Genomic DNA, 57,671 nt, shown 5'->3' with positions numbered 1-57,671 from the left:
TGTTGAGTAAGGGTTATGCTGTTACCAAACTGCTGGGTTTTAATATTACCTTGGCTGTCGTAGCTTAATGTTACAAGCGGCTTTGCAAGCTCAACCTCATTGCTATTGGTTTGCAGTAAGTTAATACTGCTTAGCTGGCCAAACTGGTTGTAGCTGTATTTCAGCGTGGTTGAATCTGGCAGCGTAAGCGTTTGCCTTCTGCCGTACTCGTCGTAACTGTATTTTAAGGTATGCGCTTGTTGCTGGTTATTAACTTGCTCGGCGCACAGTAGCCTGCCGCCTTTATCAAAGTGTTGTTTAAGTGTTGATTGCGCGTTATGCGCACGCGTAATTTTACCTTGCAGGTTATAGCTGTAGTAATTGGCGTTATTAACGATATGTGAGTCGCTTGCAAGGCTTGCATGCTGCGCAGTTACGCGGCCAAGGCTGTCGCGCTCTATTTTTACATGGCGTTTATTACTTTGCGTTACTGAGGCTAAGCGATTACAGGCATCATATTTATACTGCTGTAGCGTGCCATCAAACCCGGTTATTTGTGTTGGGTTTTCGTTCGCGTCGTAACTTATGCGGTATACGTGACCGTCGCTTCGCTCGATGGCTGTTAAGTTTCGCTCTTTGTCGTACGTTAAATGCAGTGCGCTGCCATCGGGCTGAATAACACAATGCGGTTGGCTTAGCCCTTCAAAGTGTTGCTCTGTGGTGTCGCCTTTGCTGTTTTGCGAGCTAATTAACCGCCCTGCTTCGTCGTAGCTAAAGTATTGATGCTGTTTATTTTCAGGCTCGTTTTCATCAAAGGCAATTGTTTGTGTAAGCTGGCCGTGCTCATTGTATTTATATTGGGTGAGTAAGCCTGCGTTATTCAGTGTGGCATTTACGCGGCCTAGGCTGTCGTAGCTGTAACGTATTAACTCATCGTTAAGATGCTTTGCTAAAAGCTCGCCTTGCTCGTTCCAAATAAACTTGGTGATTTGACCATTTTTATTAATATGCTGGGTTAACTGGCCGAGCTTATCGTAGCTGTATAACGTGGTGCGGCCATCACCAAAGGTTTCGCTTTGTAATAAGCCAGCCACACTGTATTTACGCGTAATGGTTTGGCCATCAGGTAAGGTAGTTAATACACGTTGCCCAAGTTGGTTGTAAGCAAAATGGGTTTGGCTACCATCTGGCTGCGTTATTGTTTCTAATTGGCCGAAAGGTGTGTAGCTATAGCGCGTTGTACTGCTATCTGGCTTTATTTCACTGAGTTTTTGACCTTGCGCATTGTATGTATATTGCCAAACATTGCCATTAGGGTCGGTATGTTTTACCAACTTACCTTGTGCGTTATGTACAAAGTGCTCTTTATGACCGCGTGAGTCTATACAGGTTGTTTCACCGCGCTCAAGGTTGTATTCAAACTGGTAAGTATAGGTATTGTTATCGCCCCATTGTTTTATACATTTTGCGCTAGGTGAGTAGCTATCCCACTCAAAATGATGGCTAAAGCCACTGGCTCGGGTACGCTTTGTTAATAAATTAGCGGCGTTGTAGGCGTAGCGCTCAGTTTCGTTTTGCTGATTAGTAGACTGAACAAGGTTTTTGTTTTCGTCGTACTCATAGCTTGCAAGCAATGGCGATAGCAATTGCTGTTTGTTGTTCTTATCGGTGCAGTACGCTGCTATTTTGCTTAATAAACCTTGCGCGTTGTAGCTAATAACACAGCCACGTACTTTGTTTACTTCTATACGGTGTAGGCGCTCTTTCGCATCGTAATAAAACGCGATGCTTTGGCCTTTTTCGTTAATTATTTTTTCAAGCAACCACGCGCTTTCGCCTGGTTTAAAGGTAAGGTGTTGGTCATCTGGCGTTACAAGTACTTGCTTACCATTTGTTTGGTAATGTAGCGCAAGGTTACTACTTAATTGATAGCTCGATTGGCCAGGTTTTACCTTTTCAAATTTATGTTTAGCGCCATGCTCGTCTTGGTACTCTAACCAGTAGGTGCCTTTTTGCTTAGGGCCCACTTTTGGCGGCGGCAAGTAATGCTCTGTAAGGCTTGCCATAAAGTCGTGGCGCCAACCATTACCCATTGTTGTACACACATCAGCATGAGATGAGCGATACAAACGTCGCCACACTAATTGGCGACTGCCCGCCAATGTAAAGTCGATAAGCGGGAGAATTTCTTCGCCCGACAGCATTGATACCGGATCTGAACGGCACTCTTGGTTTATAATTGGCTCTTCGCTTGCGGTGTTATTAATCGCACCACCAGTGTTTTTTACAGGTGCTTGTGATGCACTTTTCCCCGATGCGGTTGTCTTAGTTTTTTTGTTAGAGTTTTCATCCTCCGAGCTACTATTAGTATTATCACTAACTTGAATAGAATACTTAACTTTTTCACGAAAACACTTAATAGTCCCTGCAGCAATTGCTTTAATAAGCGAGTTAGCAGTTTTACGTTGGTCGTCTGCTTTAGATGCTTCAATACCTATACTTATAAGTAGATTAATAGTGTCAATCCGTTTAGAAGGATCACTTGTGAGCGTTTCACTAACTTGATCAACTAATCGATTCGCACTTTCATTGGTATTTGTTACAACAGCTTCGTAACCTGCAGGTGCTTTTGCAGTACCAGCAACGAGGCAAATGGGGTAACTTGTTCCTTGTAAAACAACTGTATTACTTTGCATTAGTTGTGTGCTTCCTCACTTATCCATAAGTATGATGCTGCGGCCTGGTATTTTGATTGTTCTTGAGAAATCACTAACGCATGTTTAAAGTGATTTACAATAGCCGGGCTTGAGGTCAATTGATATAAATTGACGAGTCCTTCAAGCGCACCAATTTTACCTAATTTGTAATTAGGTAATTCATAATGTGTATGCTCATTAATTAAATTACTGAGCAATTGTAAATTAGTCAGCCAAACATCACTTTGCTGATGTATGCCGTTGCCAGGTGCAAATATAAGATCTATATGGTCTTTATTATCCTGTGCAATTTTTGAAAATATACCGCCTAGTTGGTCGTGCTTTATAAAATCTATTGAAGGAGCAAATTCATGACTAGTTTGCATCCAGCCAATTTGAGCCGTTTCAATAGTCGCAAGTGCACCACCTACTCCTAAGTATACCCACTCATTGTTTTTATTGGCTTTATAGGTAGCATCAATGGCAATCACGTTTGCCTTATGCCATTTTTTTTGCACCGCCAACTGCACTAACGTATTAGCACCAACAGCGCCATAAAATAATAAGTGCTCTACATGCTCAGGGAACAACTGTTTAAAACTTTTTGCTAAAAGCTGCTTTAGCTCATCTTGGTACGCAAGTGCTGGCAATAACCATACAAGTGGCAAGTTTGAGTCTTCTACTTTTGCAAAAAGTTCTTTCGCTTTTACTATGCAATCATAAATACAGGCATTCCATGATTGCCAAGTAATACCGTTAGGTGGAGTTGGGGTATCTGCATATAGCAGTGTATCTATGTCTTGCGACAAAGGCGTAGAAAAACAGCTTACGTTTACATTAAACGCCTTCATGCTTGCGCCTCTGCTTTTACATTTTTAGCCATCGATTTGTAGTAGGTATACAAATTAAATATTGCTTGGCTATAACAGTCCATTGCCGACATTTCTATTGCGTTTAACCTTTTATTCAGAGGTTTTCCAGCTACAAACCTTTGTAAGCAAAGCTCCTCCTCGTATTTAGGCCAGTTTTGCTGTAACTGCTGTTTAAAAGCCACTAGTGCTTGTTGTTCAGCATTAAATGCACTTACTTGAATGTCATAGCTTACGAGTAAATCGAGCTTATCACCGAGCATTCGCCTTATTAAGGCAATAATAGCTGTTGGGTTTTCTACTTGGTTTAACGACATACACGCTAAGGGCACTAGCTTTACATAGCCACTTTGTAATAGCACATGTAACGTGTCATCTACTGTTAAAACATTGCTTGCGTAATTACTTAATGCGTTTACTTGTTCCCAACTTAGTGATAATAAAAAAAGCGACATTAACGGTGAATTAACAAGCTTACTTTTACATAGCTCATCAAACACATGTTTTAGCACTTGTATGTTTGCATTAGGGTTGAATGCGCTGATAAGCGCCACTGTTTCGGCTGATGTTGCCTCTTGTTCGGTGCTATTAGCCAATGCAAAATAAATAGTGTTTAAGTCAATTAATGCAATTAAATTAAAGCTGTGTTGCTGTAATAAAACTTTATAAATAACAGCCTTTGCTACGCCATGCAGGGATGGGCTGTTGAGCAACGAGTTTATAAAAGCCAGGTTAATTGTTTGCGGTAAATTAGCCATAACCTCTATACATGCCTGCGCAGTCACATCAAGGCTTTGCTCACTCGTTACTAACGTATTAATTAAAGTTAAATCAGGTTGTGTAAAGTGTTGAGGAGTATTATTTTTTTTAGCGGTTAGCCACATTGTTTCTAACAGCTTTTTTTTAAGTGTTTTCACATAACCTACAGAAGTAAACGGGCAGCACTGCGCCTTACTAATACAGAGCAATTGTGCTTGATGATTACTTATGTAAGTAGACAGCAAGGTTAGCCACCTATTAATACAGTAGGGTTACCAACAACAATTTTTCCGCCGTGGGAGCTATCATCACCCATTCGAGCTGCGGGTTTACCGTTAATTTTTACGCTACCAGAGCCTGACTTTATGCTGTCGGGTGGCCCAACACACACTAACATATCGCCTTTACGTGCTGCGGGCATGCTACCTATTAATACATTAGTTGAGCCTACCACAACAGGGCCGCCAACATGCGGGACTGTACCTGTGGTTTTAGGGCATACATGCATATGACCAATTGTAGCTGCGGGCTTACCCATAAAGACTCCTTGTCTTATTTACTTTTTGACAATAAAACTAATCAAATAAAGGAATAATTAATAATTTACTTTGAGAAACTAAACCCGATAAGGTATCAACTAATTCTGCCTTACTATAATCCGAAATTGATACCGGGCTTTGTAATGCGTACTGATATAAAGCAGCTATGGTATCTTCACTATTTAAAGCATTATGTAAATTACTTAAAAACTGATTAGCATAATAACCATCCATAGCTTTCAAATGCGTTAATGCAGGATTTAGCAATGGATCATCTGGCCTATTTATTGGCAAACAAATTAAATACGGCAAACCGTAACGGCAATATACAACGTAACCATTATTATTAATGCCATTTCTATGCCCTGTATAAAAGCTATTTATTATTTCCATAACTGCACTAATTTAATTTAATCATGCCGGCAGATAAAGTAATGGCGCTACCATCAACTTTAACGTTACTGCCTTTAATGTCTATATTAGTGCCTTCTATAGTTATATTACCGCTGCTGCTCATTTTAATTTGTGCAGAGCCTGTTTTAATTACTATTTCATCACCAGCTTCAATATTAAGTGTTTTACCCACTTTTAACGTGTCGTTTTCACCTATATCGTCACTGCGATTTTTAGCCACTTTTAGTGTTTCATTATTGCCAATATCAACTTTTCGATCATTGCCAATTTCAATATTGTGGTCGTGATCTGTTTTGTCGTTTTGGTCATTTTTTACGTAAAGCTGCTTATCTTTTTCTGCTTGAATATAAACCAGCTCGCTGCCTTTTTTATCCTCAAACCTTAGCTCATTAAAGTTATCGGCTCCGCCTTCTTTGGTAGAGCGTGTTTTAATACCACTTTGTGTTTTTTCACCAGGCAGTGCATACGGAGGCATTAAATCTGCGTTGTACACTGCTCCGCTAATAATTGGTTGGTCTGGGTCGCCATTTATAAAGTCTACAAGTACTTCTTGGCCTACCCGAGGGAAGAAAAACGCTCCCCACTTTTTACCTGCCCAGTTTTGCGCAACACGGATCCAACATGAACTTTTTGAATCTTTTTTACCTTCTCGGTCCCAGTCAAATTGCACTTTTACGCGACCATATTGGTCAATCATTATTTCATCGGCGCTATCGCCAGTTACGATTGCCGTTTGCACACCGTTTATAACTGGTTTTTTCTTATTTATTTGCGCTCTGTAGGGTATATCTTTGGGTACGCATTCAAAATGGTTCGAGTACACTTCTTCTACTGACGACTGCTGAGAGCCAGACTGATTAGGCACCGTTATTGACGTCATCATAGAGGTAATAACAAATGTTTTACCTTCAAGACGTGGGTCTTCATGCTTTTTAAAGCTAAAAAGTTTACCCACTGTAAATGAACGGCAATCACTGCGACCACTAGAAAGCTTCATGTCTCGCTGTAATGACTCAAGCTGAACAGATGCTAAATTAGCTGCGCGCGGATGGCATTCTTGCTCGCCCGTGTATTCAAAAATTTCTGATACTGATTGAGTCGGTAACTCTGGATTAGCTTGCTCACCATCTGGGTAGCGTGATGGCTGTTTAAAATCGTAACCAACGCGTTTAAAGCTGCCTGGCGCAATACTTAAACCGCCCTGCCAACGTGATACATGAGATTCGCTTAAATGGCCAGTTGAGTAAACTACCTTTGCTTCGTCGCACACTTCATAAGCGGTAATATCATCAGCTAATACCAAGGTATGGTTGCTGTTGGTATGCTCAAAAAAGTAAAAAATACCTTCTTGTTGAAGCAATCGTTGAATAAAGTCAAAGTCTGACTCTTGGTACTGAACACAGTACTCGTATTTAGGGTATGTTTTGCTGGTTTTATCGCTAAAGGCAACATTGTGTTGGCCAAATAGGTCAGCAAATATTTCTTTAATTGTTTTCTTTTGGAATATTCGGCTGTTTTTTCGGTTGCGCATAGATGCTGCAAACGGGACGATAGTTGCTTGGTAATCTATATAGTTTTTTTGTTCTTCTACATCAGCTGTACGGCTGCCGTTTGAAACCAAATGGCTTACTATTCCATGATAGTAACGCTCACCGCCGCCTTGTGCATTTTTTACCTTAATAGATACTGGCTTTCCAACCAAATCTTCATGTGCTATTTGCTTGCCAATTGTGTACATATTGGCAGACATAACAAATAAGTCTGACATTGCCTCTTGGGCAACAAAACGAGTTAAATAGAGGGCATCTTTACCAGCAGGGGTGCTAATCTGAATTACGTTGTTATTTTGTGTTGCTGTTTGCATTCCTTGCCTTTCCCATCCTAAAGATCAAAAAAAGCTCTGAGCAAAAGCCCAGAGCCATTATAAGATAACAAATATTACATTTGTTGACCTTTAACACCGCTGTAACCGTATACAAGTGGAGCAGTAATGTTATTTTTGTCGTCTGTTGGAGTAACAGTCATCATCATTTCTGTGTAGCTGATAGTGATTGTTTCAATAGGACGATCGTTTTGTACTGACACTGAATAGCTAGAAATCATCGCATCTGTAAGTTCGATTTTCATGATTTCTTCAACTTTATCACCTTGTTTAGTGATATGGAAAATAGCTGGTAAGCCTTTACCAATTGTCGCTTCTTTGAAAAGATCCGGAGATGCTTTATCTTGAAGTTTAGTGATAGTAACGTCGCCAAGACGAGTAGAGCTAGACTCACGGTCCATTGCTGTACCAGTTGCTGCGCTAATTTCACGGCTTACGTTCCAATCTAAAGATAATACTGTGATTAAATCTTTGAAAGATTCAGCTGTAGTTTCGCCTTTGATTGAACCGTATTTTAAATATGTATTTGCTTGCATTTGATAATGCTCCTTTTAATTAAACAATGTTATCCATTTAGACTGGATTATTTACTTTGGTTTCCCAAAAATTCCTTTGAAATCATTATCTTTAATACAGCAATGAAAAGGCCTTCAGATTCCTTTCCTTAGATGAAGACAATGTCTCAAAATTCCATGTAGTGATTTAAGGCACCAAAATTATAATACCCTAAAAATAAAGAAACAACCTTAATACTAAGTTAAATTAAATAAACTTTAATTTAACTCAATATTAAATTCATTATCTTTAACTGATAGCGATATACTATTTATTTTTTTGTCATCAATCATGCTAGAAAGTAAAACTTCCGACAACAAAGGCAATAATTTATTTTGCAAAATGGTATGAATGTTCCTAGCACCGGACCCTGCATTTTGACAATTATCAATAATATATTCTATTACGTCATTTTCATATTTAAGCTCAGCATCGTAATGCTTATTAACGCGTTTAATTATTTTATCAATTTGTAGTGATGCAATTTCTGTAAGAATATCGTCACTTAGTGGAATGTAAGGTATTACATTAATACGCCCTAAAAAAGCAGGTTTAAATGATGCGAGTAAATCATCTTGTAATGCTTTTAATAAACCTTTGATACTAGGTTTACTTTCTTCGTCTTCAAATAAACTCATGGTGGTATCAGTACCCACATTTGAGGTCATAATAATGATTGTATTTTTGAAGTCGATATCACGGCCTTCACCGTCTTTAATTGTACCTTTATCAAATACTTGATAGAAAATATCTTGTACACCAGGGTGAGCTTTTTCCATTTCATCGAGCAATACTACGCTGTACGGTTTTCTTCTTACGGCTTCGGTTAATATGCCACCTTCGCCATAACCTACGTACCCAGGAGGTGAACCAAGCAGTAGTGATACTTTGTGCTCTTCTTTGAACTCAGACATATTAATAATGGTGACATTTTCTTCACTGCCATACACTTCTTGTGCAAGCGAAAGTGCAGTCTCGGTTTTACCTACACCACTTGGACCTGCCAACATAAAAATGCCGTTAGGTCGGCTTTCATCAGCTAGTTGGGCGCGAGATGTTTGCACTACCTTAGCGATTAAATCTAACCCATGGTCTTGCCCTACAACACGTTTTTTCATTTGCTGTGCAAGGTTTAAAATGCCATGTATTTCATCTTCGTGCATTTTACCTACAGGTATGCCAGTCCAATCTGATATAACCTGTGCAATAAGCTCTTCATCCACTTGCCAATGAACCATATTATGTTCAAAAGCAGTTAACTTTTCTTTACTCTGCTTAAGATTGGCTAAAATTACACCTGATGAATTTTCTTGTTCTGAGTTAATAGACTCGAGTGCCTGATTAAGCTCAGCTACAATTTCTTTTTCTACTTTAAACTGCTCAGTTAACGGCGCTAACTGCTCTTCAATAGTTACAAGTTCAGTTTTAAGTGTATCTAGTTGCACTGAATGATCTAAACCTGTTTTTTGTTCACGGTGTAGCATCTGCACTTGTGTTTCTATTTCGCTTAATCGATTTACAAGTTGCTCTATAGTGTTTGGTGTAGATGCTTGGCTCATTGCCACCCGCGCGCAGGCTGTATCTAATAATGCCACCGCTTTATCGGGTAGTTGCCTTGCCGTAATATAGCGATGCGATAAGTGCACTGCACTTTCGAGTGCTTGTTCAGAAATAAATACTTTGTGGTGTTTTTCCATTACGGGCACTAAACCACGTAACATAGCCACTGCTTTTTCTGGCGTTGGCTCTTCTACTTTTACCACTTGGAAGCGGCGTGTTAAAGCAGCATCTTTTTCAAAAAACTTTTTATATTCAGCCCACGTTGTAGCAGCAATGGTTCTAAGTTCGCCACGAGCAAGTGCTGGTTTTAATAAGTTAGCAGCATCGTTTTGGCCTGCGGCTCCACCGCTACCAATCATTGTATGAGCTTCATCAATAAATAAAATAACCGGGTTAACTGAATTTTTTACTTCGTTAATTAATGATTTAAGACGATTTTCAAACTCGCCTTTCATACCTGCGCCAGCTTGTAATAGTGCTAAATCTAAGCTGTGAATTTTCACATTTTGCAGCACGGCCGGTACATCTTTTTGTGCAATTCTTAAAGCTAAGCCTTCAACTACGGCTGTTTTACCTACACCCGCTTCACCGGTTAAAATAGGGTTGTTTTGACGGCGTCTGGTCAAAATATCAACCATCTGGCGAATTTCGAAGTCGCGTCCTAAAATGGGATCTATTTTTCCGGCTTTTGCTTGAGCAGTTAAATCAACAGTAAATTGGTCAAGGCTCGGGGTTTTAGAGTTTGTAGCCGATTGGCTAGCCGTGTTTTGTACTGAGTGATTACGCTCTTGCGATTGAGCAACTATTTCTGGCCACGCATGAAGTAACTGCCCTGGCTCTATTTTATTAAATAACTTACTGCAACGGGTTACTAAGCTCGATAAGGTATCGTCTTTTACAAGCGTATAAATAACGTAGGCACTGCGAATTTGATTATCTGTAAACTCAATACTGGTACTTAACCAAGATTGCTTTAATAAGCTAGTAACATGTACAGATAAACTAGGTGATGACTCACTACCGGTTTTAAACGCTTCTAAAGATTGATTTAAGTCTTGTTTTACTTTTTCAATATCAATGTCAAAAGAGCCAAAAATAAGTCTAACATCATCTAGTTGTTGCTCAATCATGGCAAGTAACCAGTGTTCAAGCTCCACTGTAAAGTGGCTTCTGCTATTACAAATTGCAACCGCCGCCTCTAGGCTTTTTCTGCAATCAGGGCTTAGTTTTTCAACTAATTTATTGAGTGTCATCGAAGACATACAGTGTTCCTTTTAATTTTAATTATCCCTTAAACGATAACTTAGTAGGGTTAGATTTTGATTTGTTATTTTGTACCGCTAAAAAAGAATTTGCGCCTAATTGGCAGTCATTCTTAGCCAGCTGAGCGGCGCCTAAATGCTGAAAGTCAGTTTCAATAACTAAGCGGAACTGAATTGAGTTTCCAACGTAGTCTTTAGTAATTTTGTTTGCGAGTTCAAACAAAGCCCCTTTGGGTAAAAGAAGTTTTGCTTTTTTTGGATCGTTTGATTGTATATGCACTTCAATATTAGAAGAGACATCCCAAACCTTTTTACCTAGCATGGTATCTACACCTAGCTGCGCATGCTGACCTTCAAATAATACTTGGCTTGCAAGGCGTGTTTGCTCTTGTTGGTGAAGTTCATGCCATTGACCAACCATTTGTTTTACTTTTACTTCGCAACCTAGGTATGAGCTAAGCACACTTTGTAAATCAAATGCGTTACGAATTTTTCGACTGTACAAACCCGAAAAATGCAACTGATGCTCATTATAGCCACCACTTAATAGCCCCAATATTTTGGTATATGGGTCTTTATTTTTGTCATTGTTTACATGGTTTAATGAAGGCTTATATTTTTTCCAAGCTCGGTAATACAAAGAGATCAGACGATGATTAAACATGTCGTAAAAATCGCGCATGGTCGTGTCTTTATAGCGCAGCCTTTGCATAACCAGTTCACTATAAAATTGCGGTAATGCACCAGAGCAGCCAGTTAACCCCATAAATGAAACCTGCATATTGACCTTGTGCAGACCATCTTCAAAGCCAGTTTCTTCTAGCTTAGTAATTGCATTTCCCGGGTAGCCAAACTTTTGGGTAGCCGTAAATTTTATTAGTTCTTGCTTTGGGTTGCTATCGTAACCGACGTGGCGATAATCTAAGCCACGCTTTTTAAGCTGGTTTTCAATAATGAAAACCGCTTTATAAAAATCGACTTGAGAAGCTTGGGCAATCAGTTGCTTTATCATAGTAGTGGTCTATCACCTACGCGCGCAGGCCACTGATAATATATTTGCTCTTGCTCTTTTAAACGCAAGCTCAAACGTGTGTAACTATTTATAGCGGCAAACTGAGCAAAGAAATGATCCAACACTGCGGCAAAAAAGAACATGCCACTGCCAGAAAAATCATCGTTAGCAAAAGTAATTTCTATCTCGCTGCCAGTTACAAAACTTACCCTGCCTTTTTGAATAACACGCGCGGTTGCAGGCTCAATACTAACGCGATATATATTATCTATTAGCCCTTTGGTTTGCGGCGATGCTCTAAAGTCATACAGACGAAGTACTTCTTTTAATTTATTACACGCATCTTCACCGCTAAACGTATCGAGTGTTAAATGATTAACAAGCTGCCAGCGCGTTGCATCGGCTAATCCGGGTCTAACTGCATGTGTAAAAGGCGCTAAACAACGAATTTTTTTAATTACATCGCCGCGCTCTGGCATTAGTAATCCAAGCTCATCGTCGCCAAATGGCATACTCGCAGGTAAATTACGGTTGCTACAATGTGCGCGTACAGTGAGAACAGAGTTACCTTCACCATATTCCATAGCGCTGTTTTCAAATTTGGCATCTACCAATGACATAAATGTCTCGGTGCCAGACTCTACATAACCGCCCGCCCACGACGCTGTTTCTCTTCTTATATGCCAAAATAGGTCTTCGTGACCTTGATAATTTGGATGAGTTTGACCATAAAATGGCGCAACGACTTGTTTATTACCTTTGTGATCAAACGCTATAACCTCTGAAATACCAATCACTTCAGAAATTTCTGAGTCCATGTAACGCGGTGCAAGTTGATACTCGTATTCACTTATCTCAGGGCGAATTGGCTCAAGTTCTTGTTCAAATAAGTTAATTATTGGCGTGCACCCAAGTAAAAACATATCCTCATCAACCTGTTTCTCAAGCTCACTTGACTCAGTATCAAGGTATATATAGATATCACATTTGTTGGAGTTTTTAGGTAATGCGCCGCGTATACCTTCAAGTTCAAAAAAACGAAACTTCTCAGGAAAAGTAAAGTTTTCAACCAATAAACGATAACCGGCAGCAGAGCGCTGAGAGTAAGGCACAACCGCTTCGTGTGTTTCAAACCCGACCGCTTTTAATTGGTTTTTTGATAAGTATTTAATGCCTTCTTCGCCATTATCTATGGCTATACCAATGCTGTGTTTAAATAACAGTTCGTACACTTTAAGAGTATGGTGCCACTGCCCGTTTATATATACGCGAAGTTTTTCTAAACCAGTTTCTGCAAGCGAAACGCCCTTGTATTCACCGGTTAGCTCTAACTTAAATATAGACTTTGCCTTTTCATGCCAACGCGGCTTAGGCGCTACAAAAGGGCTGTTATCAAACTGGGCTTTAGTGATTTCAATGGGCCAAAGGTAGGTTTCGTAACAGGTTTGAAACTTACATTGCTTCATAGAATCAACGTTAGTTTCAACTTCACTTGCTCTTGGGATGACAACACCCGCGGTGGAAAGGTTTTCGGCTTCTAATTTTACAATCGACATAGAAGGGATAGGTGCCTGATAATCTGGTAGCATCTGCCCTAATAAAGCATCCGTTAATTCAGGAAAACTGTCATCTAGCTTTTGTCTAATATTGGCTGTTAAAAATGCAAACGATTCAATAAGCCGTGATACATGAGGGTCTTCAACATGATCTTCACTAAGCTTTAAACGCCCAGCTACTTTTGGGTATTTCTCAGCAAAGTCTTTACCTAAATGACGCACAAATGCTAATTCACGATTGTAATATTTTAATAATTCATCGTTCATAATGATGCCTCAATAATCTTCATACCTAAATTTACGGGCTCTACCTCAGAATCAAAGCTTATAAATTCTGGCTCAGGATCAGCGTATAAAAGCGCATTAATACGCAAGTTTAAAACACGATTAACCGGCACTTCTTCATCAGTAAATACTTCAACTTCTAAAAATCGTGGCTCAAATTTTAAAATAGTGTTTCTAACTGTCTCGCATAGCAGTGCTCGACCTTCGTGAGAACTGACCGACATACTTGAAAAATCAGGTAAACCGTACGATAAACACGATGTATCAAGCTCGCTATATTGTGTAGGCCACGTATGCCATTGAATTCGGGCGTTAAGCAGTGCTTCTATATCTCTGCGCACATTTTTACGTAGCTCACTTATTGTGATCCCTTCGGTACGCGATGGTGCATCTTGAAAGTCAGGCTCATCATCAATGAGCCTATCTAAAATAGATGCTTGAAGCTGCTGCTTATGTTCTATCATTATTGCTCAAATATAAATTATGCTGCTTCTACAGCATTAATTTTTAAATTAGGAATTGTGATGGCTTCATCATTCACAAACAGCATTTTCATGCCTTTACCAATAATGAATTCATCTTTGAGTTCAACCCAGTCCGAAACCTGACCTAACTTTTCAAGATCCGATTCAGCATTGGCATAGACAAGCGGTAAATGTGCAGTGCCTGAAGGGCCTTCTTTAATCGTTATTTCAACGCGTAGCCAAATGCTTTCTAATACTGAACTTACAGGCTCTACTTTTATCGATTCAATTTCATCAAAATTTGCCAAGTAAAATTCGCCATTTGTGCCTAGTACTTCTAAATAAGGGTTTAATGTATCGTCCAAATCGCGTGCCACAGACTCTGCATCACTTAACGTTGTAACTCTTAACGTTTCCATTTGCGCAGAAAGCTCAGCAGCTTCGTCTATTTCGCCCTCTAGCAATGCCACATGCATTTTTAAAAACAGCGTGTCTATCTCATCAGCATCATGAAATAATTTAGGGATCCCTTTACCTTGGTAAAAGTCTATTCGTGATTGCTGAGCTCGGATCAAATGTCTAAGATTTACAGCACCTACAGCAAACTCAGGATTTTTTTGAACCATAAAATCGAGTTGTTTGTCTGCTTTTTCTAGATCACCATTTATGCAAAGTAATTCTGAATAGATACTTCTTATATCAAAATTTAAAGGCTCATCTTGAAGCTCTGTAGCACACAAAGATAGTGCTTCAGTTAGTTTTCCCTCGCGAATCAAGCTATGTATTTTCTTCATGGTTATTCCTTTATTTTGTGGTGAGGACTGAGCTCTGTTATTAATTTAATGCTCGAGACCATTTGATCTAATTGAAAATGGGGTTGTAATTGTAAAACAGAAAAAAAGTGACCTGGATTTGCTTTGTTTTCACTTACTTTTATGCGCGCATTACTCAGTGGATATTTACTTCTGATTTGCTCAGATGCTGAGTCTGACGCCGTTGTATAATTATTGATCCACGACTGTAAGTCGCGCTCGCACGCATGCGCATTTATGTATGAACCGACTCTATCGCGGGCAAGTATTTTTAAATAATGTGCAAAGCGAGATACGCATAAAATGTATTGCAACATAGATGAAAGGCGTGCATTGATATTAGCTGCACTGGAATCGTAATTTTTTGCTTTTTGTACCGATGCATTACTATAAAAAACAATATGTTCAGTATTAGTCACTGATGACGTTGGAATAAATCCAAGTTCAGAGAACTGCTTTTCAAATTTACTTGTTACCAATAAATCCAATGGCGGTTTAGCTTCTTTTTGGTAGGTATCGTTTGCAAAGCTATCTTTTGCAAGTCCTGTGACGAGCCCTTTTGACACTTTACCAGGCTCTATCCCTCTAATGTGCCCAAACCATCCGCTATCACAGTAAGCCCTAATTATTGTTGATACAAACTGAAACGCAGCGTTACCCCACAACATATCTGTTTCGGGGTTTTTTATTTGTTCTTTAAAATAAAAGTCTTGATGGCGTTTACCATCGTTACTGTAGGGTGCTCTGACTAAAACGTGCGGTAACGTTAAACCAACAAAGCGTGCCTCTTCCATTGATCTAAAGCTTTGCCATTTTACATATTCAGGTTGCTCAAATTGATTGAATAAATCTGCGTAGTACCCTAGATCAGAAAAGTTATCTGCGCCAAAAAGGTTTGGAGACGCTGAACATATAAATGGTGAGAATGCAGCAGCTGCAGTGCGCGAGATTTCTTTAATAGTATCAATATCGTTATAAATAGTGCCATTAGATGACATATTACTAATTTCGTAATCGCCAATTACTACACCAAAAGGCTCGCCACCGGCACTATCAAATTCACTTTGATAGAGTAACTGAAAAAAGTAACTTTGGTCGAAATCTATCGCTTTGTTTACATCTTTAGAGAGGGTTGCCCAATCACAGTTTAATACTTTTATTTTTACTTTATTTTCTTTGTCGTATTGCTCTGTTTGGAGGGTTAACCACCATAAATTACGCCAGCTGGCTTCTAACTTTTGAAATCGTGTAGCATGAATAATGCTATTTAGCTGTTGAGAAATTAGCTGATCAAGTTCAACAATAATTCGTTGTAAATAGGGACCAAGCGATTCTTTTGTCCAAGAGATAGGAGAATCAGAAGAGCCTTCAAGCCACAATAACAGTGCCTTGTCTAAGTTTTTTTCGTTCAAAAACCTATCAAGCAAAGCATCATTATCGCTAATTCTAGACTGCGACTTTTGGTGAAAAGCGTAGTCTTGATTTATAAATGAAAACTCTTCGTGATTCATTTTACTGCATTATCCTTAACGCTAAAGACTAGTTAATTAACCAATCTCTGGAATTTTAGCTACAAGACGTAATGAAGAGGTAAGCTCTTCCATTTGTAGCCAAGGTCGTAACCATGCCACTGCGTTATAAGCGCCTGGCTGACCTGGTATTTCTTTAACTGATACTTTTGCATCGGCTAATGGGTAACGTGCTCTGATATCTTGGCCACCACCCTCGGTCGCATTTACATACGATAGAATCCAGCGGTTTAACCATGACTCAACATCTTCCGCTTCCATAAAGCTACCAATTTTATCGCGCGCCATCACTTTTAAATAATGTGCAAAACGAGACGTCGCCATTAAGTAAGGTAAGCGAGCTGAAATTGCAGCATTAGCTGTTGCATCAGGCGTTGAATATATTTGTGGTTTTTGACAGCTTTGGCCACCAAAGAAAACAGCGTAATCGGTATTTTTGTAATGACACAGAGGTAAGAAACCAAGTTTACTTAGCTCAGCTTCACGACGGTCTGTTATGCCAATTTCTGTTGGGCATTTAAGATCCGGATCGCCATCATCACTTGTGAAAATATGCGTTGGTAAGCCTTCAACTTTACCGCCACCTTCAGCACCACGTATCGCAGTACAAAAACCGTATTGCGAAAACGCTTTGGTCATATTAGTGGCCATTGCGTAAGCTGCATTACTCCAGCAGTAGTCGCTATTATCAGTGCTTACTGAACGGCCTGCTTTTGGTTCAACTTCAAACTCTTCATAGTTAAACTCTTCGACAGGTTTAGAAGCTGCACCGTAAGGTAAACGTGATAAGAAGCGAGGCATAGTTAGCGATACAAAACGCGAATCATCGCTGTCTCTGAACGAGCGCCATTTTGTGTACTCTAATGATTCAAACACTTTTTCTAAATCACGAGGTTTAGTCAACTCTTCCCAGTTATCAAACCCAAATAAAGACGGTGAAGAAGCGGCAATAAATGGACAGAAACCAGCTGCTGCCACATTCGACATTAGGCTTAACGTTTCAACATCTTCTGGGTGGTTAGTAAATTCAAAGTCACCCACAATTGTGCCATAAGGTTCGCCACCAGGAGTACCAAATTCAGACTCGTAAATCTTTTTAAATGTTTGGCTTTGGTCAAACTCAACTGCTTTGCTTAAATCTTTATGTAGTTCTTTTTTCTTCATGTTTAAAACACGAATTTTAAGCGTTGAGCTCGTTTCAGAATTCATTACAAGGTGGTGCAAACCACGCCAAGAACCTTCTAACTTTTGAAACTCTTCGCTGTGCATAACAACACTAAGCTGCTTTGAGATTTTCTGATCGATTAATTGAATTGCTTCATTAAACGTCACAGTCATGTTTTTATTCCATTGAACTGTGCCTTTTAATGCCTCTTCAGTTAACGTTTTAAGTAATTCTTCTGCACGACTTGCATCAGTTTGCTTAGTGGCGCCAATTGCTTGCTCTAATAACGAAGAGCTTGCCTCAGCTGTTGACTCTAATTCAGTACTTAGTTGCTCTGCACTCATTTTTCAGTCTCCTCTAGCTTAAGTTCCTTAGCAATAGAATCAAGGCTTGAAGTATTACTTAATACTTCTTCTAAAACATTTTCAAGCTCTTCTGAACGGTCAATCTTAGTCATTAAATCGCGTAATTTATTACGTGTTTCCATTAGCTTACGTAATGGTTCTACCTGATTAACAACTGCTGCAGGCTCAAAGTCATCGATTGATTTAAAGCTAAGGTTAACTTCAAACTCAGAGTCATCATCGCTCAGTGTATTTTCTACAACAAGTTTTAATGAAGGGCTCATGCGTTTTAAAACATCGTTAAAGTTTTCGCGGTCAATTTGAATAAAGCGTCTGTCTTTTAATGGTTTTAATGCTTCAGTGTTATCACCTGAAAAATCACCCATTACACCAACAACAAATGGTAATTCTTTTTTTACCGCAGTCCCTTCAGTTTCAACATCATAAGTGATGTGAACGCGAGGCTTACGTACTCGTTTTAATTTATCATGGATACTCATAGAGAACTCCTTTTACTTATGTTTCAGTTTCGCTGATCTTAATGCCAGACAACTTAAAGTACCCGGTCCTAGCATCACTATCTGTTATTAATTCATTTAATAATTCAGGCAGCGATAATTCGCTCCATCGAATCACTTGTTCTATCGTGTATGACATTGGAGAATGCGGTTCGGTTTTTCTAAAAAACGCCGCTATTTCTTTAAGCTTATTTATCGCATTCTCACGAGAATCAATTGCTTGGTTAATGGCCTTTTTAGGCGCTTCAACAGCATCTTGCTCTTCATCGTTTTGAGTGAGTTGCTCTTGCGTTTGCTCAGAGATGAGAGCCTGTTCAGCTGCAACAAGTTTATCCGCTGCAATGTGGTTAACGGCCGCCAAACTTACTTCAAGCGCTTGTTTAATATTTGAGGTAGGTTGCGGCTGCCCCGTCACTTTATCCATCACATCGCTAAGCTGGGCAAATTCAGTAATTGCCTCTTCTATATCTTGCTTTAAGTTGACAAAAAATTCAGTGCTTGTCTCCGCGGCGCTTTTTTCAATTAATTCAAAATCGACCGCGCCTTGTGCTAGTTTTTTCTCTCTTTTCTCATCATTTAACCTTGAAATATCATAACCTTGCTGATATTCCCAAAATGTAAAAGGGTCTAAGCTAACACTGTCAGTTAACAGTATGCTTTTGATGGGGATAATAAGAGTCCCCTCACCTGCGGAGCCATTTAATCCGCCAAGAGCCGATACTTTGTCTGAAATTTCATCGTCTGCATCGAGGGTAGGGTATAGCGCGTCGAAATAATTATCTAATAAGTGGCTAGCCACTTTAAAGCCAAAGGCAAGCCCTTTAAAACCGTGAATTCGGCATAAAGCTTCAATAAACCATGCTAAATACTCAATGTCTTTGCTTTGTGATTTAATTGCGCTACTGCATTGCTCTAATAAAGGTAACCAGTCGCGAGCAAGTGATGAAATACCTTCTTCGTCTACTAACGCGTTTCTTTCAGCGGCACGAAGTTGGTTTCTTAAATCTTTTAGGGCGTAATAAGTCGACGTAGGAGAAACATCCGAGCGAGGGTCTAAACCTGCGATCTCAGTTTCAGAAATAGGGGAAATATACTCTTCAAATACAAACATTCCGTCGTCCTAATAATTATCCATAAAACTCCAATAAAGCGGAGCGGATTTCATATTACATTCTTTATATTAAAATACAAGCCTAGTTACAATTGTGTTTAAACCAAAACAATTGCAAATATATAAACAATAAACTTTCAATATAAATAAATTAACACTTAAAATTATATAATTAGTAATAAATAATTATTTAGTAAAAAGTGGAATTGTAGCTTCATCTTGAATTTTGTATGTTTCCGATTTGCTACTAAAATTTTCATGGCCATATTTAATTATAATACAGGTAACATTATCGCGTGCACCTCTAACTAAAGAAGAATGCATTAGCGCCATACCTGAATCAATAATACTATTAGGTTCTAATGACAAACATATTTCTTCATCAGACAATTCGCCTGTTAAGCCATCTGAACAAAGTAAGAAAATATCATTAGTATTTACTTCACCTTGTACTACATCTACTTTAACTTCGTCTGTAACGCCCACTGCACGGGTAATCACATTCGAAAGAGGATGCGTTTTTGCTTCCTCGATTGAAATTACGCCCTCATCGATAAGGTCATTTACTTGGCTATGATCCCGCGATACTTGCTGTAATTGGCCATTTCGCAACATGTATGCCCGGCTGTCACCTACCCACAAAACGTAATATTGATTATCTTTTATAAATAAGGCGGTTACTGTGCTGCCCGCGGTTTTACTTCCTAAGTACTGAGCGCTGTAATCATTTAATTGGCGATTTGCATCTTCAATAGCTGAAACAATATGAGAAACGCTAAGCGTAGCTAGTGTCTTTTCTTCAACTTTTGCTCTAATAACATCTACGACTAGTTGGCTTGCAACTTCACCCGCTTCATGTCCACCCATTCCATCAGCTACTACCCATAAGTTATGGCTATTAATTTCAACATGAGAGTCTTCATTTAATTGCCTAACTGCACCGCGATGAGTTATTGCGTAACTTGTACTTAAATTGCTAATCACTATTTTTTACCTGTGTGTAATTCCATTCCCAATGTTTCCATCGGCCATCTAACATAGCAGCAACTTGGTTAACAGGCGGTAGTCCTGAAGTAACAAGCATCATAGGCTTTATATTGCATGAACCGTGTGTCCACCAAACACTATAATCACCATGCTTTTTATATAAAAGTGCATGTAGGGTGTCTTTTAAAACATCACTTGATAGCTCATCACCTGAGAACTCAAATGCTTCACCTTCTTTATTTTTGTCGCTAGAGGGAGAAATACTAAGCTGCTTTTTAGGCGCTATAAGGGTGCTTATCGATTTAGCAACGTCTTTTCGCCAAGTAAAAAGGTCAACAGAGCTATCGAGCACTTTAAGTACAGTGTCTTCGTACTCTAAGGAGAAAACGCCCGAATTTAATACCTCTATCGGCGCAACTTCTAATGTACTGGCCACTGTAAATGGGTAATGGCGCCCTACTGCATCCATACTCGGTAATAGGGTTCCCATTACGCCTTTATCGCCAACAATATTTGGCGATAAAGCAAAATGCCATACAGGACCTGTTAGGTAGTTATCTTGCCAATTGTCGCCTAACTGTTCCTTGCTTACAGCAATAGCTGCTTGCAGCCATTGCTCCCAGTGCTCTGAAAATTCTTTCGAAACGCTGTCTTGAACAAAGTCCCCCAAGCTAGGGACTTTGCCGAGGTAGCCTATATTTATAATCGGGTCGGACATGAAAACTTCTCTACACTTTTATTCCAAAATGGATGCCTAATTGATTTTGGCAATAGCTCAACTTTTGCGTTGTTACCCATGAGAGAAAAATGTAACTCTAAATCCTCACGTGTTTTAGCTCTTTTAGCGCTAAGCTCATCTAGCATGCGATAAAGCGACCATTCACCTTGGTAAGTCGTATTTACTGAGCGGCCTCCATTAGGTGGAGTGAATACAACTCGCGTTTTACTTTGTCCACTTGCGCCTGGCCAAACAAAGTTAGTAACTCTTAAAGGGCCATGGCGGTAAATCATTGATTGACCGTCAATTTCAATCATTAAGCTCGATGTAGTTTTATCCAACGATAGCGGACGTAAGCCAAACTCAATTCTAGGTGTTGCACTTCCACCATCGAAGAATACGGTTTGAATTTGATGGGCTAGTTCAAACATGGCTAGAGTATCAGCGCTTATGCCAATGTCTTTTTCAAACTTCCACGGACTCGAACTCATATCCACACTTGGCGCTACATAGTTAGTGAAGAAGCTATCAATAGTGCCATCTGGTCCAAAGAAGCGTGTAAAGTCTTTCATATTCACTTCTTTTTGTGCATAAGGAGAGAAAGGGTATCGGCCCACAATAGCTGCGTTGTACTCACGTAAAACTTGGCTTTTCCAAATCTCATTTAAGTGTCTGTTAGCGCTATTTTTAGTGATATTACTGGTATCTCTGCTTATATCTAATAACCAGCTATTAAATGGGTAAGGCAGATCACGGCTTTGGAACTCAAGCTGGCGAATGAAACTAGGTTTACTTTTTCCACTGATTTGATCTTTTATTGATGACTTTAACTGATCACCTCTATCAAGCTTAGTTAGATATACATTAAGCTCTCTAAGGTTTTTCTGAATGTTATCTAATTGCTGAGCATCAATATTTATAACATCTTCAAACGCTTCTTCAACCTGATAACCTGGCAGTTTAATGTCAAACTTAGGCGCTTCGTCAGGTAAAAAACGTTTAATTCTGTTAGCTTTAGTTTGCATTGCAATTTCAGCGGCATTAGCGGCAACTTTACCCGCTGCTTTTTGATTCTCTGACACCGGCAGTTTGGTTAGTTGCACATTTTTTTGCACAGCCATAATAATGTTCTTAATCGGTGCTTCTGAGCCAGCAAGTACATCAGTAATATTCACCCCCTCAGCAGGTGAGCTGTACTGATTCAGGCTTAAATCGTCGATAAATGATTGCCAAAAAAAGACATAATCTTGGAAATAACGCTGCTCTAATTTCTTTTCAATCTCTTCTTTAGAAATATCATAAGTGCCCGATGCTTCCTCACCATATACCCAGCTGCTTGCCATCAAATTTCCAAGCATTTTACTTTTTTCAACATTAAAAATGCCGTGAAAACCGTTGAAGGTATATAAACCAGGGATACTTCGAGTCAGCTCGCCATTGTTTCTGAATGTGAATTTTTGCGCACTTTCAAAACTAATAATGTCTGTTAATCTAAACGGCGGAATGCTGCTATCAAGAAAATCAGCTTGTAGGCGTTGGTATGCTCTTTCGGCTATTGGTAACTTAGTTAATTCAGCTCTAGCTATACGCACTGCTTGATTATCTATTTTGGTTTGACTAACACCAAGCTCTAGTAAGGCAGCAATGTGGTTCATTAACTGGCCGCGAGTTAGCGCATTTTTATCACCCGGTAGATTTCTTTCTAGGTATGCATTAAACCAAGCCGAAATATCTTCACTTTCAAAGTACTCAGGTTGGAATAGCATTAAATAGCACTTTAGCGTCTCGTATAAATAGCTAAGGTGCTCTGGGTGTGCTTCCATTTCTTTAATTAACGTATTTGCGATATAGGGTTCTAAATACGTTTGTAGAGACCTGTTATAGGCTTGTGTAGATGACTGTTTAATTTCACTAAGCTTATTAAAACCTATTGACTGAGATTCATCGTCATCAACTAACGCAGGGTTGTTAGCTGGTAAGTTTCTTAGCGCATTGAGCCTGTCGTTTAATACTAATAAGTTGCTTCTATCAAACGAGGCGGCATCTAGCTCCTGATAAGTTTCAATGGCTTCATCTGTAGCAGCCATTAAATTATTATTCCATGCAAAGCTAAAGTACCACGAAATAGAAAAACCAATTACCGCAATACTGGCTAAAGAAATACTACCTACTCTGAGCCATTTATTTTGCTTATCGTGATGTTTGTTAGTGCTAGCTAGGTTTTGCTCAGGGAAAATTACACCTTCTAAAACATTTTTAATAAAGAAGCTTTTCGATTGATTTATATAACTAGAATCTGCTGAGCTTACGTCATTTAAAAAGCTAGCTGGCTTCCCTTCTTGAGTTGCACTGGTCAAATATACGCCCCTAAACATAGGGAGTTCTTCATAAGCGTTAGGGGTAAAAATTTCTTTTAAAAACGCATCGCCCACACCTTGTAGCACACGAAGCTGTCTCGGAAATTCAAAAATTTTGGCTCGTATTTCTTCATTACGCTCGTTAATCAGCCTACGATTAAGCATTTCTGTCAGTTTTGAAATTAATGCGTGAAACTCTTTGTTAAACGCTTCAACTTGAGTGTCTTTATCTAGGTCTAGCTCAAAAGTAACACCCCAAACTTGCTCGCATTCCTCTTCTGTAAGCTCGCCAAAAAACTCTCTAAAACCTTCAATTAAATCAACTTTAGAAAGAATAACGTATACCGGAAAAGTCATACCCAACTGATTTTGTAACTCTTGTAAGCGCTGTTTAATTGCGCGGGCATGTAGGTTACGCTCTGTTTTAGTTTGACTCATGAGCTCAGAAATACCCATGCTGATCATTACACCGTTAATGGGGCGTAGAGGGCGGTACTTGCGTAAAAGCCCTAAAAAGCCCTCCCATGCGCGTGAGTCATGTTTTGCGTGGCTACTTTGTGTAGTGTATCGCCCTGCGGTATCGATAAGTACGGCTTTATTAGTGAACCACCAATCACAGTTTCGTGTACCACCAACACCGTGGACTAAATCAACACCTAACTTATCTTTTAACGGATAGTCTAAGCCTGAGTTATTAATAACCGTTGTTTTACCGGCACCAGGCGGGCCAATCATAATATACCAAGGTAATTGATATATATTTTTACCTTTAAATAGCTTTACATCTTTGAGTAAGTTGATGGCTTCATTCATGCGATTTTTTAACGTAGTGATCTCTTCATTCACCTCGTTACTGTTCGACTCATCGCTTTCAATTAGTTCATCGGCCATTTTCTCATCGCGTTTGCTTTGTTGCGTTAAGCTATAAATTTTGGTGATAGCAAACACTAAAATAACAAACAAAATAGTTAACAGCCGTGCTGCTACACTCTCTAAAGGGATAAAGTCAGCAATCGCAATAAGCGGACCACCAAACCAAATTAGTAAAGATAACGCCAAAAAGCCGATAATTAACATGGCTGTTTTAGAAGTAAGTACGTAAGTAATTTTTTTTATTTTGTGTGAAAAACTCATGTCAGCCTCATTAAAATAATAAATCGATTTCAATTCGTCGGTTTAGTGACCGAGAAGCTGAATCTGAATTGCTGGCGATAGGCTCTGCAGCACCTTTACCTTCAGGCCATAAACGGCCACTTAGGTTTGTACTTTTAGCCATAGAATTAGCAACTTGCGTTGCACGGGCTAAAGAAAGGTGCCAATTTGATGGGTATTTATCAGTCCGAATAGGCGTATCGTCGGTATGCCCTGTAATTAAAATACGCCCTTTTGTTCCTTCTAAACTAAGTGCTAGCTTTTCTAAAATGGGTTGAATTGAGGGTAATAATTTAGCATCGCCTTGATTAAATAGACTTTCGCTGTTTATTGAAATTCTTATGCGGTCTAGGTTTTTCTTTACTGTCACAATCCCCATCTGAATTTCTGTTTGCAGTAACTGCTCAAGTACTAATAGTTGCTTATCTTTTTTATCTACACTTTCGTTTTGCGCTATAGGATGAATAACAGCCAGCTTATCGTTAAGTGAAGTAACGCCGTCGTTGAGTTTCATGTTGATAAATAAGTAAACCATTAACAGCACTAAGCCCAGCACTGAAAAAATCACCCAAAGCGGAACTTGATTTCTAAGCTCTACGCCAGCGGCAACACGCTGCTTCCAATTAGGTGAAAGTTTATTGTTTAATGGGCCATCTAATTGATTTAAAAGGTGATACATTTGAGAGCGATATTCTTCTATTTTAGTATCGCCACCGTTGTCTAGTCTGTATTTACCTTTAAAGCCTAAGTTTAAGCAATGGTACTGCAGCTCAATAAATTGTTTGTGTTGTTCAGGTTGAGCCAGTGCATTATCAAGCAGGGTGTAAAAGTATTCACCGCCAAACGTTTCTTTATGAAACGTCGATAGTAAACTCTCATCAGCCCACTCCATTGAGCTCCATTTAGAATTTAAAACTGATTCATCTAAAATCGCGCACAAGCAATAACGCGAGTTGGTAATGACATCTTTAGAAAGCCCCTGGTTGCGCACTTCAACTTCAAAGCGCTTTACAGCCTCAACACAGCGATGCTTTAAAGCAGCAATATTTGTCATCTCTTTAGCTTGGCTAATCGAAATTACAATTGAAAAACAATCTGTTGCCGCTTCTAAAAGTGGGTTTTTAAAAATTGAAACTTTAGACGTATTAGCAACACTGCTGGCAACAGGCTCAACAGACATCACTGTTTTATCAGCATCGTTATCAACATTAGGAGTGTTTGAAGTGTCACGCCCTAGTCTACCAGGGCGAGGTTTTATAATGGTTTCGTCCATTGAAACTCTTCCTTTAAAAAGTTAGGTTCTAATTGCCCAAAGGCTTATTTGTAGCTCTGGGTAATTGCCCGATAAGTGGATAGCGATACCACCACTTGAACGAAGTTTTTCCCAATGTTCACCCTGCTTGTTTAACTCAAAGTAATGAAAACCTGCATGGTATGGGATTTGGCGCGGTGCCGTTGGTAAGTTACTAATGGTAATACCAGGAATTTGGTTATTAACCAAGTCACGTATGGTTTCTACACTACCAATCTTAATTTGTGAGGGCAGTATTTTGCGCAGCTCTTCATGCGGTACACTTGCTTTGATTGCTAAAACAAATTGTGCCGAGTTAAGTACAGATTTATCTTTTAGTGCGCCAAACGAAATACCAAACTTGCTTTGCTCTAATTTAATTTCTGTCGCAGTTTGTTCAATAACATGACTTAAAGATTGATATAAGAAATTAACTACTTCAGAAAATACTTTGCCCAAATTTTCATGATCGTACTTAGGCAGCTTTGGTACTCTTTTATTCGCGGTACTAAAAGTAGATAGCTCGCCAGCAAGCTCAATAAGACGGGTATAAAATACATTTGGGTGGAGGTTATTCACGCTAAGTAGATTGTCAAAAACAGCATCGTACTTATTAAGGGTTTGCAGCATGATAAAGTCAGCAACAGAGGTGCTCCCTGCATAACCTTGACATAAACGCACAGAAATACTCTCTGCGCGCTGTTTTATCATAGAGCCTATTTCTCTTACTAAACCAAGTAACGGCTTGCATTGACCTACTTTTAAAGAGGCAGGTATGTATTTAGTGTCAAGCTTAATGCTGCCTTCGCTGCTTACTTCAATAATGCGCGCCACAGGTAGCAAAATATAACCAGCGTGATCATCTGATGAAAGCACAAGTTTGCTATAGATTTTAGCAACTTGAATTACCTCTTGAGATTGAGCTCCCAAAGAGTCATCACTAACTGTTAGATCATTTAGCTTATAGCGCGTGACGATATTTTCATCCAGCGCTGAAATATTAATACCACTGCTTTTTAATGCAGGGATGGCAAGGTATACCACCTCATCATACACGTCTTTATTAACCACTAATGGCTCAGGTAAAGGGGTTGATTGCGGCATTTCAATTGGGAGTAAATCAGGCGTGATAGCACTTAAAGACTCAAGAGCAAACTGCCCTGAGCTCAATAATTGTGTGTCTATACTTATATCAAGTATGCCCCACGGATCAGATAAATTCCCTTTGCATAATTGATTTATTAAGTTAGAAAAATGCTTATCTGATTGTTGAAAATGTTGCGGCCTTAAGAACATCCCTTCAGTCCACGCAACACGAGTGTTATCACCCATTTTACAAATCCTTTTTATCGCTCTCTCATGTATGTAGCAATTGCTTCAACATTTACATCTATATCGTCATAGCCTGTTGGGTCAACCTCAATAACAGCTCTCCACCTTGCTTGGTCGATATCTCTATAGGCCACAACAATACCCACATAACGGGTATTTCTGTTAAGGCTCATTTTGTATTTTTGTACTGAGTTTGGTTGTAGCTCTAACTCATCTTTTTTAAGTAAATCTGGACCCAGTAGCTTTTCAGGCGTTTCGTATAAGCTAAAAAAGTCCTGCGTATCAAAAATAGTTCGTGAACTAAGTTCAAATATTTTCATAACAACTGGCGACGGTCTCTCTGATGTGTCTGGATTTACATCTTTAGAAACATTAATAATTAAATCAGTTGAAGGCGGCACTATTTTATTTACGGTGGTACACCCAACCGTCAAAAAGAGTAGGCTAATGCTCATAAAAAAGAGCTTAAGTTTAGACATTATTTACTTTCCTTCCTAAAACGTTTCTTGAGTTTTATCATTGTAAGCCTTTAAAAAATCGTCAGATAACGCCATAGCGCCTTTAGCATTAACATCATGCGCTAGCTCTTCATGAAGGCTTTGGTATATCTTCCAACATTTTGCTTCTGACTGGCCTGGAATAATCTTTAATACATTAGAGTTTTCATTTACTTGCTGGGTGATCTGCTGGGGAGAAACCTGCTCTAAAATCCCTTTAAGTACACCATCAGCTCCTGCTAATAAAGCATGTTCATGTCTTCGTGTATCAGTAAAACTTTCTTTAATCGATTCACGAGACGACAGGAAGCTTGCACTATTTCTTATGAATAAATTCTGAATAACATCATCAATATCAGCAGAAAATTTTATAGGGTTATTTTGCTTTGTTTGAAACATGGTTTGATTCAAACGTAATTGATTTTTTACCAATGCTCGTTGTCTTAATGACTCCATCAGCTCGTTTAATAATAAATTTAAACTTTGCCCCATTTCAAACCACAACTCTGGTGTATTAAGGGCATTTTGAAGCTCAGTTTTAACACCTAAACCTTTTAAAAACGCCTCCGATAAAGCGGAATTAGCGCTTGCGGTACTAGCGTGTGTTTGCGTTTGTTTTACTGGCTGCTTAACGGGTTCTGGTGTTTTTTGTGGCTCAACTTTAACGGGTTGCTCTGCCACTGCAACATCATCAAAATGGCTTTGCGGTGAGACTGACACATCAGGGTTCATTAAATGTGATAATTCATCCCAATTTTCAGGAATTTGATTATCAGGCTGTGCCATGTTTTCTTCTTTCATTGAAACAGCAGGCATTGACTCATCTAAAATAGATTCATTTAAAAATAAGTCACTTGAAGAAAAATTATCTATTGCAGGTGCTGGGGCGCTATTTCTCAGTACAAAGTCATCCGTACTTGGGCGTGCTTCAGTGTATGCTGTCGTAGATTGAGAATCAGCTAACTCGACTTCAATTTGAAAGTCCCCCACAGTAATCACATCACTGTGCGCTAAACGGTGTTTATTACCTTGACCAAGCGCAGACACGCCAAAATTAACAAACGTTCCGTTAGTCGAGGTATCGTATAAGTAAAACGAATCCCCTTCTTTTTCAATACGGCCGTGTCGGCTAGAAATTATTTTTTCAGGATCAGGCAAGTGCCAATCGCACGCTTCCGAGCGGCCAAAAATAAGAGAGTGTTTAGTTGTTTTAGAAGCTTCAATTTCAGGCGAGAGTCTATGATAACTAGTTATATTTAGTATCAGTTCCATTTGATAAGTTAGTCCCATAAATCTACATTTTTATTAGGATAAAGTAGAAGCGAAACTATTGTCAACATTGAAATTAATATATAAAAATATACACATATATTTAAATTTGAAGACAATGATAAATTTAATAAACCTAAAAACATGAAATCCAATAATTAAATTACCGTTTGAATGTTCCTTTTTCAGCACACTGCAACAAACTTAATCCCAAACAAAATAAAGTGAAAAATTACCGCTGAATGTACCTTTTACGCCTTTTACAGCCCTTTTAAGCACGTTATTTTTTAAGTTTAAAAATAAAAACAAATTTTAAGTGAGTTAAAACAGGCGACATAATTAATTTTGTATGAAACTTCTACGCTAGAAAGATTGCTAAAGTAATCTTTTTTTGTAAAAATACTGCCGTTATCAAAGGGAGAATTGATAAAAACGATAAAAATTCACCTTTGCAATTATTTATATATACACAATAAAAGGATTTATAATGAGCGGTATCAATAATTCTAACGATAAAACTCAGATAGCGTCGCTTGATTCAAATCTCAAAAAACCCCAAGCTAAAAATAAGCTCAATCTAATTGGCAAAAAAATATCTGCTCGTTACTTGGTTGAAGAATTAATTGGCCAAGGCGGTATGTGTTATATCTATCGCGCAAGGGATTTATTTTTAGAAAGCCCAAGCCGCCCTGAAGTGTTTGTGGCGATAAAGGTGTTACTCGAAGAGTTTTCACACTCAGAAGAGGCAATCACTCTCCTAAAAGATGAAACCACTAAAACACAACAGTTAGCTCACCCTAATATAGTTAAAGTCTATTCAGCAGGTTCAGATGGCGATCTTCACTATGTAACAATGGAGCTTGTTGAAGGCGAAACACTTGAGCAAATAATAAAAAGAAATAAACCCACTGGCATGGTGTTTAAAAAAGCCAAAGTGATTTTAGAGCAGTTAGCTGATGCACTGATTTACGCGCATGCACGCGGTGTTATCCACAATGATTTAAAGCCATCGAATATTATTTTTGATTCTAACGGCAACTTAAAAGTACTTGATTTTGGTATTGCAAAACATAAAACCATTGAAGATGCCTATGCTGTTCAAAACCAACAAAATGCCGCAGTTGTAGGTGGTTATACCCCCACCTATGCAAGCCCGGAGCAACTTAAAGGTGCAGAAGCATCAGTTAAAGATGATGTATTTTCTTACGCATGTATAGCCCTTGAACTATTAAGCAGCAAACATCCATTTAACCGCGTAGCAGCTGATAAGCTAGCAAAAGATGCCACGGCCAAACGCCCTAGTAACTGCCCATTATGGTTGTGGGGTAGCTTAAATAAAGCAATTGCATTAAACGCTTCTGATAGATTAAGTTCACTCGACCCCATTACTGCTAAATTAAACCATAATTACAAACCAGCTATCGCACTAGTAGCAAGCTTAGTGATTGCTACAGTATTAGCAGGGCAATATTACTTATCTAACAATAACAATGTAAAACAGCTCGAAGCAAAATTAGACAATGCTCAGGCTATAAATCAGCAAGTAAAAACGTGGATGTCGTGGAATGGCCCAAGCATACTCGATAAGCTTTCTGAAATACCGCCGCAATACGAAGTTTTAAAGCAAGGCTTATTGCGTGTAAATCAAGAGAGTGTTTTGCAAAGCTTTGATGGTATGGCTAATCAACTAAATAATAGTGGTGATAAGTTTAAGAACTTCGACGAAACAATAGATGTATACACTCAGGCACTTGAATACTACCCAGATTCAGAAAAGCTTTCTGTGCAACTGGAAAGCATTTTAAGAGAAAGACAATCTATTATTTTTGATATTACATCGCGAATTAATTTACTTTTAGAGCAATCTCGTTATAACGAAGTTGATAACAATAGTATTCCTCAGTTAATTATCGATTTAAAACAGGTCGATGACACGTACGTCTATCAGCCTTCACAAATTCACTTTGATAACTACAAGTTAGCGCTTGATAATGCTATACAAGAAGACGACGTTATTGCTCAAAAAGCGTTATTAAACGTAGGGAAAGCCATCTTTACTAATACGCAAAAAGAAGAGCTGCAATTTGCTGAGCTGCTCAAAAGAGAGTCGGCAATCGATGCACTCACCTTGTACCAGGAAAAAGTAAATAAAGGCCAGCAAGCACAATTTCCAACTGCAGATGCTGTTGTATTTTATCAGCCACGCTTTAATCGCTACACAGAAAAGCTGGAAGGCATTGAACAATACAAAGAACTATTAGAATTTGAAGAGCAGATTAACGTGGAGTCAGTGGATTTACCATCAGACTTTTCGCTTTTGGTTTCTTTAAAGCAAGAGTTATCTAAACGATACATTACAATGGCGAATACCTTAATGAAGAGAAAAATGTATCGTACTGCTGAACAACTAGTAGAGCGAAGTGAAGCCATTACTCAATCACTTGATAATGTTTTATTGTAACTTATAAACAGTAAAGCAAAGCGATTGTGGCTTTGCTTTTACAATACACTTTAAAAGTTGATGAACACTTAGTTTTACCGACGAAAGTCAAGGACGACGAGTTAAGCTAACGCTTGTACTCCTCCATGATATTTCGCAATTTTAATTACTATAATGATTTATGGAGTACCAATGAAAAAAATAACCGCACTTGCAGCATTACTCATCTTAAGTGGCTGTGCAAACACTTCAAATATGAATGAAACTGAACAAAAAGTTGAAGACAATGTTGCCGATGTTCAGGCTGAAGTAGCCGAAGTGGTTGCTCCAATCTCACTTACCGTAATTACTAACCCTAATGACGCTCGCGTACGCATTATGAATATCAAACCGGTATACCAAGACGCGATCGAACTAAAAGAAGGTGAATACGATGTTGAGGTAAGCAAACCAGGTTACCAAACTTATCGTAAGTGGGTTGTGGTTGATAAAAAAACCATACTTACAGTAGAGTTAGATGAAGTAGCCAAAACTGAAGCTGCAAACTAAACACCGTGTAAAATTGTATTTATGCCTTTAAATACACATTAATTTAAAGGCATAACTCTCATGTTTTCTGCAAAAAATGTAATAGCCCCTATTACACTCACATTCCCAAAAATACACAGCCATAACACCACTATAAAACGACGTTTTTGCGATTTATGCCTAAGCCATTGCTGTGCAATGAGTGCGCCGGGCCAACCGCCTAGTAACGACAGTAACTGAAGCGTGCGCTCGGGTGTGCGGTTTACTTTTTTATGCGCTGATTGTTTAGCTTGTCGTTTATCCCATGCGTACATTATAAAAGTAAAAAAGCTTAAACCTGTAAAGTAGCTTGGTATATAAATGCTCATATTATAAAGCCAATGAGCTTGCCATACTGCGACCAAAAAAAGCAGTGCAAAGGTGATTAATGTTTTCTTTATCAATTCATGATCGCCTATACTAAAAAGAGTTAAACCAAAATAATAAGAGCCAAATTATGACATACTTTAAAGCCCTATTTTTAGTATTATGCTTATACGCCTTTAATAGTTACGCCACTGATACCCCAAGCAACCTTGATAAAGAACTCGCTGTATTTAAACCTTATTTAGGTACTTGGCAGGCCAATTTTGACGTACCTAAAGGCGCAAAACCTGTACAAGATGTTGGCCACTGGGAGCGCGCATTAAATGGTAAAGCTATACATACTAAGCACTCTATTAATGAAGGTGAGTATGGTGGGGAATCAATGATTTTTTACGACAGCAAAAAAGAGTCATTGGTGTTTTACTATTTTACTACCGCAGGTTTTTACACAAAAGGCACCATGAAAGTGCTCAGCCCTACTCAATTTGTAGCGTATGAAGAGGTAACAGGCAGTAAAGAAGGTATTACTAAAGTGCGCTCGATCAGCGAGCTAAAAAACGATACGTTTGTAGTTTCAACTTCTTATTTAAAAAAGGGTGAGTGGACTAAGCCCGAGCAGCGTACTTATACACGCAGCACTAAAGCCGTTAAATTTAAATAATGGCCATTCGCTTACAATACAAAAAGGCAGCCTAGGCTGCCTTTGTTATTTATAAAACCGCTATTATTTAGCAAATTTTTTAAATGGTTCGTCAACTGGTGTATCAGCAAGGTGGTTAGTGTAGTTGCTCATTACTTTTTGCGATAAGCCTACAACAATTTCTAGTAGTTGCTGTTTACCGTAACCTGCTGCAAAAAACTTCTCAATTTGCTCATCGCTAATTACGCCGCGATCGCGTGTCATTGCAAGTGTGGTTTCACGTAGTGTTTCAAGTTTTGCATCTGCAAGTGGTGTTTTGTTTACTAGGGCATCAACAATATCTTGGTCTACATTCATTGAAGCGGCAATTGCGCTGTGTGCTGGTACACAGTAATGACACTCGTGCTCAACATTAATTGTTTGCCATACCACAGTTAGCTCTTCTGCGTTAAACGAGGTGTTTTGAAATAACTCATGCAGTACCTGGTAACCTTTAAGTAGCGTAGGCGCTTCAGCCATTACGGCATGAAGGTTAGGTAACATGCCAAATGCTGCTACTGAATCAGCCATAAGCGATTTTGATTCTTCTGGTGCGTTGTCTTGAGTATATAACGTAAATTCTGCCATGTTCTGCTCCAATAAATTAATGTGTTTGAGTAACCTGGTGCCAGGTTAAGTAACTTCGAGACACATACTATTTGATTTTGAGCGACTGTTCAAGTTAAAATTGAGCATACGTTCAAAATAGTTGAGAATAAAATGGCAAACAAAGTTAAATTTGAGCGCGATAATGTAATTCGCGTTGCAAGCCAATTGTTTTGGGAAAAGGGGTTTAACGCCACCTCAACCCGCGATTTACAAGAAGCCATTAACATGCGCCCAGGCAGTATATATGCGGCGTTTGGCTCTAAAGAAGGCCTATACAGCGAGTCTTTAAAAGACTACACAGTACAAATGAAAAGCCAAATTGACGGGTTTTTAGCAAGTTCTGACTCTGTTTTAGGTGGTTTGCGTGCGTTTGTAGAAAACGTAATTATTAAAACCAAAGACTGTAGCCCAAGTGCTATTTGTATGTTGGTAAAAGCAAACAGCGAATTTGCAGAAAAAGACGCCTCGTTATACGAGCTAAGCTTAGACCTATCGGCAAAATTTGAAGCCTACTTAACCACCTTATTTGCTCAAGCCATTAAAAATAATGAGCTAAGCAGCAACCTTACCGCGCTTGAATACGCGCAATTTTTTCAGGTGCAATTTACTGGGCTGCGTGGCTATTTTAACCGCCCAGGGGTTGAGCAATTAGCGCAGCCAATGATCAACCAAATGTTTGCCTTGATCAAAAAGCTATAACGTTTCGTTTTACTAACTTCTAAAAAGTCTCAACTAAAAAAAGCGGCTAATTCGTGTGAATTAGCCGCTTTTTATATTTGCTAGGGTTGAGCTTTACTTACGTTTTAAGCTTATTAAGCTCGCTATCTTGCTGCGCTACCAGTGCATTAAGCGCTTCACTGCTATCGCCCGCCTGAGTCGATAAATCAGCAAGTTGCGATGCAGCATCAGAAATAAGCGTAAGGTTACGGTTTATCTCTTCGGTTACTAAGCTTTGCTCCTCGGCTGCGGTGGCAATGTGGGTAATTTGATTAGTAATTTCATCTACTTTTACTACCACACTGTGCAGCGCGTCAAACGCCACTGAGGTTTCGTCTACTGCGCTTTGCGCGCGTACTACGCCTTTTTCAATTACGGTTGATGCATTACCTACTTCTAACAATAAGCTATCTATAAGTTGGCTAATATCATCGGTAGATGAGCGTGTTTTAGACGCCAGTGCACGTACTTCATCGGCAACTACCGCAAAGCCTCTGCCGTGCTCGCCAGCGCGTGCTGCCTCAATGGCGGCATTAAGTGCAAGTAAGTTTGTTTGCTCCGAAATGGTTCTGATCACATCTAAAATTTGCGTAATATCTTTACTACGCGAAGCCACTTTTTCAACCGCTTGGTTGGCTTCTTTTATTTCTTCAGACATGGTTTTCACTTGGCTCATAGCCGATGACAAGCTCGACTCACTGCTAACCACTAAACCATTTATTTCATCCGCTTGTTGAGCAGATTGCTCAGAGGCTCTGGCAACTTCAAGTGCGGTGGCGCTCATTTCGTTCATAGCGGTCACTACGCTTTCAATTTCTTGAAACTGCGATTGCACATTATGTTTTGTATCAATAGCAATATGCTGTGCTATTTCGCCTTGCTGTTTTGTTTGCGACGATACATCTTTAAGCTCTGCAATTAAGCCACGTAACTTAGCTAAAAAGGCATTAAAACCGCCCGCAAGCGCAATCAGCTCTGCGTGGGTATCTACATGGAGTGTATGAGTTAAGTCACCTTCTGAGCTGGCAAGGTTATCTACACGTTGTTGAATTTGCTCAAGAGGTGCAACCACAGTGCCTACTACTACTTTCATAATAATAAAAGCAATTAAAGCAATAACAGCACCGGTTATTAAAATAACAACACCGAGCTGATTGGCCGAGTCACTCATGTTTTTAGCTAAGGCATTGGGCCCCTCTAGCGCTAAATTACTTGGCACTTCAATAAGTAGGCTCCACTGAGTGTTAGCCAGCTTAATGTTAATTGGGTAGTTAACTAAATACTCGCTAGGTGTTTTAAAAAGGCCATGTTGCCCTTTAAATTTAACCAGCTCACTGTAAGTATTACTACTAACTGCCTCTTTAAATGGGCGGCCTAATTTAGATTTGTAGTGACTGCTGCCTACAATTAAACCTATATCACTTAAAAGTGTTACTTTTGCTTGGCCGTTATAAAGTTCGCTCGAAAGCTTTTCGGTTAAGCCCTGAAACGTAGGGAGCGTTAAATCAACGCCTGCTAAACCAATAAAGCGGCCCGATTTAGTAATAGGTACGGTTAAAGAGGTAAGCATAACCGAATCGCCAGAAGGTATTTCGTAAAGGTAAGGTTCCATAATACAGGGCTTAAGTGTATCTTTTGCGCATAAATACCAATGCGCTTCACGAATACCAAATTCGTTTAACGAGGTCAGGTATTTATCGGCAGCGTTAGCTACTTTTTGCTGCTCAATAATGCCGTTTTGGTCACGCGTTATATATACTTCTAACGTGCCATCGCCATTAACTGAGTGTTTATATCCTTGCTTAAATCGCGCGTCTTGCCCATCAAAGGCATTGGCTTCAAACTGCGAATAAATTGACGATAAAAACCGATTTTTTTCAAGTATAGAGCGGTTAATGCTCACTACCGTGTCGCGGTTTAATGTTTGAGTATTAGCCGCATCACCAAGTAATGCAGCTAATGAGTTTGGAATTCGGTAAGCTTCGTTGATAAATCCGGCAATTTTTTCGCCGTAAGCAGCCGCGTTTGCGTTAAGCTTTTGCTCAACTTCGGCCACGATATAATTTTCAGATTCTTTAGCGAGCGCCTCGCTGTTTGATGACATTTGCCACCATAAAACCCCAGAAAGTACTAATACTGTTAAAAATGTACTCCCTACAGTTATCCATAATAACTTTTTTGCTAACGTGAGTTCTCGCACTTAAATTACCTTTTGTTAAAACACTCCTACAGTTTAATATACAAACTGCATCAAGCCATCAATAACATAAAATAATTTAAGTTTTTTGAACAATTAGGCCTAACGCTTGGCCAAAATAGCAGTGGTTATTGTGGCACCTATGAGTAAAGCAACGCTCACCCACAAACACGCTACAAAGCCATAAACCTGAAACACCCACCCCGAAAGCACCGTGCCCAGTAAACGCCCCATGGCATTGGCCATATAATAAAAGCCAACATCAAGCGATACACCATCGCTTTTAGCAAAGCTGACAATTAAGTAACTATGCACAGATGAATTAACGGCAAATACACCGCCAAAAATAAGCAAACCTATAATCAGCGTGGCATGCACGGCCACATCAAGTTGCATAAAAAGAGCTAATAGTGCTGTTACACCACTTAGCAGCAACACCCATAAATAGGCATGTTTAACGGTATCAACACTTGAGTTACTGGTGCCGGTAATACGCGGCGCTTGCGATTGAACACCACCGTAGCCAATTACCCAAAGCGCCATAAAGCCACTTACCCACCAAAAGTTCCAGTTAAATTGCTGGGCTAAATAAATAGGTAAAGCCACTACAAACCATACATCACGCGCGGCAAACAAGCATAATCGTGCTGCACTTAATAAATTTATTGCACGGGATTTAGAAAATAGCTCTTTAAACTTAGGCTTATTTTTAGCCTTGCCCATGTCGCCTTTTAAAAATACAACGCTAATAATCCACGCAATAGTGAGTAATAAAATTAGGACTTTTAAAGCACCTACAAAACCCAGTACCGTAAGGAGTAAACCACCTAAAAAGAAGCCGACCCCTTTTAACGCATTTTTTGAGCCCGTTAAAATAGCCACCCATTTGTAAAGCTGGCCTTGGCCGCTTTCTCCCTCGGGCACTAAGTGTTTAATGGCGCTTTTGGCGCTCATTTTATTTAGATCTTTTGCTATGCCGCTAAGCGCTTGCGCGGCCATAACATAAGCTACGGTGAGCCATTCACTTGGCGCGCATAACATGGCAAGCGCCATTATTTGCAGCGCCAAGCCAAAGTTCATGGTTTTATTAAGGCCTAAATGAGCCCCTAGCCAACCGCCCACTAAATTGGTGATCACACCAAAAATTTCGTAAAACAAAAACAGCATGGCAATGGCCAGCGCACCATACCCTAACTGATGAAAATGCAGCACCACCAGCATACGTAGTGCGCCATCGGTTAAGGTAAATGCCCAGTAATTACCGGTAATTATTAAATACTGTTTTATTGCTGTAGGTAAATTAGCGAGTTGCTCAAACATGGTTAACGCCCTTAAAACCTTTAATTAATGGTTAAACCAAGTCACTTTTAGCAACTTTAAGCATAAGCTCGGCAGTACGATTAGCGTAGCCCCATTCGTTATCGTACCAAGCGTATAACTTAAGCTGGGTATTATTAATAACCATGGTAGAGAGCGCATCAATAATGCTACTGCGTGGATCGGTTTTGTAATCAATCGATACCAGCGGTTTTTCTTCGTAACCTAATACGCCAGCAAGCTCGTTTTTAGACGCCTGAGCAAACCATTCATTCACCTCAGCGGCAGTTACACCACGCTCAAGCTCAAATACACAGTCGGTAATTGATGCGTTAGTTAAAGGTACGCGTACGGCATGGCCATTTAACTTACCTTTTAGCTCAGGGAATATATGCGTAATGGCTGTTGCACTACCGGTTGTGGTAGGTATTAAACTTGTCCCGCACGAACGAGCACGGCGTAAGTCTTTATGTGGCGCATCAATAATAGTTTGGGTATTGGTAATATCGTGAATAGTGGTCATTGAGCCGTGCTTAATGCCTACTTTTTCTTGCAGTACTTTTACAATAGGCGCTAAACAGTTAGTCGTACACGAAGCCGCAGTCACAATTTTGTGCTCATCTGGGTTATATAAATTATCGTTAACGCCCATAACCACATTTAAAATGCCGTCTTCTTTTACCGGAGCGGTTACCACAACGCGCTTAACACCTTGTGCTAAATATTGATTTAACAGCTCAGTGGTTTTCATTTTACCGCTGGCTTCTATCACTACATCGCAATCAGACCAATCAGTATCGCTAATGGTTTTGTTATTGGTAACGGCAATAGTATGTTTACCCACACTAAAGCTATTCTCGTTTGCTGTAACATTTTGGGCTAAACGCCCGTGCACTGAGTCAAACTCTAATAAATGGGCATGTGTTTTAGCATCGCCCGCTACATCGTTTACTTTAATAAATTCTACTTCTGGCCACTCTAAAGCCGCGCGCAGTGTTAAACGTCCCATACGGCCAAAGCCGTTAATACCTACTTTAATTGTCATAATAAATACCTTTAGTAAAGTTATATCAATTTGCTTAATTAACAGCAGCTTGCTGCACGCTCTGGGCGATTACCCATAGCATTGAGTCGATTTAAATCGTCGTTATAAAACGCAGAATTTTCGTTTCGTGTTTGCGTTAGTACGCTAAGAGCCCATTGTGGCAGGGCTTTATTAATACTGTAATACACCCATTGATTTTGCTTACGGTCGCTCAATAAGCCACATTGCCTAAGTTGCGCTAAATGGCGCGACACTTTAGGTTGGCTCAGTTCCAGCGCAGCAACAAGCTCACACACACATAGCTCTTGCTCATGGCTAATTAATAACATGGCTTTTAAGCGCGTATCGTCGGCTAAGCATTTGTAAAATTGAAGTGGGTTGAGTTGTTCCATAGCATCCTCGTTTAGTTAGTGTGCATACAATAAAACAAAATAAGAATATATGAAATAGTGAATATACGAATTTTCGTATATTTATTTAAAAGCCCGCTTCAATTAATGTGATATCTAGTAAATTGCAGCACACAAAAAAGCCCAGTGGCAAACCACTGGGCTTTTGTAACGTTTTAGTATGAGCATACTTGTTTTATCGCTACTGCCATTTAAAGCCTTATGCTAACAAGGTATTTACGCAGCTCTGTGCGATAAAAAGATGCCCTACGCTTTGCTCTACTTCACAAGCAAAGTCTAAATCAATAAGCAGATACGTTATACATTGTGACTGCACAGTAGCTATTGAGGTAATTACCACTAAGTTGCAAAAGAAAGCGCAAGATGATCAAGCAATGCTCGTATTCTTGCCGGTAAGTGGCGATTTGAAGCATACACTGCGTTTAATTCCAATATGCTTGCTTCATAGGGTTCGAACAGTAACTGCAATGAGCCGTCTTTTACGTAAGGCTCTGTCACGTATTGTGGGCCCATGCCTATTCCCAGCCCTTGAGAAGCCATGTGGGTTACTGCTCTGGGGGAGTTAGAAGCAAAATCGCCGCTAACATTAACGGTGAACGTATTGCCATCTTCCTGGAACTTCCAGTTTTCTGGGTCGTTTTGAGAAGTCTGCAATAAACAATTGTGTGTTGCCAGCGCACTGGGATGGCTTGGTTTGCCATTGCGCTTTAAATACTCAGGAGAGGCAAAAAAAACAATACGCATATCCATCAATTTTTTTGCGATCAGCGTTGAATCTTTCAACGGCCCAAACCTCACAGCAACATCCACACCTTCATCGATGATAGCCACATACTGATCAGACAGGTTCAACTCAACATTAATTTTCGGATGCTTGGCTAAAAATGGGGCCAGTGCATCAACTAATTTAGTACTGCCAAATGCGGTAGGTGCGGTTAAGCGAACCGTGCCAGACAGATCAGACTGCCGATGCTGAATGACATCTTCTAGCTCTTCAAATTGTTCGAGCAAAGGAACGCATCGCACAAAATACGCCTGCCCAGTTTCGGTCAACGTAACACTGCGCGTAGTACGGTGGAACAACAAAGCACCGTGTTTTTGCTCCAGCTGAGCAATGTATTTACTCGCCAGTTTAGTGCTTATGCCTAGTTGCTTGGCACCACCTGTGAAAGATTTTTGCTTTGCCACAGCGATAAAAGTGCGCATGCCGTCAAGTGTATCCATGAGAGCTCCCTATATTGCTCCGTGTAATGCTTCGCCCTATTAATGAACATTTTGTACATAGTGATTCTATAAATCAACATATTGTTCATAAGAAAAGCAACGCCTAATATTTACCCATGTCACGACAGGTCAGTGACTAACATCAGAAGTCATTAGTTAACGATTAAATAAGGTAAATATCATGTCAAACGCCATTAAAATTCACGGTTTTCCATTATCCGGTCATGCCCACCGAGTAGAGTTATTTGCGAGTGTTGCAGGCATAGCCCATGAAGTTATTTATGTAGACTTACCCGCTGGGGAGCATAAACAAGCCCCATTTCTGGCTCTCAATCCATTGGGTGTAGTACCAGTAATTGAGGATTCAGACGTGGTTATTCACGATTCAATATCAATCTTGATTTACTTGGCACGTAAATACGCACCTTCATATATTCCGCAAGATCTTGCCAGCGAAGCTGAGATGCATCGTTTTCTTGCCATGTCTGCAGGAGAGATATCCTACGGTCCTGGTGCAGCAAGGTTAATTAATGTTTTCAACTCGCCGGTTGATCCTGTTTTCGCTAAAGAAACAGCAGCAAAAGCCCTGACAAAATTGGAACAGCAACTCGATGGCAATGACTTCTTAGTGGCTAATAAAGTGAGCTTGGCTGACTTTGCGATATACAGCTATGTCGCCCACGCTCCCGAGGGGGATGTATCTCTTGACCCATATCCAAATATACGTCGCTGGTTATCTAACGTAGAAGGGTTAAGCGGTTTCGTTCCTATGCAGGCTACAAAAGCGGGGCTGGTAAAGTAAGTGTTTGTTTTAGCGGCTCTGCCTTTCAATGAATAGGTTTGAGCCCGACATTCTTTTGCATCACCAGTTTAATATTTTTGGCAAATACTTTTCCGGCGCACTGCGCTAATGGAGTCATTATGAACACACACATTACTTCAAGTGCTTTTCACGAAGGTGAACAGCAAATGCAAAGAAGTGCCGGAAGTTACGAAAAAATGCGTACTATTGGCCGCCGCGCGATCCGCGAATTTATGCCAGATCAGCATAGGCAGTTTTTCCAGCAACTGCCGTTTATGGTGCTGGGTAGTACATCAGATAAGGGGCAACTTTGGGCGTCAATTTTGCCTGGAAAGCCGGGCTTCGTGCAGTCCCCTTCCCCGACCAAGCTCACAGTAAACAGCCCAATTTTATCAGGTGACCCATTAGCCACAGCAATCACACAAGGTGCTCGATTGGGTTTATTGGGGTTAGAAATGTCGACCCGGCGTAGAAACCGCGTCAACGCTTGTGTTACTAGCGCAGCGAACAACCAATTTGCTTTAGAGGTTGAGCAATCTTTTGGCAATTGTCCGCAGTATATTCAAACTCGCGACCTTCACTTTATCCGTTCGCCAGATGCGCCATACAAGGCCCCGCGCGCTGAAACGTTTTTTGAACTAAGTGATAGCCTAAAGGCATTCATCCGCCAAGCGGATACGTTTTTTGTTGCCAGTTCTGCGGATCACGAACCTGCAAACGAAGTGAACCGTAAGGTATCTGCCCACAATGCTATGGGGGTTGATGTGTCACACCGTGGTGGCATGCCAGGTTTTATAAAGGTTGATGAAAACACCCTCACCATTCCTGATTATGCAGGAAATAACTTCTTCAATACGCTGGGTAATTTCCTGTTAAACCCCAAAGCGGGTTTACTGTTTGTTGATTTTACCAGCGGCGATGTTTTTATGTTAACCGGCACAGTTACCTTGCTGGCAAGTGACTCACCGATAATTAAAGGGTTTCAAGGTGCGCAGCGCGGCTGGCAATTTACCCTAACCCAAGGGCTGACATTAAAAGCGGCACTTCCATTTCGCGCTCAGTTCGATAGCTACTCCCCCAATTCTCAAGCAACGGGCACCTGGTCACAGGCAGAAGCAATCGTTAAAGCACAAGCACAGCGCAACCAGTGGCGCGCATTTACCGTCAGTAAAATCGAAGACGAGAGCAGTACAATCCGCTCATTTTATTTACAGCCAAAAGATGATTCTCCCCTACTACCATTTTCCCCGGGGCAACACTTAACCCTGCGTATTAAGCAGCAAAATACTGAAAACTGGCTTGTGCGCAATTACACTGTATCCAGTGCCCCATCGCAAAGTGGTTATCGTATTTCAGTAAAACGTGAAGAGTATGGTCTGGTATCAAGTACCTTGCATTCTCGAATATCGATTGGCAGTGAAATACAGATTAAAGCACCAAGCGGCCATTTTTTTATCGATAACACACAGCAGCGCCCAGCCATTTTAATAGGTGCAGGTGTGGGAATAACGCCAATGGTGGCCATGGCAAATGATGCACTTAATGAAGGTATTCGCACTCGCTATATCCGCCCGATGGCAGTTATTCAAGCCGCAAAAAATAGTGAGCAACGCGCTTTTTATGCAGAGCTGAGCAACATTGCAAAGCGCAGCGCTGGGCGTATTCAGTATTATTCTGTATTAAGTGATATTCACTACGCTCAGACAGAGAGTTCTGCGGCGTCGAACAATTACACTTCCCAAGGACGAATTAGCCAAAGCTTGTTAATGGACGTACTTAATGCAATGGCCACAGAGCATAGCGTCGATTTCCCATCGCTGTTCGACAAAGACTTTTATCTGTGTGGCCCTCAAGGTTTTATGCAAAGTATGTATGACATACTTATTGGCATTGGGGTAAAAGATCAAGATATTCATGCCGAAGCGTTTGGGCCATCATCTTTAGCACGCCAATCAACAGATACCAGCAACCACGCTGAGCTAGAGGCTGAATCTGCTGTGATAAAGTTTGCTCACTCGGGTATTGAACAAAGCTGGAATAAAGGTGATAGCCCCTTGCTAGAGGTGGCCGAAAGCAAAGGACTTACGCCACCATACAGTTGCCGCAGCGGCCAATGTGGCTCATGTGCGGTTAAACTAAAAAGTGGTGCTGTAACGTATCGCACCAAGCCAAGTGCGCATATTGACCCATCAGACGTATTGTTATGCTGCGCTGTGCCAGCGAAAGATTGCGACACTGTTATATTAGATTTGTAGCCCAATTAAACAGGCTAATATTCAAAGTCACTTATTGATGAAACCTATACAAGTTATTCAACGTTACTTTACCCAAAGAGGATTTAAACATGAGTACACGCCCACCACTGCCCCCTTTTACCCGCGAAAGCGCCATCGAAAAAGTGCGCCTAGCAGAAGATGGCTGGAACAGCCGTAACGCTGAAAAGGTATCACTTGCTTATACAGTGAATACCAAATGGCGTAATCGTAATTCTTTAGTGAACAGCCGCGAAGAAGCCGCTGCATTTTTAACGAGAAAATGGGAAAAAGAATTGGAATATAGGCTGATAAAAGAGTTATGGGCTTTCACTGAAAATCGTATTGCCGTGCGTTACGCGTATGAGTGGCACGACGACAGCGGCAACTGGTTTCGCTCCTACGGCAACGAAAACTGGGAATTCGATGAAAATGGCTTAATGCAAAACCGCTTTGCTTGCATCAACGACTTACCCATCAAAGAATCAGAGCGCAAATTTCACTGGCCCCAAGGGCGCCGCCCCGACGATCACCCAGGACTGCCGGAGTTAGGGTTGTAAGCACACCCAATACAGACGATAAAGTTTGCCCTCTATCGGCGTTCTTGCAGAACGCCTTAACCCTTTTCATCCTCCCAACATTTTTCAGCATTAAAGAGCTGCTTACTTAATCACTGCAAGACAAATACAGCTGTGCCAGTTGCTGGTATATGGGTTAATTTAATCATGCTGTTTTCATATATTTATAACGTTATTTTTTAATAAACTTTGCATACAAAAAAGCCCAGTGGCAAACCACTGGGCTATTACAATGCTAAATAATCAGTTAATTAAATAACCGAAAGTTCTACTTCAATGTTACCGCGTGTTGCGTTTGAGTATGGGCATACTTGGTGTGCTTTATTTACCAGCTCTTGCGCTGCTGTTTTATCCATATCACCGAGTGATACAGCTAATTTAACTGCAATGCCAAAACCGCCTTCAATCGCGCCAATAGATACTTCAGAGTTAATGTGTGTATCACTTGGTAACGCAATTTTTTCGCTACCGGCTACAAATTTTAGTGCACCAATAAAGCACGCTGCATAACCAGCTGCAAATAATTGCTCTGGGTTTGTGCCTTGTCCGTCGTCGCCACCTAGCCCTTTTGGGGTTGATAAGTTTACATTTAAACGGCCATCGTCTGATTTAGCTACACCTTCACGACCACCGGTTGCAGTTGCTTTTGCTGTGTAAGCAACGTTTTGTAATACATTCATAGTGAACTCCAAAGTTTATCAATTAATTTAGTTTGCATGCAAAATAATAGGGCAAGTAATTAGAGATTGCAAATACTTTGCATGCAAATTAAAATATTTTTTGAGTTGAAGGTATTAACGCACTAGGAGTTGGGTATGTCATTTGAGCAATTAAAATTAAAAAATCAGCTTTGTCATAGGTTATATATGGCATCAAATAGCATTGCACGTGCTTACCGTGAGCCTTTAGCTGCACTTAATTTAACGTATCCGCAGTATGTAGTAATGATGGCGCTGTGGGAGCAAGACAAAATAACCATAGCGCAGCTAATAGATAAAACCGCTATTGATGGTGGCGCTATGACCCAAATACTCAAAAAAATGACCGAAAAGTCTCTGCTGGCTGTTATTAAAGATGAGCACGATAAGCGTAAGCGCCTAATTCAGCTTACCCAAAGTGGGCAAGCCCTTAAAAACGAAGCCGCTGATATTCCAAAAAATATATTATGTAAGTTTGAAAGTGTAGACCCCACACAAGCCAAACAGCTAATGCAGCTGCTTGATTTAGTAATAAGCGATTTAACAACTAAAAACGATGATGAGTTAGCCCACTAACGCGGTTATTTTTTGTTGAATAAACGCCCTAAATGCGCTGATCACCGGGGTCATTTGGCGCCGATCGGCGTACATCATATAAAGCGGTAGCGGATCACTTTGCCACTCGGGGCATAAATGAACGAGCTGCCCACTTGCTAAATCATCAATAACATCTAAGTACGACTTATACGCAATGCCTTTGCCCTCTAACGCCCAGCGCCTAACCATTTCGCCATCGTTTACTATGTGTTGGCAATTTAGCTGTACTTTTTGCACTGCGCCATTTTTATAAAATCGCCACTCTTTAAACACTTCGCCAAAGCGCATAAAGGTAATGGTGGTGTGCTGCGTTAAGTTAAGTGGATGTGTAAGCAATCCATTGTTTGCTACATATTCAGGAGAGGCCACTAAAATACGCGCATTATTTAAAAAAAGCGGCGCTGCAATTAACTGCGAATCTTTTGGTACACCAAAGCGCAGCGCAATATCAATTGATTGGCTGTAAATGTCGCTTACTTCGTCACTTAAGTGCAGTTTAAGTTTTACATGCGGGTATTGCGCTAAAAACTCATTAAGCCATTCACTTAGTTTATTACGCCCTAAGTCGCACGGGGCCGATACCTGTAGCGTTCCCGTTACTTCGCCCACTGCGGTTTGTACTGCAGCTACCCCTTGTTGAATAAGCGAAAGGGAGTCTTTGGCGTAACTTAAAAACTGCTCCCCTGCCACACTTAAGCGTAAGCTTCGGGTAGAGCGAATAAACAGCACGTTTCCTAAATCTTTTTCTAGGCGCTTAATAGCTGCACTTACCGCCGCTGGAGTTTGCTCGTTTTGCCGTGCGGCTTCAGAAATACTGGCGCAACTGGCTACATCTATAAAAGTTTGAATATCGTTAAATGATCGCATATTTTCAATTAAAATTTGAAAGTGCTTTAGTTTTTCATGTCTTTTTCTATTTTTCAACTGAGCTATAGTGCTTATAAGTTAAAAACACTTGGTTAAAATCATCAGGAACGCATATGAAAGCATTTGGCTATACCAAAAACTCTAAAACGCTCACAGCAAGCTCAATACAAGCAATTGAGCTTGATACCCCAACAGCCAGCGGGCACGACCTACTTATTGAAGTAAAGGCTATTTCGGTAAACCCTGTAGATACAAAAATACGTGCCAATGTAGCACCGGATCAAGGTTACAAAGTATTAGGTTGGGACGGCGTAGGCGTTGTAAAAGCCGTTGGCGAGTCGGTTTCGTTATTTAATGTGGGGGATCGTGTATTTTACGCCGGCGATTTATCGCGCCAAGGTAGTAATGCGCAATTTCAATTAGTTGATGAGCGTATTGTAGGGCGTGCGCCTAAAGCATTAACCGACGCACAAGCCGCAGCGCTGCCGCTAACCAGTATTACCGCTTACGAAATGCTGTTTGAGCGCTTACAAGTGCCTAAAAATAAGCAAAATACTCAGCAATCTATTTTAGTTATTGGCGCTGCAGGAGGCGTTGGCTCTATTTTGGTACAGCTTGCAAAGCAGCTTACTGGGCTAAAGGTGGTAGGTACTGCGTCACGCGAGCAAAGCGTAACTTGGCTTAAAGAGTTAGGAGCCGATTACGTGCTCGATCATACTAAAAACTTAAACGAGCAGCGCAAAGAACTGGGGTTAGCTGAGTTTGATTACGTTATTGGCTTAACCCACACCGACCAATACCAAGACCAAATAGTTGAGTGTATTAAACCGCAAGGTAAATTTGCGCTAATAGATGACCCTACATCGTTCGATATTTTAAAGTTTAAGCGTAAGTGTATATCGGTGCATTGGGAGTTTATGTTTACCCGCTCGCTATTTACTACCGCCGATATAACAGCGCAGCACACCTTACTTAATGAAATTAGCGAGCTGATAGACTCAGGTACACTTAAAACCACGCTTGGGCAAAATTTAGGCCCAATAAACGCTGCTAATTTATATAAAGCACACCAAATTTTAGAATCGCACACCTCACGCGGTAAACTTGTTTTAGAAGGCTTTGAAGCATGAACCAGATTAAAAAAATACTTTTAGCAGCAGCCTGTAGCACTGCGTTTTTAACCAGCAGTGTGTTTGCTAATACCGCTAATCAAAATGCTGATTTAAAAACAGTAGCTACATTCGACGCGCAGCACCCACCAGGTAATATTGCTATTACGCCCTCGGGTCGTAAGTTTTTATCGGTACATGGTTTTTACGGCCAAAAACAAAAAATTATGGAGCTATTAAGCGATGGCACCACCAAACCCTACCCTAATGAAGAATGGGCATACGCGTACAAAAACGGCAAAGGCTTTTACGATGTACTTGGCATAAATGTATCTGCCGATGGCGTGTTATGGATGCTTGATACATCAGGCCCTGATCGTGCTGGGCGTTTAGTCGGTTGGGATACCAACAAAGAGCAGCTGCATAAAATAATTTATTTAGCTAAACCCACCATTACCGACACCTCGTTTTTAAACGATTTAGTTATCGATAATAAACACGGCGTTGTATACATTGCCGACACCGCACAAGGCAGCCAAGCCGCTATTATTACCGTAAATTTAAAAACAGGTGAGGCGCGCAGAGTATTACAAAATAGCCCATACACCACAGCCGAAAACATCGACATGGTCATTGAAGGGCGCACCATGAAACTAGGCGGCCAACCAGCACGTTTAGGCGTAAACCCAATCACACTCGACCCAAGCGAACAGTGGCTTTACTTTGGCTCTATGTCTGGCACATCGGTTTACCGTATTGCCACAAGCGATATTAACAATAAAAGCCTGAGCGCAAGCGCCCTTGAAAGTAAAGTAACGCGTTACGGCACTAAACCAATTTCAGATGGCATTATTGTTGATGGCGGCGGTAATGTGTATGTTACCGACATAACCAACGGCGCAATTGGTGTAGTAAAACCAAGCGGTAAATACCAGGTATTATTTAAAGACGAGCGCTTAAGCTGGCCTGATGGCTTTAGTTATGGCGCCGATCATAAAATATATTTTACCGTAGATGAGCTACACCGCTCGCCAGTATTAAATAACGGTAAAAATGCCAGCCAAGGAAAATTTAGTGTGCTGTCGTTCGACCCACTAGTAAAGGGTAAAGTAGGGCGCTAAATACAGCGTATAAACCATACGCCACGCACCTGCTGCGTGGCTTTTTGGTGCAACTTTTAAGCCTTTTAGCCCCAAAATGGTGCTAAGCGCTCAAAAGTTATTTTTAGTGTTTTAATAAATATCTGATTTGTATTCATAAAATATTCAATTAACAGTTGGCATAATTCTTTCAAAGTACAGATGTGTTCAGTGAAACTTTCAAGGAAAATACCATGGCTAACCTATACCACACCCTTTACCTACTATGGCGTTTAGACATTAGCGTATGGCAGGTAAACGATCCGAGTAATACCCATACTACGTGCGATAAAGAGCGAGTTTACAGCCGATAAATTTCGTATTTATAGGCTTTGCAAGCGCGGCCATTGCGTTGTATTGTTAAGTAACTAAAAACAATATGATTGGAACGTGTATGCACGCCTTAGAAGTAAATTTTGATGGCTTAGTTGGCCCTACTCACAACTATGCGGGTTTATCGTATGGTAACGTTGCCTCGTTAAATAATGCGGCAAGTTTTTCAAACCCTCAAGAAGCTGTGTTACAGGGCCTTGAAAAAATGAAAGCCATGCACGACAAAGGCCTAACACAAGGTGTGTTTGCGCCCCACGCACGCCCCGATTTAAACGTACTACGTCGCCTAGGTTTTACCGGCAACGACTCGCAAGTTATTCATAAAGCATTTAAAGCAGACCCTATTTTATTGCGCGCGTGTTATTCGGCCTCTGCAATGTGGACCGCCAATGCCGCTACTGTTTCTCCATCGCCAGATACCCTCGATGGCAAAGTGCATTTTACCTCAGCTAATTTAAACAATAAGTTTCATCGCTCACTCGAGCCAGCTACAACTACCCGCTTACTAAAAGCCATGTTTAATAACGATAGCTACTTTGCACACCACACGCATTTACCCGATCAGGGCTTTTTTGGCGACGAAGGCGCGGCTAACCACACCCGACTTTGCGACAGCCACGGCGAGCAAGGCCTAGAAATGTTTGTATTTGGTGCAAGTGCCTTTAACAGCCAATTACCAAAACCGGCTAAGTTTCCTGCAAGGCAAACACTAGAAGCCTCAGAAGCCATTTGCCGATTACATAATTTAAAAGAATCGAGCCAAATTTTACTGCAGCAAAATCCAGATGTAATAGACCAAGGCGTGTTTCATAACGATGTAATTGCAGTAGGTAACGCAAACGTATTGCTTTGCCACCAGCAAGCATTTTTAAACCAACACGATGCCCTGCAAGAAATTCGCGATGCCTACACCGGCAGTAAACAGCTATACATAATTGAAGTACCTACCGATAAAGTAAGCATTAGCGATGCAGTAAGCAGTTACTTATTTAATAGCCAATTAGTAAGCCTAGATGATGGCTCAATGCTATTAGTAGCGCCACAAGAGTGCCAACGTAATAGCGCAGTAAACGCCTACATTGAAGAAATGATTTTAGCGGATAACCCAGTAAACCAAGTGCAGTTTTTTGACCTGCGCCAAAGTATGCAAAATGGCGGCGGCCCTGCCTGCCTGCGTTTACGTGTAGCCCTTAACCAACAAGAGCTAAGCGCAGTAAACCCTGAGGTTATTTTAACCGATACTAAATACACACAACTTTGTGACTGGGCAAAGCGTAACTACCGCGATAAGCTAGGTGCAAGCGACTTTGCCGATTCAGCCCTACTTACCGAAAGCTACCAAGCACTGGATGAACTAACCCAACTGCTTAACTTAGGCTCAGTGTACGACTTTCAATTAGAAGGTTAATACTCGTCAGCAAAAAGCTAATACAAAAATAGCGAGCCAAGGCTCGCTATTTTTATTTGTGCTTATGCTAATAGTGTTTAAAGGTTTTATTTACCGTTATTAACCGTTACTGCCGATGCCATCGACTCAGATATATGCAGCGTACGCTGCGGAAACGGAATACTCAGCCCCGCGCCTTCTATGGCTTCTTTAACGCGTTTATTTAAATCCCACACGGTTTGCCAGTAATCGCCATTTACAGCCCATGCACGTAATTGAATATTTACTGCGCTTTCGCCTATTGAGGTAACCATTACTTTAGGCGCTGGCTCTGCGAGTAATCGGCTTTCTGATTCGGCAACTTCTTTAAGTACATTTAAGCCTACATCAATAGAGTCGGCGTACGAAATTCCCACCACTATATCCATGCGCCTTTTACCGTTACGGGTAAAGTTTTTAATGTTGCCGCCCCACACTTTACCGTTAGGCGATGCGATATAAAGGCCGTCGGTGGTTTTAAAAATGGTCGTAAATAAGTTTATTTCGTTCACTGTGCCAAGCGTGCCGCTCGCATCTACAAAGTCGCCTATTTTAAATGGCCTCAGTATGAGTAGCATAATGCCGGCTGCAATATTACTCAGCGTGTTTTTAAGCGCCAAACCAATCGCTAAACCCGCCGCGCCCATTAGCGCTATTAAACTTGCCGTATTAACGCCAAAAATATCTAAAATAAACAGCCCAGCAATTATATAAACTAAATACCCCGCAATGCTCGATAAAAGCGGCAGTAGCGTTTCGTCTACTTTTTTTAATGGCGACTTAGAATTTTTAATCGCTTTTTTTACTGAACGCGCAATAAGCGCACTCGCAACTAAAATAGCCAAGGCTAATACCACTTTGTAACCTAAAGTGATGATTGTTTCTGAATGGCTTTGCCAAAACACAATAAGTTTATCTTTCATACATATTCCAACTATGGGCTGATTATCAGCAAGAATTAAATCTATACACTTCAAAAGAAGTGGCGGGAGTATATAGTAAAAATTTTAAAGCGATAGCATTAAAATAAGTGGAAGGTGTGCCTATATCAGCAAATTAATTGGGCAAAGTTTTTCTTTTTTTCGCTTAAATTTTCACACTTAAAACCTTAGTGCTCACAAACTAGTTAACCTATGGCGTACATACTTTTGTTCAAAAATGCGCAAAGTAAAATAAAGATTAACTTCAAGTAACTATTCTAAAAACCAGTTCAATCTAAATTCAGCTTAGCTCTTCTACAATCCGCTTTATAAACTAAAGGAGTAAATCATGAATATTAAATCAACATTAGTCAGCAGCGCCGTTCTTTTTGCATTAGCCGGGTGTGGCTCTTCAAGTGATGACAATGACACAACACCGCCACAATCTAGCGACAAGTCAACCTTTAGCCTTGGTGTGTCAGATGCCCCGGTTAGTGGTTTAAAAGCGGTTAACGTCGTGTTTGATTCAATCACTATTAAAACACAAGGCGATGAAGAATTTAGTTTTGAAACCCGAAGTGAAACTGACGCATCTCAACCACAAATGGTTAATTTGCTCGATTACACCGGGGATGATGTTTTTGAGCTGCTTGACGATCAAGAAGTACCAGCAGGCGAATACTCGTGGATCCGCGCTCAGGTTATAAATGGCGATACTAATAACCTTAGTTTTACATCTCACGTAGTATACGAAGACGACAGCATTGCTCCGCTCGTGGTAAAAAGAAAAGGGAATGATGGTGTAGGCGAAATACAACTCGATGGCTTTACACTTAACCAAACTGATAACGACTTTGTTTTGGAATTTGACCTAAAAAAATCGCTGGTCGATCCCCAAAATAATGAGGCGATCTTTTTAAAACCTAGAGGCGTACGATTACAAAATCTTTCTGAGTCACAAGAAATTGAAGGCACAGTAAGCCAAGCGCTTATTAATAACTGTGAAACAGACAATATCGCCACTGCTGCTGCAGATTCAACGTTTGGACACGCCGTATATTTATATTCATCAGATGCTCAAATACCTAAAGATATATACGAAATAGATGAGCAAACCCCAGAAGATACCCCACTTGCGACCGCAAATGTTGTATTCGATCAAGACGATAACCAATATGAGTTTGAGCTTGCTTTCATTACACCGGGAGACTACCAACTTGGCTATACGTGCACCGCACATATAGACGATGCAGAGCTAGAAGATACTAATTTCACTGTTTATCAACTTAAGCAAATTAGTGTACCGCAAACTGAGGACCTTTCAGTTAGCTTTGACATAACACAATAAACGTATAGCGCACTTTAAGGTGCGCTTTTTTTATAAAAAGTATAACAAAAACGAACACTCCACCTTTGCAAAAATCCATTAAAGCCACTCATCTAACATCATCCAAATAATTCATTCGAAAAGTGACCTGCATTCAAGCCCCGTTAACCCAGAACTGGTACAGTTAATAGCACGTATTAGTTAAACCGTTCTTATCATTTTGAATATGTAAACATAGGAGAAATAACATGGCGAAAGAAAAAGTAGTCCTCATTACAGGTGCCTCTAGTGGCATAGGTGAAGCGAGTGCAAAAACATTGGTTAATAACGGCCATAAAGTCATTCTTACCGCCAGAAGTGAAGATAAATTAGCTGAACTAGTTGAGTCATTAGGTGAAGACAACGCACTGAGTGTACCCGCAGATGCCACCGACTTTACCGAACTTGAAAACGTAGTAACAAAAGGGCTTAAAAAATTTGGCCGACTAGATGCCGCATTTGCCAACGCAGGTATGGGCGTTTCAACCGCAGGCACTGAAAAAGGCGACCCCGATGAATGGTCAACCATGATAGACATAAACATTAAAGCCCTGCTGTGGACGGCAAAAGCAACCCTGCCTCATTTACGCCAAAACAAAGGCCACTTTATATTAACCAGCTCAGCCGCTGGCCGTAAGCCAATAAAAGGCTCTATTTATGGCGCAACTAAATGGTTTGCTTACGGGTTTGGCCAAAACTTAGCTGAGGAAATGAGCGAGTGGAATGGCCGCTGTACCACCATAGCCCCAGGCATGGTAAACACCCCATTTTTTGATGAAGCTAAGCCCGACAAACTCGACCCACAAGATGTAGCCGACGCCGTATTGTTTGCCATTGAAGCAAACCAGCGCAACAACGTGCGCGAGATTTATTTAATGCCGACTAATTAACGTTGTTTGGGTTAAATTTGAGCTGTCAGGTTTAATGCCAATGGCGTTAAACCTGATGGTTGTTTTTGATAACTACTGGCTGGATAGAATGAAGAATTTAAGATGGGTGTCTTGTTTATTTATCTTGTTTATTTAGTAATGGTAACGGCACGAGATAACTGTAATTGCTGTATCATCCACGGCATATACCAAACGATTTGTATCATCTATTCTACGAGACCAAAAGCCTGAAAGATTTTCTTTGAGGGGTTCCGGTTTTCCAATCCCATCAAATGGAGAACGCTTAACATCGACAATTAGCTTATTTATACGTTTCAAGGTTTTCTTATCTTGAGTCTGCCAGTAGACGTAACTATTCCAAGCTTCATCAGTCCATGATAATAACCTGTTACTCATCAATAAGTTCTCGTGGAGTCGTTTTGCCCGCTTTATACTGCGCAATTGAACGGTTTAAATGCTCAGCGTTCGCTGGAGAGCGAAGTAAATGAACAGTTTCCATAAGGCTGTTGTAGTAATCTAATGACATTACAACCGCATCTTCAGTGTCACGACGAGTGATTACTGTCGTATCTGCATCATTAATTACATTATCCAAAACGGCTTTTAGACTATTTCGGGCTTCGGTAAAAGACACTATTCTCATTTTGCACCTCACTTGTACATTATATAAGACAAGTTTAGCTGGAAAATTATTACATGTACAGGATACTGTGCATTACTTTGTCGTGGTAGCAAATTTCTAAATAAAGCGCACAGACATGTGGGCTAAAAAAAGGCACTCTATATTAACTAGCCCAGCTGCTGGCCTTAAGCCTATTAAAGGCTCTATTTACGGTGCAACTAAATGGTTTGTTACGGGTTTGGGCAAAACTTAGCTGAGGAAATGAATGAGTGTAATGGCCGCTGCACCACCATAGCCCCTACACCCCATTTTTTGATGAAGCAAACCAGCGCAACAACGTGCGCGAGATTTATTTAATGCCGACTAATTAACGCTGATTGGTTAAATTTGAGCTGCCAGGTTTAATGCCAATAGTGTTAAACCTGATGGTTGTTTGTATTTGAGGTTAGATTTTAATAGCGTAAGGTTGAACACTGCATAATTAAAGGTCTGATTAGCTGCGTACTTCTACACGCCAAGGGGGATTAACTCTATTAACACCCGCCCAATAGAGCTTAATTTTATGACCTGACGGATCATGCAGTACGGCCTCTCGCCATAAATAACTCTGGTCTGTAGGTTCTTGTATAAATACAAAACCTTTAACTTTTAAAGCCTCAACCAGTTCATCTAATTGTTCATGTTCAAAATATATTACCGTGCCACAATCAAACTCACCTCGATCTAAAGACAATGAGAAAGTTGAATCCCCATCTGGGCATTCAAAGCGAGCATAATGTGGGGTATCTACAATTTGAGTAAAACCTAAGTCGCGATAAAATTTAGTCGAAATTTCCATATCTGTAACGGGTAATGTAATTTGATTTAAGTTCATTTAAGCTCCTTTGCCCTAACGTTCAGTTAAGGCACTCCAATGTTCAACTTTAGTTGCATCGCCCAATAAGTTCATCTAATTCCGCCTGAAGTCTCGCTGTACGCTCGTTAGTTAATGACTCAAGTTCAGAAGCATAAATAAATGGATAAATGCTACCGCCTTGATAACTAGCTGAAGCAGCCTCTGCCTGACTGATGCTGTAGCTTTCCCATTCTGTTTGGCTGTTCATTAAAGATTGACTCACAAAATCACCTACTCGACTATCTATTCCAGCAATGGCACGTTGCATTTTCTCTTTTGCAACTTCCAGTCGTTTCGACGCTCTGTTGTTCAATTCAAGCTGGGTAAAATCTTCTGATTCGTCCTCTTCTATTAGAGGTGAAGCTTCGGCTTGAAGAGCCCGATTTTTTGTTAGGATAGCTTCAGATTTTCCGGTAATCATAGCTTCTAGCTGCTTTAAACCATTAATATCTACTCCTTGCTCATTCATTTGCTTATGAATATCGAGAAGCTTCTTCTGTTTATCTAATGTTTCAAGTTGAGGCTTACTCTCAATCTTGCGTTTAAACAAATATCCAATGACACTAATAACAACACCAAGGAGCACTAATCCAAATTTTTCAGTTATATTCATAAGCTCGATTCTTGTTTAGCCCTAACGCCACATGACCTGCGGAGCAAGCTGGACGATTTTTTTCGCCCTTTGTTTTATGCAAAAAACCGGAAAGTTTGCGGAGTCAGATTTCATGCGCTTGTTATATTTTTAATTTTCACATTCAAAACCAGTTAATCCGAGGCTTTCATTTAAGGATGCTATAATTGCTTTGATTTGCTCTTCCGCCTCTTCCATTTCTTTTGTTACAACTTCATCTACGGCTTTAAGTGCAAATGATAGCTTGTCAGTCAAAATTATTTTACGCCTTTTACTCACCCGTTCCTGAAACTCTTTTTTAAGCCAGTCATTTAAATAAGATTTTCCACCATGAATTACACCGTAATCAGTATCCCTAGTAACTATGATAATTTCCTTATCTGTTTGATTTGCACACTCAATAATCCACTCCCAATTTATTGCATCACCAAATGAATTATCTGCATCTTTTCTTGGAGGGTAGCCAAGGGAAAATCTTTTTCGAGCTAACCTTCTAATTCTAAAGCGGTCATCCGATTCTCGATCTAGATTGTAATCAGATTTACGTTTAAAAATTCTATTTAATTTTTGAAAAACCGGATCGTTAGAAGATGGGTTTTGTAATATTTTTTCAACCTTAGCTTTTACTTTCTTTTGTTGTGTAGATATTTCTTTTTTGTGTTTCTCAATCATCTTCGATGGTTGGAAGTCAGCTAATAAAGCTGGAGGGGTAAGCTTCCCCCAATCAGGAGAGGTATAAGTTTTTAAGGTTTCAAGAATTACTTTTTGTCTGTTTTTCTTAAATTCCATTTCAACCTGAGAGCCTATTATTAGGCGATCTTTGCAATCTTCTAACCTGTCGAGGTATGCAAGGCTCACATCGCTTTTCCTTATTCGATATAAATCTAGCAAAATATTTGTATCTACAAAAATCAAAGCATCCAGTTGCACTAAACTCTCCTACAAACATAACAATTTAGTTTACGACATTTTCTTTTTACAAATCGGCAAATGTCCCTATTTTATAATAGTTTCATCCTAACTATATAATAAACACCTGTAAACAAATAGTTAGCTTCGACTTTCCTTTCTTAAATGCAGCAACCCCCCAAAATTGTGGAGTTCAGTAATATCTGGCTAACCGCTGTTTAGCTATACAAGCTGCTTATTAGTTAAGAAGTTTTATTTTAAAACACCTGTGTTTAAATCAATAACACATACACCCTTTAACCCTTAACCTTGTAACTCGTTGTTGTTATACAAGATATAAAGCACGCCTATTGAACCCTTTGCATTTTTACTTCATATTAGCTGAACTACTTTTCAATTATTAGGCTGTTATGTCACTTTTAAAATTTAGCCAAGCACTTATATTTATCCTTGCAAGTACCCTGTCGCTTACAAGCCACGCGGCGCTTAATAAAAACGAGCGTGAAATAGTAAAACAAGTTGAGCAAAACATGCCGCAAGCGCTTAAAGAGATAAAACAAGCGGTAAATATTAATAGCGGCTCGCTTAATATTGAAGGCGTAAAAAAGGTGGGCGCGCTTGCAAGCGAGCAATTAAAAGCCATTGGTTTTGAGGTTGAGTGGCTAGATGGCAGCGCGTTTAACCGTGCAGGGCATGTATTAGCAACCCATGAGAGTAATGATCCCGATGCAATAAAAATACTGATGATCGGCCATCTTGATACGGTGTTTGCTAAACACGATAACTTTACTACCTATAAACAAATTGATGAACACACCGCCAGTGGCCCAGGTGTAGCCGATATGAAAGGCGGTAACACTATTATAATTACCGCACTTAAAAGCTTACAAGCGCTTAATTTACTTGAAAACGTAAGCGTAAAAGTGCTGCTTACCGGCGATGAAGAAAGCAGCGGCCGCCCACTTAGCTTATCTAAAAAGGCCATTGTTGATGGCGCAATTTGGGCTGACGTAGCGCTAGGTTTTGAGAACGGCGATAACAATATTAAAACCGCTATGGCGGCGCGCCGTGGTTATACCGGCTGGACGTTAAATGTAACGGCCAATGCTGCACATTCATCGCAAATATTTAGTGACAATGTGGGCTATGGCGCTATTTACGAAGCGTCGCGTATTTTAAATGACTTTAGAG

The 57,671-nt window shown here is 40.2% G+C and carries 52 protein-coding genes and 1 pseudogene (2 of these 53 cut by a window edge); 15 read left to right on the top strand and 38 right to left on the bottom strand.

What is annotated here, in order from left to right; all coding sequences use genetic code 11:
• The 23 genes from CWC04_RS09605 to tagH all read right to left on the bottom strand — a co-directional run.
• On the bottom strand, positions 1–2,675 hold the 5' portion of the coding sequence (locus CWC04_RS09605) for an RHS repeat-associated core domain-containing protein (protein WP_138685266.1). Its footprint begins 2,176 nt before the window's first position; the window shows 2,675 of its 4,851 coding nt (coding positions 1–2,675); its start codon is at positions 2,673–2,675; the stop codon falls past the left edge of the window.
• Complete coding sequence (locus CWC04_RS09600) at positions 2,675–3,526, bottom strand: hypothetical protein (protein ID WP_126009397.1); 852 nt, start codon at positions 3,524–3,526, stop codon at positions 2,675–2,677. The genes CWC04_RS09605 and CWC04_RS09600 overlap by 1 nt, the downstream gene beginning before the upstream one ends.
• Entirely contained in the window at positions 3,523–4,461 is a 939-nt protein-coding gene (locus tag CWC04_RS09595) for a hypothetical protein (RefSeq protein ID WP_249326096.1), read from the bottom strand. Before CWC04_RS09595 ends, CWC04_RS09600 begins: the two co-directional genes overlap by 4 nt.
• 89 nt (positions 4,462–4,550) lie before the next feature.
• Complete coding sequence (locus CWC04_RS09590; protein ID WP_024032867.1) at positions 4,551–4,841, bottom strand: PAAR domain-containing protein; 291 nt, start codon at positions 4,839–4,841, stop codon at positions 4,551–4,553.
• 37 nt (positions 4,842–4,878) lie between these two features.
• Entirely contained in the window at positions 4,879–5,235 is a 357-nt protein-coding gene (locus CWC04_RS09585) for a hypothetical protein (protein WP_024032868.1), read from the bottom strand.
• Positions 5,236–5,242: 7 nt separating this feature from the next.
• On the bottom strand, positions 5,243–7,120 hold the full coding sequence (locus CWC04_RS09580) for a type VI secretion system Vgr family protein (RefSeq protein WP_064387133.1): 1,878 nt from the start codon (positions 7,118–7,120) through the stop codon (positions 5,243–5,245).
• Positions 7,121–7,194: 74 nt separating this feature from the next.
• On the bottom strand, positions 7,195–7,674 hold the full coding sequence (locus tag CWC04_RS09575) for an Hcp family type VI secretion system effector (RefSeq protein WP_024032870.1): 480 nt from the start codon (positions 7,672–7,674) through the stop codon (positions 7,195–7,197).
• Positions 7,675–7,911: 237 nt separating this feature from the next.
• The gene (gene tssH, locus CWC04_RS09570) at positions 7,912–10,515 is read right to left on the bottom strand and encodes a type VI secretion system ATPase TssH (RefSeq protein WP_138685264.1); all 2,604 of its coding nucleotides are present in this window, start codon (positions 10,513–10,515) and stop codon (positions 7,912–7,914) included.
• Between the two features lie 22 nt (positions 10,516–10,537).
• Positions 10,538–11,527, bottom strand: a complete 990-nt coding sequence (tssG, locus tag CWC04_RS09565; protein WP_138685263.1) for a type VI secretion system baseplate subunit TssG — start codon at positions 11,525–11,527, stop codon at positions 10,538–10,540.
• Positions 11,524–13,350, bottom strand: a complete 1,827-nt coding sequence (gene tssF / locus CWC04_RS09560; RefSeq protein WP_138685262.1) for a type VI secretion system baseplate subunit TssF — start codon at positions 13,348–13,350, stop codon at positions 11,524–11,526. The genes tssG and tssF overlap by 4 nt, the downstream gene beginning before the upstream one ends.
• A complete protein-coding gene (tssE, locus tag CWC04_RS09555) occupies positions 13,347–13,832 on the bottom strand; it encodes a type VI secretion system baseplate subunit TssE (RefSeq protein WP_138685261.1) in 486 nt (161 codons plus the stop codon). Before tssE ends, tssF begins: the two co-directional genes overlap by 4 nt.
• A 17-nt stretch (positions 13,833–13,849) precedes the next feature.
• The gene (locus CWC04_RS09550) at positions 13,850–14,626 is read right to left on the bottom strand and encodes a type VI secretion system accessory protein TagJ (protein ID WP_126009407.1); all 777 of its coding nucleotides are present in this window, start codon (positions 14,624–14,626) and stop codon (positions 13,850–13,852) included.
• 2 nt (positions 14,627–14,628) lie between these two features.
• Positions 14,629–16,155 (bottom strand): type VI secretion system contractile sheath large subunit, encoded by a 1,527-nt coding sequence (gene tssC, locus CWC04_RS09545; RefSeq protein ID WP_138685260.1) that lies wholly within the window; start codon positions 16,153–16,155, stop codon positions 14,629–14,631.
• A 36-nt stretch (positions 16,156–16,191) separates the two neighbouring features.
• Entirely contained in the window at positions 16,192–17,682 is a 1,491-nt protein-coding gene (tssC, locus tag CWC04_RS09540) for a type VI secretion system contractile sheath large subunit (RefSeq protein WP_024032877.1), read from the bottom strand.
• A complete protein-coding gene (tssB, locus tag CWC04_RS09535) occupies positions 17,679–18,182 on the bottom strand; it encodes a type VI secretion system contractile sheath small subunit (RefSeq protein ID WP_024032878.1) in 504 nt (167 codons plus the stop codon). Before tssB ends, tssC (CWC04_RS09540) begins: the two co-directional genes overlap by 4 nt.
• Before the next feature lie 16 nt (positions 18,183–18,198).
• Entirely contained in the window at positions 18,199–19,311 is a 1,113-nt protein-coding gene (gene tssA / locus CWC04_RS09530) for a type VI secretion system protein TssA (RefSeq protein WP_024032879.1), read from the bottom strand.
• A gap of 186 nt (positions 19,312–19,497) precedes the next feature.
• Entirely contained in the window at positions 19,498–20,295 is a 798-nt protein-coding gene (locus CWC04_RS09525; RefSeq protein ID WP_126009409.1) for a PP2C family protein-serine/threonine phosphatase, read from the bottom strand.
• Positions 20,288–21,016, bottom strand: a complete 729-nt coding sequence (gene tagF, locus CWC04_RS09520; RefSeq protein ID WP_126009411.1) for a type VI secretion system-associated protein TagF — start codon at positions 21,014–21,016, stop codon at positions 20,288–20,290. The genes CWC04_RS09525 and tagF overlap by 8 nt, the downstream gene beginning before the upstream one ends.
• Positions 20,998–24,507: a type VI secretion system membrane subunit TssM gene (gene tssM, locus CWC04_RS09515; RefSeq protein WP_138685259.1), complete on the bottom strand. Its 3,510-nt coding sequence runs from the start codon at positions 24,505–24,507 to the stop codon at positions 20,998–21,000. The genes tagF and tssM overlap by 19 nt, the downstream gene beginning before the upstream one ends.
• A gap of 10 nt (positions 24,508–24,517) precedes the next feature.
• The gene (gene tssL, locus CWC04_RS09510; RefSeq protein WP_096042737.1) at positions 24,518–25,798 is read right to left on the bottom strand and encodes a type VI secretion system protein TssL, long form; all 1,281 of its coding nucleotides are present in this window, start codon (positions 25,796–25,798) and stop codon (positions 24,518–24,520) included.
• 21 nt (positions 25,799–25,819) lie between these two features.
• A complete protein-coding gene (gene tssK, locus CWC04_RS09505; protein WP_024032884.1) occupies positions 25,820–27,148 on the bottom strand; it encodes a type VI secretion system baseplate subunit TssK in 1,329 nt (442 codons plus the stop codon).
• Positions 27,149–27,162: 14 nt separating this feature from the next.
• Positions 27,163–27,627, bottom strand: a complete 465-nt coding sequence (gene tssJ, locus CWC04_RS09500) for a type VI secretion system lipoprotein TssJ (protein ID WP_138685258.1) — start codon at positions 27,625–27,627, stop codon at positions 27,163–27,165.
• Between the two features lie 15 nt (positions 27,628–27,642).
• A complete protein-coding gene (tagH, locus tag CWC04_RS09495; RefSeq protein ID WP_138685257.1) occupies positions 27,643–28,917 on the bottom strand; it encodes a type VI secretion system-associated FHA domain protein TagH in 1,275 nt (424 codons plus the stop codon).
• A gap of 484 nt (positions 28,918–29,401) precedes the next feature.
• Between tagH and CWC04_RS09490 the strand changes: the two genes are divergently transcribed.
• A complete protein-coding gene (locus CWC04_RS09490; RefSeq protein ID WP_138685256.1) occupies positions 29,402–31,375 on the top strand; it encodes a serine/threonine-protein kinase in 1,974 nt (657 codons plus the stop codon).
• A gap of 171 nt (positions 31,376–31,546) precedes the next feature.
• Positions 31,547–31,903 carry a PEGA domain-containing protein gene (locus CWC04_RS09485; RefSeq protein WP_096042733.1) on the top strand — a complete coding sequence of 119 codons (357 nt, stop codon included), beginning with the start codon at positions 31,547–31,549 and terminating at the stop codon, positions 31,901–31,903.
• Between the two features lie 38 nt (positions 31,904–31,941).
• Here the strand turns inward: CWC04_RS09485 and CWC04_RS09480 are convergent, their stop codons facing one another.
• A complete protein-coding gene (locus CWC04_RS09480; RefSeq protein ID WP_138685255.1) occupies positions 31,942–32,325 on the bottom strand; it encodes a DUF1294 domain-containing protein in 384 nt (127 codons plus the stop codon).
• 53 nt (positions 32,326–32,378) lie between these two features.
• Here CWC04_RS09480 and CWC04_RS09475 point away from each other — a divergent pair, with 53 nt between their 5' ends.
• Complete coding sequence (locus CWC04_RS09475) at positions 32,379–32,909, top strand: hypothetical protein (protein WP_138685254.1); 531 nt, start codon at positions 32,379–32,381, stop codon at positions 32,907–32,909.
• Positions 32,910–32,972: 63 nt separating this feature from the next.
• On the opposite strand, the gene CWC04_RS09470 is transcribed toward CWC04_RS09475, so the two are convergent.
• A complete protein-coding gene (locus tag CWC04_RS09470; protein ID WP_024032892.1) occupies positions 32,973–33,515 on the bottom strand; it encodes a carboxymuconolactone decarboxylase family protein in 543 nt (180 codons plus the stop codon).
• Positions 33,516–33,647: 132 nt separating this feature from the next.
• Between CWC04_RS09470 and CWC04_RS09465 the strand changes: the two genes are divergently transcribed.
• On the top strand, positions 33,648–34,235 hold the full coding sequence (locus CWC04_RS09465; RefSeq protein ID WP_024032893.1) for a TetR/AcrR family transcriptional regulator: 588 nt from the start codon (positions 33,648–33,650) through the stop codon (positions 34,233–34,235).
• Positions 34,236–34,332: 97 nt separating this feature from the next.
• On the opposite strand, the gene CWC04_RS09460 is transcribed toward CWC04_RS09465, so the two are convergent.
• From CWC04_RS09460 to CWC04_RS09440, 5 genes are all read right to left on the bottom strand, one after another.
• Positions 34,333–36,453, bottom strand: coding sequence for a methyl-accepting chemotaxis protein (locus tag CWC04_RS09460; RefSeq protein WP_138685253.1), 2,121 nt, complete (start codon positions 36,451–36,453; stop codon positions 34,333–34,335).
• 99 nt (positions 36,454–36,552) lie between these two features.
• Entirely contained in the window at positions 36,553–37,770 is a 1,218-nt protein-coding gene (gene arsJ, locus CWC04_RS09455; protein WP_138685252.1) for an organoarsenical effux MFS transporter ArsJ, read from the bottom strand.
• Between the two features lie 31 nt (positions 37,771–37,801).
• A complete protein-coding gene (locus CWC04_RS09450; protein ID WP_096042729.1) occupies positions 37,802–38,812 on the bottom strand; it encodes an ArsJ-associated glyceraldehyde-3-phosphate dehydrogenase in 1,011 nt (336 codons plus the stop codon).
• A gap of 38 nt (positions 38,813–38,850) precedes the next feature.
• Positions 38,851–39,204 (bottom strand): metalloregulator ArsR/SmtB family transcription factor, encoded by a 354-nt coding sequence (locus CWC04_RS09445; protein ID WP_004587025.1) that lies wholly within the window; start codon positions 39,202–39,204, stop codon positions 38,851–38,853.
• 357 nt (positions 39,205–39,561) lie between these two features.
• Positions 39,562–40,446: a LysR family transcriptional regulator gene (locus CWC04_RS09440; RefSeq protein ID WP_138685251.1), complete on the bottom strand. Its 885-nt coding sequence runs from the start codon at positions 40,444–40,446 to the stop codon at positions 39,562–39,564.
• A gap of 181 nt (positions 40,447–40,627) precedes the next feature.
• On the opposite strand from CWC04_RS09440, the gene CWC04_RS09435 reads away from it, so the two are divergent.
• From CWC04_RS09435 to CWC04_RS09425, 3 genes are all read left to right on the top strand, one after another.
• Entirely contained in the window at positions 40,628–41,248 is a 621-nt protein-coding gene (locus CWC04_RS09435) for a glutathione S-transferase family protein (RefSeq protein ID WP_007992017.1), read from the top strand.
• A 119-nt stretch (positions 41,249–41,367) separates the two neighbouring features.
• Positions 41,368–43,503, top strand: coding sequence for an FAD-binding oxidoreductase (locus CWC04_RS09430; protein WP_138685250.1), 2,136 nt, complete (start codon positions 41,368–41,370; stop codon positions 43,501–43,503).
• Positions 43,504–43,592: 89 nt separating this feature from the next.
• Entirely contained in the window at positions 43,593–44,060 is a 468-nt protein-coding gene (locus CWC04_RS09425; protein WP_138685249.1) for a nuclear transport factor 2 family protein, read from the top strand.
• A 269-nt stretch (positions 44,061–44,329) separates the two neighbouring features.
• Here CWC04_RS09425 and CWC04_RS09420 read toward each other — a convergent pair whose 3' ends face one another.
• The gene (locus CWC04_RS09420) at positions 44,330–44,758 is read right to left on the bottom strand and encodes an organic hydroperoxide resistance protein (protein WP_004587024.1); all 429 of its coding nucleotides are present in this window, start codon (positions 44,756–44,758) and stop codon (positions 44,330–44,332) included.
• Between the two features lie 135 nt (positions 44,759–44,893).
• Between CWC04_RS09420 and CWC04_RS09415 the strand changes: the two genes are divergently transcribed.
• Positions 44,894–45,352 carry a MarR family winged helix-turn-helix transcriptional regulator gene (locus tag CWC04_RS09415; RefSeq protein ID WP_138685248.1) on the top strand — a complete coding sequence of 153 codons (459 nt, stop codon included), beginning with the start codon at positions 44,894–44,896 and terminating at the stop codon, positions 45,350–45,352.
• On the opposite strand, the gene CWC04_RS09410 is transcribed toward CWC04_RS09415, so the two are convergent.
• Positions 45,341–46,240 carry a LysR family transcriptional regulator gene (locus CWC04_RS09410; RefSeq protein ID WP_249326094.1) on the bottom strand — a complete coding sequence of 300 codons (900 nt, stop codon included), beginning with the start codon at positions 46,238–46,240 and terminating at the stop codon, positions 45,341–45,343. The two genes, CWC04_RS09415 and CWC04_RS09410, sit on opposite strands and share 12 nt — an antisense overlap.
• 113 nt (positions 46,241–46,353) lie before the next feature.
• On the opposite strand from CWC04_RS09410, the gene CWC04_RS09405 reads away from it, so the two are divergent.
• The 3 genes from CWC04_RS09405 (at position 46,354) to astB (ending at position 50,229) form a co-directional block, all read left to right on the top strand.
• Positions 46,354–47,370, top strand: a complete 1,017-nt coding sequence (locus tag CWC04_RS09405; RefSeq protein ID WP_138685246.1) for a zinc-binding alcohol dehydrogenase family protein — start codon at positions 46,354–46,356, stop codon at positions 47,368–47,370.
• A complete protein-coding gene (locus tag CWC04_RS09400; RefSeq protein ID WP_138685245.1) occupies positions 47,367–48,470 on the top strand; it encodes an L-dopachrome tautomerase-related protein in 1,104 nt (367 codons plus the stop codon). Before CWC04_RS09405 ends, CWC04_RS09400 begins: the two co-directional genes overlap by 4 nt.
• A gap of 412 nt (positions 48,471–48,882) precedes the next feature.
• A complete protein-coding gene (gene astB / locus CWC04_RS09395) occupies positions 48,883–50,229 on the top strand; it encodes an N-succinylarginine dihydrolase (RefSeq protein WP_029773659.1) in 1,347 nt (448 codons plus the stop codon).
• An 86-nt stretch (positions 50,230–50,315) separates the two neighbouring features.
• On the opposite strand, the gene CWC04_RS09390 is transcribed toward astB, so the two are convergent.
• The gene (locus tag CWC04_RS09390) at positions 50,316–51,170 is read right to left on the bottom strand and encodes a mechanosensitive ion channel family protein (RefSeq protein ID WP_024032909.1); all 855 of its coding nucleotides are present in this window, start codon (positions 51,168–51,170) and stop codon (positions 50,316–50,318) included.
• 346 nt (positions 51,171–51,516) lie between these two features.
• On the opposite strand from CWC04_RS09390, the gene CWC04_RS09385 reads away from it, so the two are divergent.
• Together CWC04_RS09385 and CWC04_RS09380 are read left to right on the top strand one after the other, a co-directional pair.
• On the top strand, positions 51,517–52,515 hold the full coding sequence (locus tag CWC04_RS09385; RefSeq protein ID WP_138685244.1) for a DUF4382 domain-containing protein: 999 nt from the start codon (positions 51,517–51,519) through the stop codon (positions 52,513–52,515).
• Positions 52,516–52,742: 227 nt separating this feature from the next.
• Positions 52,743–53,423 (top strand): SDR family oxidoreductase, encoded by a 681-nt coding sequence (locus tag CWC04_RS09380; protein WP_004587015.1) that lies wholly within the window; start codon positions 52,743–52,745, stop codon positions 53,421–53,423.
• Positions 53,424–53,555: 132 nt separating this feature from the next.
• Here the strand turns inward: CWC04_RS09380 and CWC04_RS09375 are convergent, their stop codons facing one another.
• Both CWC04_RS09375 and CWC04_RS09370 read right to left on the bottom strand, forming a co-directional pair.
• Positions 53,556–53,819 (bottom strand): Txe/YoeB family addiction module toxin, encoded by a 264-nt coding sequence (locus CWC04_RS09375; RefSeq protein ID WP_004587014.1) that lies wholly within the window; start codon positions 53,817–53,819, stop codon positions 53,556–53,558.
• On the bottom strand, positions 53,812–54,066 hold the full coding sequence (locus tag CWC04_RS09370; RefSeq protein WP_004587013.1) for a type II toxin-antitoxin system Phd/YefM family antitoxin: 255 nt from the start codon (positions 54,064–54,066) through the stop codon (positions 53,812–53,814). The genes CWC04_RS09375 and CWC04_RS09370 overlap by 8 nt, the downstream gene beginning before the upstream one ends.
• 133 nt (positions 54,067–54,199) lie before the next feature.
• Here CWC04_RS09370 and CWC04_RS09365 point away from each other — a divergent pair.
• A pseudogene (locus CWC04_RS09365) lies at positions 54,200–54,416 on the top strand (short-chain dehydrogenase); the annotation flags it as partial.
• A 122-nt stretch (positions 54,417–54,538) separates the two neighbouring features.
• Here CWC04_RS09365 and CWC04_RS09360 read toward each other — a convergent pair.
• The 3 genes from CWC04_RS09360 to CWC04_RS09350 form a co-directional block, all read right to left on the bottom strand.
• Positions 54,539–54,919, bottom strand: a complete 381-nt coding sequence (locus CWC04_RS09360) for a VOC family protein (RefSeq protein WP_138685243.1) — start codon at positions 54,917–54,919, stop codon at positions 54,539–54,541.
• Between the two features lie 49 nt (positions 54,920–54,968).
• Positions 54,969–55,553, bottom strand: coding sequence for a lysozyme inhibitor LprI family protein (locus CWC04_RS09355; RefSeq protein ID WP_212747126.1), 585 nt, complete (start codon positions 55,551–55,553; stop codon positions 54,969–54,971).
• A 129-nt stretch (positions 55,554–55,682) separates the two neighbouring features.
• A complete protein-coding gene (locus tag CWC04_RS09350; RefSeq protein WP_212747125.1) occupies positions 55,683–56,501 on the bottom strand; it encodes a PIN domain-containing protein in 819 nt (272 codons plus the stop codon).
• A 389-nt stretch (positions 56,502–56,890) separates the two neighbouring features.
• On the opposite strand from CWC04_RS09350, the gene CWC04_RS09345 reads away from it, so the two are divergent.
• A protein-coding gene (locus tag CWC04_RS09345; RefSeq protein WP_138685242.1) for a M20/M25/M40 family metallo-hydrolase crosses the window boundary here: on the top strand, positions 56,891–57,671 show its 5' portion. 533 nt of this gene lie beyond the right edge of the window; only the first 781 of its 1,314 coding nucleotides appear in the window; the start codon lies at positions 56,891–56,893; its stop codon lies beyond the right edge, outside the window.

It is taken from the genome of Pseudoalteromonas sp. S2893, from assembly GCF_005887105.1.
Classification (GTDB): Bacteria; Pseudomonadota; Gammaproteobacteria; order Enterobacterales; family Alteromonadaceae; genus Pseudoalteromonas; species Pseudoalteromonas atlantica.
The sequence above is the reverse complement of the archived record's forward strand: the minus strand, read 5'-3'. Positions and strand labels throughout refer to the sequence as shown.

Excerpts from the sequence above, each read along its gene's own strand:
- CWC04_RS09575 (WP_024032870.1), bottom strand. The coding sequence starts at position 7,674 with ATGCAAGCAAATACATATTTAAAATACGGTTCAATCAAAGGCGAAACT.
- CWC04_RS09440 (WP_138685251.1), bottom strand. The coding sequence starts at position 40,446 with ATGGATACACTTGACGGCATGCGCACTTTTATCGCTGTGGCAAAGCAA.
- tssA (WP_024032879.1), bottom strand. The coding sequence starts at position 19,311 with ATGTTTGTATTTGAAGAGTATATTTCCCCTATTTCTGAAACTGAGATC.
- tssM (WP_138685259.1), bottom strand. The coding sequence starts at position 24,507 with ATGAGTTTTTCACACAAAATAAAAAAAATTACTTACGTACTTACTTCT.
- CWC04_RS09355 (WP_212747126.1), bottom strand. The coding sequence starts at position 55,553 with ATGAATATAACTGAAAAATTTGGATTAGTGCTCCTTGGTGTTGTTATT.
- CWC04_RS09415 (WP_138685248.1), top strand. The coding sequence starts at position 44,894 with ATGTCATTTGAGCAATTAAAATTAAAAAATCAGCTTTGTCATAGGTTA.
- tssL (WP_096042737.1), bottom strand. The coding sequence starts at position 25,798 with ATGGACGAAACCATTATAAAACCTCGCCCTGGTAGACTAGGGCGTGAC.
- CWC04_RS09445 (WP_004587025.1), bottom strand. The coding sequence starts at position 39,204 with ATGGAACAACTCAACCCACTTCAATTTTACAAATGCTTAGCCGACGAT.
- CWC04_RS09400 (WP_138685245.1), top strand. The coding sequence starts at position 47,367 with ATGAACCAGATTAAAAAAATACTTTTAGCAGCAGCCTGTAGCACTGCG.
- CWC04_RS09405 (WP_138685246.1), top strand. The coding sequence starts at position 46,354 with ATGAAAGCATTTGGCTATACCAAAAACTCTAAAACGCTCACAGCAAGC.
- CWC04_RS09385 (WP_138685244.1), top strand. The coding sequence starts at position 51,517 with ATGAATATTAAATCAACATTAGTCAGCAGCGCCGTTCTTTTTGCATTA.
- tssH (WP_138685264.1), bottom strand. The coding sequence starts at position 10,515 with ATGTCTTCGATGACACTCAATAAATTAGTTGAAAAACTAAGCCCTGAT.
- tssC (WP_138685260.1), bottom strand. The coding sequence starts at position 16,155 with ATGAATCACGAAGAGTTTTCATTTATAAATCAAGACTACGCTTTTCAC.
- CWC04_RS09585 (WP_024032868.1), bottom strand. The coding sequence starts at position 5,235 with ATGGAAATAATAAATAGCTTTTATACAGGGCATAGAAATGGCATTAAT.
- CWC04_RS09490 (WP_138685256.1), top strand. The coding sequence starts at position 29,402 with ATGAGCGGTATCAATAATTCTAACGATAAAACTCAGATAGCGTCGCTT.
- tssC (WP_024032877.1), bottom strand. The coding sequence starts at position 17,682 with ATGAGTGCAGAGCAACTAAGTACTGAATTAGAGTCAACAGCTGAGGCA.
- tssG (WP_138685263.1), bottom strand. The coding sequence starts at position 11,527 with ATGATAAAGCAACTGATTGCCCAAGCTTCTCAAGTCGATTTTTATAAA.
- tssJ (WP_138685258.1), bottom strand. The coding sequence starts at position 27,627 with ATGTCTAAACTTAAGCTCTTTTTTATGAGCATTAGCCTACTCTTTTTG.
- astB (WP_029773659.1), top strand. The coding sequence starts at position 48,883 with ATGCACGCCTTAGAAGTAAATTTTGATGGCTTAGTTGGCCCTACTCAC.
- arsJ (WP_138685252.1), bottom strand. The coding sequence starts at position 37,770 with ATGTTTGAGCAACTCGCTAATTTACCTACAGCAATAAAACAGTATTTA.
- CWC04_RS09475 (WP_138685254.1), top strand. The coding sequence starts at position 32,379 with ATGACATACTTTAAAGCCCTATTTTTAGTATTATGCTTATACGCCTTT.
- CWC04_RS09470 (WP_024032892.1), bottom strand. The coding sequence starts at position 33,515 with ATGGCAGAATTTACGTTATATACTCAAGACAACGCACCAGAAGAATCA.
- tssE (WP_138685261.1), bottom strand. The coding sequence starts at position 13,832 with ATGATAGAACATAAGCAGCAGCTTCAAGCATCTATTTTAGATAGGCTC.
- CWC04_RS09425 (WP_138685249.1), top strand. The coding sequence starts at position 43,593 with ATGAGTACACGCCCACCACTGCCCCCTTTTACCCGCGAAAGCGCCATC.
- CWC04_RS09600 (WP_126009397.1), bottom strand. The coding sequence starts at position 3,526 with ATGAAGGCGTTTAATGTAAACGTAAGCTGTTTTTCTACGCCTTTGTCG.
- tssB (WP_024032878.1), bottom strand. The coding sequence starts at position 18,182 with ATGAGTATCCATGATAAATTAAAACGAGTACGTAAGCCTCGCGTTCAC.
- CWC04_RS09375 (WP_004587014.1), bottom strand. The coding sequence starts at position 53,819 with ATGAGTAACAGGTTATTATCATGGACTGATGAAGCTTGGAATAGTTAC.
- CWC04_RS09435 (WP_007992017.1), top strand. The coding sequence starts at position 40,628 with ATGTCAAACGCCATTAAAATTCACGGTTTTCCATTATCCGGTCATGCC.
- CWC04_RS09360 (WP_138685243.1), bottom strand. The coding sequence starts at position 54,919 with ATGAACTTAAATCAAATTACATTACCCGTTACAGATATGGAAATTTCG.
- tagH (WP_138685257.1), bottom strand. The coding sequence starts at position 28,917 with ATGGAACTGATACTAAATATAACTAGTTATCATAGACTCTCGCCTGAA.
- CWC04_RS09420 (WP_004587024.1), bottom strand. The coding sequence starts at position 44,758 with ATGAATGTATTACAAAACGTTGCTTACACAGCAAAAGCAACTGCAACC.
- CWC04_RS09370 (WP_004587013.1), bottom strand. The coding sequence starts at position 54,066 with ATGAGAATAGTGTCTTTTACCGAAGCCCGAAATAGTCTAAAAGCCGTT.
- tssF (WP_138685262.1), bottom strand. The coding sequence starts at position 13,350 with ATGAACGATGAATTATTAAAATATTACAATCGTGAATTAGCATTTGTG.
- tssK (WP_024032884.1), bottom strand. The coding sequence starts at position 27,148 with ATGGGTGATAACACTCGTGTTGCGTGGACTGAAGGGATGTTCTTAAGG.
- CWC04_RS09450 (WP_096042729.1), bottom strand. The coding sequence starts at position 38,812 with ATGACAATTAAAGTAGGTATTAACGGCTTTGGCCGTATGGGACGTTTA.
- CWC04_RS09430 (WP_138685250.1), top strand. The coding sequence starts at position 41,368 with ATGAACACACACATTACTTCAAGTGCTTTTCACGAAGGTGAACAGCAA.
- CWC04_RS09590 (WP_024032867.1), bottom strand. The coding sequence starts at position 4,841 with ATGGGTAAGCCCGCAGCTACAATTGGTCATATGCATGTATGCCCTAAA.
- CWC04_RS09410 (WP_249326094.1), bottom strand. The coding sequence starts at position 46,240 with ATGCGATCATTTAACGATATTCAAACTTTTATAGATGTAGCCAGTTGC.
- CWC04_RS09465 (WP_024032893.1), top strand. The coding sequence starts at position 33,648 with ATGGCAAACAAAGTTAAATTTGAGCGCGATAATGTAATTCGCGTTGCA.
- CWC04_RS09580 (WP_064387133.1), bottom strand. The coding sequence starts at position 7,120 with ATGCAAACAGCAACACAAAATAACAACGTAATTCAGATTAGCACCCCT.
- tagF (WP_126009411.1), bottom strand. The coding sequence starts at position 21,016 with ATGTCCGACCCGATTATAAATATAGGCTACCTCGGCAAAGTCCCTAGC.
- CWC04_RS09550 (WP_126009407.1), bottom strand. The coding sequence starts at position 14,626 with ATGAAGAAAATACATAGCTTGATTCGCGAGGGAAAACTAACTGAAGCA.
- CWC04_RS09380 (WP_004587015.1), top strand. The coding sequence starts at position 52,743 with ATGGCGAAAGAAAAAGTAGTCCTCATTACAGGTGCCTCTAGTGGCATA.
- CWC04_RS09390 (WP_024032909.1), bottom strand. The coding sequence starts at position 51,170 with ATGAAAGATAAACTTATTGTGTTTTGGCAAAGCCATTCAGAAACAATC.
- CWC04_RS09485 (WP_096042733.1), top strand. The coding sequence starts at position 31,547 with ATGAAAAAAATAACCGCACTTGCAGCATTACTCATCTTAAGTGGCTGT.